Origin of the sequence: Streptomyces sp. NPDC058289, assembly GCF_042880975.1 — a bacterium.
Lineage (GTDB): Bacteria > Actinomycetota > Actinomycetes > Streptomycetales > Streptomycetaceae > Streptomyces > Streptomyces stoeckheimensis.
Window position 1 is genome coordinate 1 of the sequence record NZ_JBHVYI010000051.1, and the last position, 55,509, is coordinate 55,509.

Below are 55,509 nucleotides of genomic sequence, written 5' to 3' on the forward strand. Positions count from 1 at the left end.
CCCGCCGGGCGTCGGGGCCCGTCCGGATTCCGGGCGGGCCCCGACGCGTTCCCTACGGCTTGGGGAGCGTGCAGCCGGGGCGGTTGAGGTCGATCGTGTTACCGGGGCCCACGCAGGGGACGATGATGTAGGTCTGCTGCGCGTAGTTGATGCCCTGGCGGACCGTCACGGCGCCGCTCTCGGACACCTCGCACGGGTTGTTCATCGTGCAGGACCCGCCGTCCTCGTTGCCCGTGTTGTTCACGGCGACCACCTTGCCCGTCGTCGTGTCGATCACCGGGGAGCCGGAGGTGCCGCCGATGGTGTTGCAGGACGAGGTGTAGCGCAGGGAGTCCTTCCAGGTCCACTCGCCCTCCTTGAGGCGGTAGGCGAACCCGTCGACGTTGCAGCTGTACGTTCGCTTCCAGTACCCGGACACCACCTTGATCGCGGTGCCCTGCACCGGGTGGGCGTCGTTCAGGGTGAGCGCGCTGATGCCGTACTGGCTGCTGATCTGCGCGTAGGTCTTGGTCAGCTGGTAGATCGAGATGTCCGTGTCGGTCATCGTGGCGTACGAGATCTTGCTCGCGCGCAGCGTCGCGACCTTGGATCCCGAGCCGTTCAGCAGCGAGAAGGAGCGGCTGGACGCCTTGTCCTTGACGACCTGTCCGGCCGCCGGCATGCCGGACTCCAGACAGTGGCCGTTGGACAGGACGAGCGCGGGGTCGGACGGCAGCGAGTTCGGCACGCGGACGACGGAGCCGGAGCAGTTGCTGAGCGCGACCGTACCGGCGAAGTTGACCGCGACGGCGGGTGCGAGCGTGTCCCGGGGTGCCTGGGCCACGGCCGGCGAGGCCGCCGCTCCGGTGAGGAGCAGGGCGAACGCGGCGCCGGCGAGAGGCTTGTTCATGTGGGGGTTCCCCTCTGGGTGACAATGCGACCGAAGATCCTTCGGTTGTCATGCGCATTGTTGGGATCCCCAGCCCAACTCACAAGAGGGCCTTGGCAGTTCATGCTTTTCGCGGGAACGGCCGTAATCGGACTTGCGCCACCGCCGCACAGGCTGCCGTGAGAGCGCTCTCAGCGTTCCCGGCGGTACGGGTTACCCTGCTGTCCGACAGGGCCGGGGCCCCCAGGGCCCGGGCCGCCGCCCCCGGACACGCACGAGGAGCGCCCGTGGCCGAACAGGTTCCCGCCGGCCGGCCCACCCTGGAAGCGGTGGCGGCGCGCGCCGGGGTGTCCAGGGCCACCGCATCCAGGGTCGTCAACGGCGGCGACGGCGTCCGCGCGCACCTGGTGGACAAGGTCCGCGCGGCCGTCCTGGACCTCGGCTACGTGCCCAACCACGCGGCCCGCACGCTGGTCACCCGGCGTACCGGCGCGGTCGCGGTGATCATCGCGGAGCCGGAGATCCGGATCTTCTCCGACCCCTTCTTCTCCCGGCAGATCCGCGGCATCAGCAAGGAACTGACCGCACACGACACGCAGTTGGTGCTGCTCCTGGTCGAGCACCGCGGGGACTACGACCGGATCGAGCGGTACCTGGCGGGCGGTCACGTCGACGGCGCGCTCGCGTTCTCGCTGCACACCGACGACCCACTGCCCGCGATCACGCGCCGCATCGGCATGCCCACCGTCTACGGAGGGCGGCCCGGCTGGACCGGGCAGGCCGACGGAGCCGCACCGTACGGTCCGCTGTCGTACGTCGACGCCGACAACCGCGGGGGCGCGCGCGAGGCCGTACGGTACCTGGTGTCCCGGGGGCGGCGGCAGATCGCGCACATCGCCGGCCCGCCGGACCAGACCTCGGCGACCGACCGGCTCGACGGGTACCGGGACGTGCTGCTCGACGCGGATCCGGCGCTGATCGCCGAGGGGGACTTCACCACGGTGGGCGGAGCACGGGCGATGGCCGAACTGCTGGAGCGCTGCCCGGATCTCGACGCGGTGTTCGCCGCGAACGACCTGATGGCGACGGGCGCGCTGGGCGTGCTGCGCGAGCGGGGCCGGTCCGTGCCGGGGGACGTGGCGCTGGTCGGCTTCGACGATGCCGAGCTGGTGGCGGAGAGCGCCGATCCACCGCTGACGACCGTGCGCCAGGACATCGAGGGCATGGGGCGCCTGATGGTCCGGCTGCTGCTGCGGTCCCTGGACCCGGCGCAGGGATCGCACCGGGTGCCGGGGTCCGTGATCACCCCGACCTCGCTGGTGCTGCGCGGCTCGGCCTGAGGCGTCTCTTCCGGTTCTCGCATGGTGGCGGGCCCCGCACCCGAGTGGGTGCGGGGCCCGAGGCCTGCCGGTCGCGCGGGTCGCTCCGTACGGCTAGCCCGTACGGGAGGCGCCCGGACGCTCCCAGCGGTAGAACTCCTGGGCCATGGCGTCCTTCGGGCTGCGCCAGGTCTCCGGGTTGTGCGGGCTGACGTAGGCGGTGAGCCGGTCGCTGAGCTCCCGGAACTCCGGGTGGCCGGTCACTTCGGCGATGGCCGGGCCGGGGGGCCGGTCCGACTCGATGAAGTGCATGTACACGTCGCCGAACTGGAAGAGGCTGCGGCGGGTGACCCCGACGAGGTGCGGCAGCTCGCCCGCGTCCGAGGCCGCGAAGAGCTCGGCGATGTCGGGGGCGGACTGCGGCGCCATGCGGGCCACGATGAGAGCGCGGTGCATCCGGTGTGCTGCCTTTCGTCTCAGACGCGGCTGACCGCGGGCGTGCGGCTCTCGCGTTCGCGTTGTTCGATCTTGTCCCGGATCAGTTCCAGCTGGATCTTGGAGTTGGTGTTGATGCGGTCGGTCATCCCGGCGTCGTCGACGGGTGCCTGCGGCTTCATCGCGAAGTCCTGGGTCCACACCATCCGGGTGCCGCCGGGGACTTCGAAGTACTGCCAGTGGATGTCCATGTGCTCGAACGGGCCGGTCTCGACGCGGCGGGCGCGCACGGTGCGGGTGACGGGGTCGGGAGTGCGTTCGGAGACCCAGCTCCACACGGTGCCGTTCTCGTCGGGGTGCATCGTCAGGCGGAAGCGGGTGGTGGGCCCGTCCTCCTCCAGGACCTCCAGCGAGGCGTACTCGCTGAACAGCCCGGGCCAGCCTGCGAGATCGTTGGTCATCTCCCAGACGGTGTCCATGGGCGCCTTGACGACGATCTCGTTCTCGGTGTGTCCTGCCATCTCAAGCTCCGGTCATCAGGCTGGTGTTGACGAGTTCGAGGAACTCCTTGGGGGTCTTGCAGCGGTCCGCGTCGGTGGGCAGGGCCCGGCCGCGCTGGTTCTCCAGCAGCCCGACGATGCCGAGCAGGCCCAGCGAGTCGAGGCCGTAGTCGTCGAACAGGGAGTCCGGGCGGTTCTTCATGTCGGCCGGGTCCACGGTGATGCCGGCCCCGGACTTCATCAGGGCGGCCAGCTCCTCGACGGTCAGTCGTTCGGACATGAGCGGCTCCTTCTGTCTCTAGGAGGGGATTTTGATGACGAGCGCGGCGTTGGAGCCCATCAGGCCCCGGCTCAGCACGAGCGCGGTGCGCAGCTCCGCGGGGCGGGCGCTGCCGGTCACCACGTCGAGGTCGTGGCACACGTCGAACACGTTCGGCGTGGGCGGGAGGATGCCGTGCTCCAGGGCGAGGACCGCGGCGGCGGTGTCGAGGGCGGGGGCCGCGCAATAGGCCCGGCCCGTCCCGGCCTTGGGTGCCGTGACCGGCACCTTGCGCCCGTGTGCTCCGAGGGCGGAGACGATCGCGGCCGCCTCTGCCCGGTCGGCTTCCGGGGTGCCGAGCGCGTCGGCGAAGACCACGTCGACCTCCTCGGGGGCGCAGCCCGCGTCCCGCAGGGCGCCCTTGATCGCGTGGGCCAGGCCCTCGGCGGAGGCGTCGGCCCGTTCGGGGTGGTGCGGGCCGGTGAAGGTCGCCGCGTGCCCGGCCAGGAGTGCCCGGACGGACGCACCGCGGCGCAGGGCCGCCTGCTCCTCCTCCACCAGGAACATCGCGCCGCCCTCGGCGGGGACGAAGCCGCAGGCCTTCTCGGTGAAGGGCCGGTAGGCCCGGTCCGGGTCCTCGTGGGTGCTCAGTGCCTCGTAGCCGAGCTGGCAGACGATGGAGTACGGGGCCAGGGGCGCCTCGGTGGCTCCGACCAGCATGGCCTTGCTGCCCTGGTTGATGGCCCGGGCGGCGTGCGCGAAGGCGTCGAGTCCGCCCGCCTCGTCGGCGGCGACGACCCCGCAGGGGCCCTTGAGGCCCCGGCGGATGGAGATCTGCCCGGTGCTGGCCGCGTAGAACCAGGCGATCGACTGGTACGGGCCGACGTAGCGCGGTCCCTGACCCCAGAGGTGTTGCAGCTCGCGCTGGCCGAACTCGCCGCCGCCCGACCCGGCGGCGGTGACCACGCCGACCGAGAAGGGGTCGTCCTCGTAGTCGGCCCGGCCGAGCCGGCCGTCCTCCAGGGCGAGGTCGGCCGCGGCGAGGGCGTGGTGGGTGTAGCGGTCGGTCTGGACGAGGTAGCGTTCCTCGACCATCGAGGCCGCGTCGAAGCCCCGTACCTCGCCCGCCACGCGCAGCGGGAGGTGTTCGCAGCCCTCTCGGGTGACGCGGCCCAGGACCGAGGCGCCCGACTGGGTCGCCTTCCAGAAGGCCTCGGCGCCGATGCCGTTGGGCGCGACGACTCCGATGCCCGTGATGACCGTACGGACGCTCACGAGACCACCTCCTCCTTGGGGCGGGTCATGACGACCGCGGACTGGAAGCCGCCGAAGCCGCTGCCGACGGAGAGCACGCTGCGCAGCTTGCGTTCGCGGGCGACGCGCGGCACGTAGTCCAGGTCGCATTCGGGGTCGGGGGTCTCGTAGTTGGCCGTGGGAGGGACGACCTGGTGGGTCATCGCCAGGACGCAGGCGGCCAGTTCGATCGCCCCGATGGCACCGAGCGAGTGCCCCACCATGGATTTGATGGAGGTCATCGGCGTCTTGTAGGCGTGGTCGCCCAGGACCTTCTTGACCGCCGCGGTCTCGTGGCGGTCGTTCTGCTTGGTTCCGGAGCCGTGCGCGTTGACGTAGTCGATCTCGCGGGCGTCGGTGCGGGCCTGGGCGAGGGCGGTTTCGATGGCGCGGGCCATCTCCAGGCCCTCGGTGGTCAGCCCCGTCATGTGGTGGGCGTTGCCGAAGGTGGCGTAGCCGCCGATCTCGCAGTAGACGGTCGCGCCGCGCGCACGGGCGTGTTCCAGCTCTTCCAGGACGAGGACGGCGCCGCCTTCGCCGAGGACGAAGCCGTCACGGTCGGCGTCGAAGGGCCGGGAGGCGTGGGCGGGGTCGTCGTTGTTGGGCGAGGTGGCCTTGATGGCGTCGAAGCAGGCCACGGTGATCGGCGAGACGGGTGAGTCGGAGGCGCCGGCGATGCAGACGTCCATCTTGCCCTCGGCGATGGAGTGGAAGGCGTAGCCGATGGCGTCGAGTCCGGAGGTGCAGCCGGTGGAGACGGTCTGGACCGGCCCGCGCGCCCCCGTCTTCTCCGCGACGGCGGAGGCCAGGGTGGCCGGGGTGAAGGCGCGGTGCAGATGGGCCGCGGCGAGCCGGTGGTCCACGTCCCACCAGTCGCCCGACTGGCTGACGGCCACGTAGTCGTGCTCCAGGCGGGTGGTGCCGCCCACGGCGGTGCCGAGGGAGACTCCGGTGCGCCAGGCTTCGTCCGTGGTGAGGTCGAGTCCGGCGTCGCGCACCGCCTCGGCTGCGGCGACCAGCGCGAACTGGATGTACCGGTCCGCGCGGGCCGCCTCTTCGGCGCCGAGGCCGTGTGCGGCGGGGTCGAAGTCGACCTCCGCGGCTATCCGGGAGCGGAAGCCGGTCGGGTCGAAGAGGGTGATGCCGCGGGTCGCCGTACGCCCGTTGGACAGCAGCTCCCAGAAGGCGGAGGCGCCGATCCCACCGGGGGCGACGACGCCGACCCCGGTGACGGCCACGCGTCGGCGGGTCACGAGACCGCTCCCGCGCGGTCCGGGGGCCGCTCCCAGGCGGAGCCCTCCGGGTGGACGGCCTCCTCCGTGTCCACGTGCCCGAGCTTCGGGTCCGGGGCGAGCGGTCCGAGGTGGAAGACCATGCGGGCCTCGGTGCCGCCGACGTTGCGGAACCGGTGGCGCACGTTCATCGGGACGAGGAGTCCCTGGTCGGTGAGGAGCGGGTGGGCCTCGCCGTCGAGGTCGACCTCCAGCTCACCGGCGACCACGTACACGAACTCCTCGGAGTACGGGTGGTAGTGCTCGGCGATGTGCTCGCCCGGCGCCATGACGGCCAGACCCATGAAGCCGCTGGTGCAGCCCACCGAGGTCGGTGTCAGGACGGCCCTCAGGTCGCCGCCGCGCCTCGTGTTGGGCTGCGTCTCGCTGAGGTCCACGATGTGCGGTGGGCGTTGTCTGGTCATGGCGGGGGTTCCTCCTGGCGGTGGGGAGCCTGGACGGGGCTGGTGGGTGGGGGGTCCGGGGATGAGTCGTCCGGCGATGAGGGGTCCGGGGTGCCGGCCGGTGGGGAATGCCGCTGCGCGTCAGCCTTCGGCAGGGGCCCGGCGGTCGGTGATCAGGCTCATGGTGTGGCGGACCGCGGACGCCGCGACCCCGTCGGACTCGCTGACGGGTCCGGCCATCAGGCGGGCGAGGACGGCCGCCTTGCGCGGGCCCCGGACGCCGAAGGCGGTTTCCAGCCCGGCGCCGTGCGGGCTGCGCACGTCGATGAGGCGTACGACGATGTCGTCGCGCTGGAAGATGCTGCTGCTCACGGTCGGGGCGTCGGACCGGTGGGCGGCTTCCTCGTCCTGCCGGGCGAGGAACCGGGCCAGCGCCGGTCCGCAGCCGGGCTTGGCCGGGTAGAACAGCGCGTGGCGCCGTACGTCGGAGCGGTCGGCGCCGCCGGCTTCGCGCGCGGCGACGTGGTGGACGGCCGGGAGCGCGGCCCGCATGAAGAACATCCGGGCGGACTCGGGGTCGCCGAGGTCGCGGTCCTGCTCCAGGTAGGGGTTGATGGCCTCCTCGACGGCCCGTACCTCGGGCTGTTCGGAGACGTGCCGCAGGGCTGCCATCAGGTCGCCGCGGACCTCCACGGTACGGACGATCCGGTTGCCGTGCATGAACAGCGAGGTCCGCAGGAGCCGGGTGTGGCCGTCGACGTCGGCCGCCGGCGAGGCGTAGCTGGAGAGGATCGCGGCGACGTCCTTCTCGCTGCCGGGCTTGACCGTGAAGGTCAGGGCGTGGCGCACGATGCCGGCGCCGAGCCGGGGCGCTTCCTGCAGCCGGGCACCCGTGGGCCGCTGCGCGTCCTGGTAGCCGCGGCCGGTCTCGCGCAGGACGGTGTACTTGAGCGGGCGCATGGCGCGGGCGCAGGCGCCGAGCGGGCGCACCTGCTCGGCGTGGTGCTCGCTGTTGACCCAGGCGAGGTACTGCGGGGCGCTCTCCCACTCGCTGGTGATGAGCCACTGCGAGGGGTTCTCGAAGGACTGGCAGAGCTGGTCGCTGATGTGGCCCGGTTCCGACGCGATGTCGTGGCGCAGTTGCTCGTACGCCTCGAAGAACCGCTGCTGGGCTCCTTCGTGGAGGTCCATCAGCAGGACGACCCGGAGCATGGATCCGTCGAAGGCGGACTGTGACACCCGTTCGGACAGGGTGGTCGTCATCTGCTCACTCCTTCGTGAGGGCCCTGGAGGAGGGCGGGGATTTTCATCGCGTACGGACCCTCGTCCGTCATCTGCAGTGGCCGCCCCGGACCGGCGGCCGTCGCGGGGACGGCAGGCCGGCGTGTCTTCGGGGAACCGCTGTCGCTCATCGTCATCCGGGTGGGGACGTACCGCTACATCTCCGGATCAAGCGGGTGACAACCGGCGTATCTCCTGGGCTTGGCCGGCGATCGGGGGCATAAAAGAGTGCAATCCCCCCACACCGAATTCAGGAGCTCGCAGCTGATGGAAGACACGGCAGATGTTCGCGTACCGGTTCTCGTCGTGGGCGGCTCCCTCGTGGGTCTGTCCACCTCGCTGTTCCTGAGCCGCCACGGCATCAGGCACCTGGTAGTGGAGAAGCACGCCGGTACCTCCGACCACCCGCGCGGGCGCGGCATCAACGCCCGGACCATGGAGTTGTTCCGAGTGGCCGGGGCGGAGGGCGCCATCCGGCAGGCGGCGTCCGCGCTGGAGAACAACATGGGCATCCTGCAGACGGAGTCCCTGCTCGGCGGCGACCACAAGTGGCTGGTCAAGGCCATCGACCCGGCCGGAGCGCTCAGCAAGTTCAGTCCGACCGGCTGGTGCGTGTGCAGCCAGAACAACATCGAGCCGATCCTCGCCGCGCAGAGCCGCGCCCAGGGCGCCGACGTGCGGTTCTCGACCGAGCTGATGAGCTTCGACCAGGACGAGAGCGGGGTGAACGCGCTGGTCAAGGACCGGGAGACCGGTGAGCACATCACCGTGCGCGCCGACTTCCTGATCGCGGCCGACGGCCCGCGCAGCCCCGTGCGCGAGCAGTTGCGCATCCCCCAGACGGGCAGCGGCGAGCTGTTCCACAACGTCAGCGTCACCTTCCGCTCGCGCCGGCTCGTCGAGGTGCTGGGCGATCTGCGGTTCATCGTCTGCTACCTGATGAAGCCGGGTGCGGACGGGGCGCTGCTGCCGGTGGACAACGACACCCAGTGGGTCTTCCACCTCCCCTGGCACCCGGACCGGGGGGAGACCCTGGAGGACTTCACCGAGGAGCGGTGCAGGGAGCAGATCCGGGCCGCGATCGGCGTGCCGGACCTGGACGTGGAGATCGGCGGCAAGGCTCCCTGGCACGCGGCCGAACGGGTGGCCGAGCGGTACTCGGCCGGGCGGGTGTTCCTGGCCGGCGACGCGGCCCACGAGATGTCCCCCACCGGCGCGTTCGGCTCCAACACCGGCATCCAGGACGCGCACAACCTGGCCTGGAAGATCGCGGCGGTCCTGAACGGATCGGCGGGCATGGCCCTGCTGGAGACCTACGGGGCCGAGCGGCACCCGGTGGCGCTGGCGACCGCAGAGCGCGCCTCGGCCCGTTCGGCGGAGCACAGCCACCCCGGGTACGCGCCGCCGCCCACGATGGGCGGCGGACCGGGCAGCGGGGTCCTGACGACGGCGATGGCCTACGCGTACCCGAGCGGCGCCTTCGTCGGCGGGGCTCCGGACCGGCCCGTCATCCCGGAGGGGATGCGCATGAAGGGCGACCCCGGTACCCGGGCCCCGCACATGTGGCTGACGCGGGCCGACGGCGAGCGGGTCTCCACGGTGGACCTGTACGAGCGCGCCTTCGTACTGCTCTGCGGTGCGGGCTCGCCGTGGCGGGCGGCCGCCGAACGGGTGGCCGAGCGGCTGTCGGTGAAGCTGGACGCGTATTCCATCGGGTCCGCTGCCATCGGGTCGGCCGCGGGGGGATCCGCGAACGCTCCCGACGCCGATCTGATGGAGGAGGAGGGCGCCGACTGGAGCGAGGTGCACGCCATGTCCCGGGAGGGCGCCGTGCTGGTGCGCCCGGACGGGTTCGTCGCGTGGCGCTCGCAGGGGCCGGTGGCCGATGCGGAGGCGGCGCTGTCCGAGGCGCTGTCCACGGTGCTGCGCCGGGCCTGAGCGGCCCGTACGCCGAGTGGTCCCCCTGCCGCGGGCCCGTAAGCGGGCCGGGGGCAGGGGCGTTCATGGAGGCTGCGGACCCGTGCGGGTCCGCGTCAGCCGCAGGCCCAGCAGCCCGCCCAGCAGCCGGAGCCGTGGTGCGCGGGGCGCCGGCGGCGGGCGGCCCCGGCGGGGGCCGTTTCCGCTCCCGGGGCGGTTCCCGCTCCGGTGGAGTTGCGGCGGGCGAAGCAGGCGACGACCACCGCGATCGCGGCGAGTTCCTCGGGGGCGGCCACGCCCTTCTCCACACGGAGCAGGCTGGCTATCGGGGCCATCTGGGCTATCGGAGCGTCCTTCAGCATCGGCTCGGCCTCTCGCACAGGCGGATAGCAGGACCCCCCTCGCGGAATCCAAGGACTCCGGACGCTGCCGACGCTAGCGGGACGCGACACGCCCGGCACGCCGGGCAGTTGCGCGAAACCCCAGGTCGCAGCCGCGCCGACCGGGTGACGCCCGGGTCGCGGAGGTCGCGCGCTGATTGGGCCGTCGGAGTGGCGGGCCCCCGGAAATCCCGGTGCGGTCCTGGACGCGACCGCCCACGCAGAGCTCGCCGCGGAGACCTGGCTGACGGAGCACGGGTACGGCTTCGAGCGGCTCAGCTCGCAGGCCCAGGACCTCACGCCGGCCCCCTTGAGCAAGCGGCAGCGGCAGGCGGCCGCGCGGGGAGACTCCTGAGCGGGAGCCCCGCACGGCCGCCCGTGGGGAGTGCGCCGGGCCGGCTCAGCGGGCCGGGCACTTCTTCCAGGCGAAGTGGTAGACGCTGTTGATGCTGCCGTCGGTGGAGTCGAGCGCCATGTAGCTGGTCGTCGACGGGTCCGAGGTGCCGACCTCGGCGCGCAGTTCGGTGTTGATGTTGAAGTTGCGCAGTTCGCCGCAGGGGGCGAAGACCAGGGCCTCGATGCCCGTGGTGTCGGTGGCCTGCCAGTTGTCGTCGAGCTTGCCCTGGAACTTGTGGGTGCGGTAGTCGGTCTGCTTCATGCCCTGGAAGTAGTAACTGGCCTTCTGGGTGCCGATCGCGCCCTGCTGGAGGCTGCCGAATCCCCGGTAGTCGACCTGGGCGACGGCGTAGGTGTACCCCTGCGGGACGTGTACGAGCAGGGAGAGCAGACAGTTCTTGCGGCCGTCGGTCGGGGCGCTGTTGCCGCCCGCCATGGCCAGGTACTCGCTGTAGGTGACGGTGAAGGCCGAGTTGTCCTCGGCCACGGCGACGGTGGCGCTGCCCGGGCGGCATCCCGAGCCGTTGACCGTGGCGACGTCGACGGAGACCCGGTCCTCCGGTGCGGCGGGGGCCGCCGGGCTGCCCGCCGCTCCGGCGGCGGAGGCGGGCAGGAGGGCGAGGAGGCCGCCGGTCACGAGGACGGCGCCGAGCGCGGTGCGCAGTGTTCTGATCACCCGGCCATGGAAGCGGTCCGTACCCGGCCGATCGGTGAACGGTTGCGCGGTCTCACTCCGATGGCCGGGCCCTTTCACCAGAGAAACGTTCGGGCAGCCCTTCGGGCAGGGCCGAACGGCTCATCGGCGGGGCGCCGAGCACGTGAGGTCACCCTATTCATCCCGTTATTTCCTATGATGAGCACCCTACGGAACCGCCCGCGCCGAGGAGCCCCATGCGCCGCCTGCACCGGTCCGCCCTGCTCTCCGCGACCGCGGTCGTCTGCGCCCTGGTCCTCGCGACCGCACCGCCCGCCGCCGGAGCGCCGGGACACGACACGGACGGCGGGACCGGGGTGACCGGGGTGACCGGTGCGGCGGAGTCGGCAGGGCCGGCGGCCTCGGCCGGCGGGACCGATGCGGCCGAGGCCGCCGTGATCGGCGTCGGCCACGCGCGCGCCCACGCCGAGCTGCGCCGGGCGGCCAGGGGCGCCGTGGAGTACCCGCAGTCCCGGCGGAACGCGAGCCTGGCCTCGCTCGCCGCCTCGCAGCGCGAGGCCAACTCCGCTTTCAAGGCAGCGGTTTCGGGACGGTTCGCCGAGTACTTCCCCTCCCCCGACTTCGGCGTGCACGTCGCCCAGCTGCCCACCGGCAAGGTGCTGCTCTTCTCCTTCTCGCGGGTGGAGACCGACCCGACCAAGGAGACCGGGCCCACGGACCGGATCGGACCGTCGAACGCGGGCCGCGCCTACCTGTGGGATCCGGCGAAGGGGACGGGCGCGCGGGCGTTCAAGAAGGTCACCCCGCCCGTCGTGCTGATGCCCGACGGTACGCACGCCCCGCGCCCGGCTCCGTTCTTCTGTGCCGGGCACTCCTTCCTGCCCAACGGAATGCTGGGGGTGTTCGGCGGCAACACGGGAGGCAAGGGCGGCAGCGGAGCGAAGCTGTCCTTCGTCTTCGACCCGTGGACCGAGGGCTGGTACCGCAACCGCGATATGGCGGTGGGCCGTTGGTACCCGTCGGTGGTGACCGGCGCGGACGGCCGCCAGATCATCATGTCGGGCCAGTCGGAGCGCGGCACGGGGACGCCCACGCCGGTGGTGGAGCGGTTCCCCGCGCTGGGGCAGCCGGTGCCCTGGCGCCCGTACGACATCCCGCTGGACGTCTCCGTGCAGCGGATGCGCTCCGACGCGCCCTTCCGCAACGACTACCCGCACCTGTTCTCGCTGCGCGACGGCATGATCTACGGCCTGGGGCGCGACGCCGACCAGCAGTGGCTCTTCGACCCGCGCGCGGAGACCCGTACGGATCTGCCCAGACGGCCCGCCGACTTCCGGGGCTACGGCTCCGCCGTGCCGCTGCCGGCAGGGTTCCGCGGACCCGACTCGGTGCTGGTGCTGGGCGGGGATCCGCTCGACCCGAACACCTACCGGCTGTCGGGCGGCGCCTGGACCACGCAGGAGCCGCGCGCCTTCGGCCGGACCCAGGACGACACGCTGATCCTGCCGGACGGCACGCTGCTGACGGTCAACGGGGCGAAGGACACCAGGGATTACGGGTTCGGGCCGTTCAACCCGAAGGCCGACCTGAAGTTCCGCCAGACCGAACTGCGCGGTGCGGACGGCCGGTGGGGGCTGGGACCGGCCCAGCGGCTGCCGCGGGGCTACCACTCCAACGCCCTGGTGCTGCCGGACGGCCGGGTCATGGTCACCGGGGACGAGCTCCAGCAGATCGCCAACGACCCGGACATCAAGGACGGCATGGACGGCTCGATCGAGATCTACGAGCCCGCCTACCTGCACCGGGGAGCCCGGCCCGTACTGGACCGGGCTCCGGCGGGCGAGATCGCGCACGACGCGAAGTTCTCCGTGGAGAGCTCGACGGCCTCCGGTGTGCGGCGGGCCGTGCTGCTGGCGCCGACCACCGTCACCCACGCGGTGAACACCAGCCAGCGCCATCTGGAGCTGCGGATGACCGGCGTCCACGGCCGCACGATCGACCTGCGGGCGCCGGCCACCTCGGCCGACGCCCCGCCCGGCTACTACATGCTGTTCCTCCTCGACGCCGAGGGCGTACCCAGTACGGCGAGGTGGGTCAAACTCGGGACGCGCGCCAAGGGCTGAAACGAGGGCTGAAACCCACCCGTCCCACTCTCCGCTCGCGCGGACGACGGGTGAGCTAGCCTTCCCGCATGCGCGGACAGTTCACCGGCTGGCCTGAGCAGGCCATGGACGTGTTGTGGCAGCTCCAGGGCGAACCGACCCACGCGACCCGCGAGCGCTGTCGCGCGGACCGCGAACGCTTGGTCCGGCAGCCGATGATCGCCCTGCTCAACGAGGTCGCGGACGCCGACCCCCGGTACGAGGACTTCTCCGTCTGGCACTACCGCACGGACGCCTGGTGGTGGCAGCACCAGAGCGGGGTGATCCGGCTCGGCCGCAAGATCGAGATCGGTCTCCGATTCTCCCTGGACGGCCTGCGGATCCAGGGCGCCTGGTGGTACCCCGATCCCGGCCAGGTGGACAATTTCCGCAAGGCCGTGGCCTCCGAGGGGAGCGGCCGCGAACTGTCCGCCATCGTCGAGGACGTGCGGAAGAAGGGCTACGACGTCTCCGGGGACGTGATGAAACGTCCCCCGCGCGGCTATCCGACGAACCACTCCCGCACGAACCTGCTGCGCCACCGCTCTTTGATCGCCGCCCGTCCCCTCGGTTGCGAGGAGTGGCTGCACACCCCCGAGGCGGTCGACCGGGTCCTCTCGGCCGCCGCCGACCTGGACGCCCTGCTGATGTGGCTGGTCCGCCACGTGAAGCACGCCTCCTGACATCAAGGGGAGCGGCGGGCGCGTTCGGTCGCACTTCACGGTCCGATATGGGCTTGAATGGGTATTGCATGACGTTCCATCACGACATGTGGTTCCCGTCCTTGGGTGAAGGGGGCTCCGTTGGAGGCCGATCAACGTTCCCGCACGGACAAGGTGGTCTTCGGGGTCACCGCAGGCCTGACGCTCGCCTTCGTCCTGTGGGGCGCAGTGGCGACGGACTCGCTGGAGAGCGTGTCGAGCAGCCTGCTCGAAGGGCTCATCCACAACGGCGGCTGGGCCTTCATGCTCGCCGCCAGCGCCTTCGTCGTCTTTGCCCTCTGGTTGGCGATCAGCCGCTACGGCCGGATCCGCCTCGGCCGCGAGGACGAGCCGCCGGAGTTCCGCACCGTCTCCTGGGTCGCCATGATGTTCAGCGCCGGCATGGGCATCGGGCTCATGTTCTACGGGGTGAGCGAACCCCTGGCGCACTACGAGGAGCCGCCGCCCGGCACTCACCCCGTCGACTCCGCCGAGCGGATGCAGACCTCGATGGCCACCACTCTGTTCCACTGGACGCTCCACCCGTGGGCGATCTACGCGGTGGTCGGCCTCGCCATCGCCTACAGCACGTTCCGTCGCGACCGCCGCCAGACGATCAGTGCGGTGTTCGAGCCGCTGATCGGCGCCCGGCACGCGCACGGCGGCATCGGCCGTGTCATCGACATCGTGGCGATCTTCGCCACCCTCTTCGGCTCCGCGGCCTCGCTGGGCCTCGGGGCCCTCCAGATCGGCAGCGGCTTCCGTGAGCTGGGCTGGATGGAGTCGGTCAGCACCGCGCTCCTCGTCGCCGTCATCGCCGTCCTGACCGTCGCCTTCGTCGCCTCCGCGGTCTCCGGCGTGGAACGCGGCATCCAGTGGCTGTCGAACATCAACATGGTGCTCGCCCTCCTCCTCGTCGTGTTCGTCTTCATCGCCGGGCCGACCATCATCGTGCTCGACCTGCTGCCCACCTCCCTCGGCGCCTACCTCGGCGACCTCCCCCAGCTCATCGGCCGCACCGAGGCCACCGGCGCCGGCGAGGTCGCCGAATGGCTGGGCAGCTGGACGGTCTTCTACTGGGCCTGGTGGATCTCCTGGACCCCGTTCGTCGGCATGTTCATCGCCCGGATCAGCCGCGGACGCACCATCCGGCAGTTCATCGGCGGCGTCATCCTCGTGCCGAGCACGGTCAGCCTGCTGTGGTTCGCCGTCTTCGGCGGCACGGCCATGAAGCTCCGGGAGAGCGGCGGCCTCGACAAGGAGAGCACCCCCGAGGGACAGCTCTTCGGGCTGCTCCAGCAGTTCCCCATCGCCACCGCAATGAGCCTGCTGGTCATGCTCCTCGTCGCCATCTTCTTCGTCTCCGGCGCCGACGCCGCCTCCATCGTCATGGGCACGCTCTCGCAGAAGGGCGTCCTGGAACCGGCCCGGCTGGTGGTCGTCTTCTGGGGCGTGGTCACCGGCGCCGTCGCAGCCGTCATGCTGCTCATCGGCAACGGCAAGGGCGACGCGCTCGCCGGACTGCAGAACCTGACGATCCTCGTGGCGGCGCCGTTCACCCTGGTCATGATCGGCATGTGCGTGGCACTCGTACGGGACCTGCGCCAGGACCCGCTCATCATCCAGGGCGAACAGGGCGAGGAAGCCGTCGCCGTCGCCGTGGCCGCCGGCCACGAGGAGTACGGCGGCGACTTCGAGATCCGCATCGGCCCGGCCGGCGACCCGGAAGCGGACACCGCACAGCCGCCTGCGGCGCCTTCGCCCCCGGAGCGGTAGGACGGCCGAGCGTCTGGCGCTCCTCTCGAGGGGCTACGCCCAGCTCAGCCGCCCCCGGGGCGCCGGCCCGGCTCAGCTGCCGTTGTAGCGGCTGCCATCGAAGGGACAGGCACGCCACCAGCGCACCCCCGTCCGCGGTCCGCCACAGGGGCCCGTACGGCGTGCGCGTGGGCTCCTGCTCCGTCGTGAGGGACTTCGGACGCCCGAGCCGCTCGGGCAGCCCCTTGCGCGCTTCGGCGAGCTTCGCGCGCGCCGCGGTGATGTCCGCGTCCCATCCCGCCGCCGAGGAGTCCGTACCGTCCTTGCCGTTCCGGTAGTCGTGGTAACGGCCGCAGACCTCGGCCGGATCCGCGCCCAGCTTCGAGGTGTCACCGCCGGTGACGGCTTGGCCGTCGGGTCCGATCGCCGGATCGGGCAGTGCTCCGACGGTTGGCGCGAAGGTTCTGAAGGCCACACGCCAAGTGCCGTCCTCACCCTCGTGGTGGAGGGACCAGCGCAGCTCGACCGAGTTCTGCGCGGCACCGACCGTGTGACTGCTCACCTCGCTCGCGGCCAGGATCCACCGGTCGCCGGCACCCGTACCGGGGCCCGCCCAGGCATGGACAGCGGGTGCGACCTCGGGTGAGTTGCTGGGCCCGGGCGGCGTGCTCGTCCCGTACTTCCTGCCGTTCTCCGCGGCGGCGAGCAGGTGGTCAAGCCACGGCCCTTCGGCGTACCCCTTGATCGCCTCCGGGTCCTGGCTCTCGTGCTCGGCACGCTTGTCGACTTCCTCGGCCACACGGCGGGCCTCGTCCGCGGTCAACGGCTTCACAGCGGCCGACGGGCCCTTGCCCCCTCAGCGGCGTCTGCCCCAGAGCCATTCGCGGCCGACGTGCTTGCGCAGCCGACCGCCCCAAGTACCAGCACCACAGCGACCAGCGGTAACAGACGCCTCATCAGTCGCCCCCTCGACACACAGAACAGAGCCAAGCGAAACGCGCAGGTCAGTGCCCGTCGGGCGCAGGTACCAACGCGGGCAGGAGCGTGGCGAGAACCGCTTCCATATAAGCCTCTGGCAGGGGGCGGGTGCGCAGGAGCCAGGTGTGGTAGATCGGCCCGTAGAGCAGTTCGACCGCCATTTCGAGGTCCAGGTCGGCGCGGATCTGCCCGGCATCGCGTGCTTTGGCGAGGCGCGCGACGCATGCGTCGATGGAGACCCGCAGGATGCGGGTGACCCCCTCCGCCGCAGCCTCATCCGATTGGGCGGCGCCGATCAGTCCCCGCCAGATCTCACCGAACTCCGTGTTGAACAGTTGCATGACGCTCGAGGTCTGAGCGACCAGGTCCGCATGGATGTCACCGGTATCGGGAAAGCCGGCGGCGGCGTCCCGGGCTTTCTCGACGCCCTCGATGAGGATGGCGGCCTTGGAGGGCCACCACCGGTAGATGGTCGTCTTTCCGACGCCCGCCCGGGCCGCGATGCCCTCGATCGTGATCGAGGCGAATCCCCGCTCCACGCAGAGGCCGAAAGCGGCCTCGATGATGGCCTGCCGGGACTCTTCGCTGCGGGTTGCGGGGCTCACGGACCGACCCTAGCCGAGCGCAACGCTACGTCTCGTGTTGACAGCCATCAATTTCAGCCACACACTGATCACGCAACGATCCGTTTCGTATCGATTGCAAGCGGGGGGCGTCCCCGGTACCCGGGACACGGGTACCGGACAGACGCCCAATCGGGATCTGACCCCTCCCCCTTTTGCCGACCCGACGGCACGCCGGTGGGCCCGGCACACCGTCGAGTCGACGTTCACCTCCCAGGCGATCAGACCGTCCACGACTACCTGGTCCGCCGCAGTAGCCCATCCATCGACTGCCGCCGGGTCCTCATCGGCGGGCGGCTCGACTTCTCACCCGTCGGCAGCCCCTAGCCACCGTTGATCAGGAACTGCGATCCCGGTTCGATCAGGATGTTGCCCTGGGCGGATCCGGTGATGGTGACGTTGGACAGGGTGGCGTTGCCGCGCGCTCCGCCCATGGCCAGGATGCCGGACCCGTTGTTGGACTTGTCGATGGTCACGTTCGTGATCTTGACGTCGGGCATGACCCCGCCGCCGGTCTTGAACTGGATCCCGTCGTAGGTGGAGTCGTGGATGTCGGTGTCGCGGATGACGACACCCGGGATGGGCAGGTTCGACGGGAACAGGGTGATCGCGCCGAACTCCTGGTCCTCGTTCCAGAACGCGCCGCCGGTGCGGAAGAGACCGTTGCCCGCGATCAGGGTCTGCCCGGAGAAGGGCAGCGGGTCGTGGTCGGTCGCCAGCATGATCCCGGGGTAGTTCATGGTGTCGTAGATCAGGTTGTTCTCGATGGTGTTGCCGTAACCGCCGTAGATCGCCACGCCGTTGGCCCGCCAGGGCAGCTGGATGGTGTTGTTGCGGAAGTGGTTGTCGTGGCCGATGTCGACGGACTGGTCCTTCACGTACTTGCTGGACCACACCGCGAGGGCGTCGTCACCGGTCGTGCGGAAGGAGGAGTTGAAGACGGTGGAGTTGCGCGTGCCGTTGGCGAAGTTGATGCCGTCGGCGTAGGTGTCGCGGATCCGCATGCCGTTGAACTCGATGCCGTCGCCGGGTCCCCACAGGGCCGGGATGTTGTCGTAGTCGCGGCCGACCCAGACGCCGACGTTGGCGTGCTCGATCCACACGTTGGTGATCTTCGTGTTCTTGCCGAAGCGGCCGTTGAGGCCCACGCCGCCCTCGGCGTTGCCGTCGCCGCCGCGGATCCGGCCCGAGCCGAAGATCGCGATGTCGGAGATCTGCGTGTTGTCGTCGATCTCGAAGCCGAAGTTGCCCTCGTGCGGGTGGTTGATGCCGCCGGCGTCCTGCGGCTGGGTGAGCGTGTACAGCTGGGAGTGCCACATGCCCGCTCCGCGGATGGAGACGTTGCTGATGCCCACCTGGTTGAACTGGCCCCGGTTCAGCGGGTCGTCGGTGAGGATCTTCTGCTCCTGGCGCCATTGGCCCTGCGGGATCCAGACGCAGGCGATCTGCCCGTTCTGGTCCGCCGTCACGGCCTTCTGGATGGCGAGCGTGTCGTCGATGCCGTCGTTCGGGATCGCGCCGTAGTCGGTGATCGAGGTGCACTCGGCGGGCTTGGGCGCCGCGGGGGCCACCTGCTCCAGGTCGACCAGGTCGATGACGTAGTACGAGGCCGTGTCGCCCGCGTCGCGCTGGAGCCGGAAGGTCGTACCGGGCGGGTAGCTCTGCGCGAGCAGGGCGTGGGACTCGTCGAAGAGCCTGCGGGCGTCGCCGCCGGGGGTGTTGGTCAGGCCCTCGGGGCTGTCGGTGCTGCCGTAGAGCCAGCTGTGCTTCGAGGAGAGGTTCAGCTTCTGGGCGAAGCTGCCGTTGACGTACAGGCTGATCGTGGCATCGGCGCCGCCGCCGTTCGCGGCGTCCGGGATCGAGTTGCGCACGACGATGGAGTTGGCCTGGTTGGTGGAGGTGAACTGTACGTACTGGCCGGCCGAGGAGAGGCGTACGGACTCGCGGCCCGAGGACTCGGTGGCGAAGTTGGTGTGCCCGAAGGTGCGCTTGGCGTCGCTCTGCAGCAGAGCGCCGGTGTAACTGCCGGCCTCCGCCTCGTACTCGGTGTACGGGAGCGCCGCCCCGCGGCCGACGACCACGGCGCGGGAGTGGCTGTTGTTCGTCTCGTTGGTCTCGGCGACGAGGCCGGTGCCGTCGGCGGTGGCGGTGAGGGTGGCTCCGCCGCTGACCGCCGTCCAGGTGCCGTTGATGGGCACGTTGACGGTTTCACCGGCGGCGATCGCCGGGGTGGGGCCGTTCAGGGTGGTGGCGCCGGCGACCAGCCGGGTGACGGTGCCCGCACTCACCCCGGTGGTGCCCCGGTTGCGCACGGCCACGGTGAAGGAGACCGGGGCGCCCACGGCCGGATTGGCCGGGTTGCTGGTGATGGAGAGGGCTTCCAGGTCGGGACCCGGTGCCTGGCCGACGACGAGCTTCGCGGCGGCCGTGCGGCTGTTGTTGGTGTCGTTCTGCTCGGGGACGGTCCCGGCGGGGTCGACGACGGCGGAGACGGTGTAGCTGCCCATCGGACGCTTGCCGACGGAGACCGGGACGGTGGCCGAGGCTCCGGCCGCAAGGGCGCCGACCGGGGCGCTGCCGGCGACCGCTCCTTCGAGGCTGACGTTGACGGTGGTGGCCGGGGAGGCGACCGTACCGGTGTTGCGGACGGTCGCGTTGACCGTGACGGCGTCGCTCTCGGAGGGGGTGGCCGGGGACCAGGCGAGGTCCGTGACCGTCAGGTCCGGGTTCGGGGCGGCGGCGCCGATGACCTGGAACTCGGCGGCCTGACCGCCACCGGCCCCGGTGTTGCCGGAGAACTTCAGCTGGACGTCGGCGAGGCGGCCGGTGACGGGGACCGTCACGGTGTTCTGGTTGCCGGCCGGGCTGAACGCGTAGTCGGCTCGGGCCTTCAGGGTGGTGAACCCGCTCGCCGACTGCTCCCGGCCCAGCACCTCGAAGCTCTGGGTGCGGTTCCCCCAGGCGGGGTCGGGGTTGAGCTTGAGGACCACTCCGGTGACGTCGGCGTTGGAGCCGAGCTTCACGGTCAGCGTGGACTGCTGGCCGCCCGCCTCCCAGTAGCTGGTGACGCTGTCGTCGTTGGCATTGGCCGCGACGAACGACTGGGTGGTGGAGGAGGCCTCGATGGGCTTGCCCTTGGCGAGGTTCACGCCGGCGGGGGGCGGAGTACCCGGGTCTCCGGGATCGCCGGGGTCACCGCTGCCGTTGGCGGAGTACACCTCCAGCTCGGATATCTGCGCGGCCTGCCAGCCGGTGTTGGAGCTGACGCTGACCCGTACGTAGCGGACCGTCGCCGCGCCGAACCCGATGGTCACCGTGTTGGACTGGGCGGGGTTGAACACCCGCCCCGCCGAGGCCGACAGGGTGGTGAAGGTGTTCCCGTCGGTGCTGCCCTGCACGGTCAGCGTCTCGGTGCGCGCCTCCCACGGGGCGGGCAGCTTCAACACCACCTGGTCGACGGCGACGCTGCTGCCGAGGTCCACTTGCACCCACGTCGGGAAGGTGGCCGAGGGCCCCTCCCAGTACGAGCCCTGGTTGCCGTCGGTGACTCCCGGGGCCCCGTACCCGCCGAGGGATCCGCTCGCACTGACCGACTTGCCCAGGGCGATGTTGGGTCCGCCCGCGGCGGCCGCGAAGGTGACGGGGAGGAGTCCGACCGACACCAGTCCCGCGACCACCGAGCCGGCCACCATCAGCCGACCGCTTTGCTTCCATCTCATGCTGTCCTCTGTTCCATGAGGGGACCCGGCCCGACGCAGCCGCGCCTGCCGCAAACTTGCGCACCGTTATTAATTTTTTGAGCGATCTGATCGCAGTTATGCGGCCATGGCGCCACAGGTTTCTAGCAGATGACGACTTTGTCAACGCTTCGCGCACAGAGGCGAGTTCGGAGAGGGGCTCGGATCACGCCTGATGCTGCAGGGCGGCGTCGGCGAGGGCCTGACGGGTTGCGGCCTTTTTGCGTTCGAGTCGCCCGGTGCCGTCCGGTTCCTGCTCGCCGTCGCCCTCGACGTGATCGACTCAACGGTCACCGACACCGCCGCGCCGACGATCGTCCAGGAGATGGGCAGCCATCGCCGACCCCGCCGGCCAGGCGCCGACCCTGGAACACCTCGCGGCCTCCCCCGGCCCACGAGCCGTGGCCGACCTCTCCACCTACCCGGCCGACTGACGCGGTGTCGCCTGCAGTTCCCGTCCTCGGGAAGGTACGGCTCGCCGTGGCCTTACGAACTCCTTTACAGGGTCCTACCTTTGGGTCATGGAAACTCGGCGTCCCGCCTCGCTTGCGGAAGTTGTGTTACCCGTGACGGCCGGATGGCGGCTGATGTTCGTGCGCAGCAGGGGCCACGAGCTGGCTACCGCGCTCGGCGGGAGCATCATGGTCCCGCCGAAGGTCGCAGCCCCGCTTCTGCTGGCCGCTCTGGTGCCCGCCGTGGTCTGGGGGAACGCGCTCATCTGGGGCATTTTCTGGGTTCTACTGACGCTCACGGTCGCCGCGGTGGTCGTGCTCGCCGCGGCCATGCTGTTCGCCACGGCCTCCCTGGACGTGCGGTGGGTCGAGCTCCGCCCCCTGGGAACTCCGGCCCAGTTCGTGATCGCCCGCTTTCTGCGTTCGTCGACCACGGCGATGGCTGATCTGCGGCGAGTCGTCGTCATCGAGCGGCTCAGGCTGGGGCAGCGACGGTCGATCAAGGTGGTGTTTCACACCCGCAGCGAGACGGTGGAGTGCGAACCGTCGACGTTCGCACCGCTCTTCCGGATCGACGCACAGGAGCTGACCGGCTGGTTGACCGAGCAACTCGGCCAGGCCCAGGTGCCGGTGGAGCGTCAGACGGAGGTCCAGCGAGACTTCCTGCGTCCGGACGAGTGGTGGACCCCGTCCCACACCGCCCAGCTGTGGCGGGTACCCGTCGGCGAGGTCGACGGCATAGCCGCCCAGCGCGGCGTCGAAATCTATCGGTACACGCCCCGGACGAGCGCGATGTACAGCCCTGGCACTTCGGTCACCGTCTACGACCCCGGCCGGGCCTACGACGTCGCCGAAGAACTCCGCGCGGAACGAGCCGCCGGCCAGGCCGCCGACAGCACGGCAGCCCCCGGCCCCGCCGAGGACGACGCAACGGATTCCCGCTGACTCGGTCGGGCCGGTCCTGACCTGGCTCGGAGACCGCACTCTCGTGTGCGAGATCCCGTGAGTCTTCTGCGCCTCGCCGAGTCTCTGACTCTGTGACGGAGCAGATGGCCTCCTACGCGGGCCGAGCCCGGCCCGCCGGCCGCGGACCCGGGGCGAGGCGGACCACCGCCGCGCGCCCGGCGCTCCTGAGCCCGATCGCGCGCGGGCCCGTGATCAGGGCGGCGTCGTACGGGCCCAGTTCCGCGGAGCCAGCCAGCTCGGCGGTCCCCTCCAGGGCCACGACCAGCAGGCTCTCGCCGGGCCGGACGGCGAGCGCGAGGTCTCCCCGTACGACGGCGGTGTCGGCACTGACCACGCCACGGCGGTACATCACGTTGAAGTTCACCACCGGCCCGGCCAGCAGCCGGCAGCCGGTCGGCTCGTCACCGGGGAACCGCTGGGGGACGTACCGCCGGTCCACGAGGCGTCGTACGCCGCCGATCGCGAGGTCCATGCCGGCGCCCTCCGCGAGGGTGAGCGTGCGGTCGACGCCGGGGAACACGGAGAAGGCGCCGTCCGCGGTGACCTCCGCCAGGCTGACCCGCCAGCCGAAGTCGTCCATCCCGGAGCCCTCGGGGTCGGCGGCGATCTCGCGGGTCACTCCCCCGCCGTTCTTCCACCGGGCGGCGGGGCGGTCGGCCGCCCGCAGGATCCGGATCGGTTCTTCGCTGGTCATGGCACCCTTCCGGGCCCGGGAGATCCTTTCCGGGCCCGGTCGAGCCTATCCGGGCGCCTCGGGCCCACGACGGTGCGGGGACGTCCGGCGGCGGGGCGGCGACCACCAGGGCCATGGCCTCGGCCGCCAACCATCGGTCAAGGGTTCGGTCCCTTGAACGCTCGAAGCCGCCCCTGGGTCCCGACGCGTGTGCGGCGGGACCCGGGGGCGGCTCGGCGAAGGCGTCGCTCCGGTGATGTGGTGCGGATTGGTCAGGCGTCGGCCTTCGCGGCGGACGCCGTGGTGGCGGCCGGCTCGGTTTCCGCAAGCGTGGTCTCGGTCGAGGCGGCCACCGGCGCGGCGGCACCCGTGGCTGCCGTCCGCGGTCCGTGCGCCCCGCGCAGGCCGATTCCGCTGATGACCGCGACCAAGCCGAAGGCCACCGCGCCGATGGCGAAGGTGAGGGTGAAGCCGGATTCGGCCGGCAGGGCGGGAACCCCCGCAGGGAGGTGTTCGATCGTCTTCGAGGCCAGGATGGTGGTCACGATCGCGCTGCCGATCGCACTGCCGGTGGAGCGGGAGATCGAGTTGATGCCGTTGGCGATGCCGCTCTGGTGGTGCGGGACGCTCGCCATGATCACAGCGGGCATGGCCGCGTAGCCGAAGCTGACGGCCGCACCGACGATGAGGCCGGCGCCGATCACCGAGACGGTGTGGCCGTGGTCCAGTGCCAGCCAGCCGAAGCCGACGGCGCCGAGGGCCGCGGCCATCGCCAGTGCGGCGCGCGGTCCGCGGTGGCGGACCAGCTGGCCCCCGATCGGCGAGGCGAGGAGCGAGACGATCGCGCCGGGCAGCAGGAACTCCACGGAGGCGCGCAGGATGGAGGCGTCGAAGCCGTAGCCGGTCAGGGCCTTGGGCATCTGGACGAGGTAGGAGACGCCCAGGAAGTTCGCGAACATGCCGAAGCCGACGAGGATGCCGGCAAGGTTGGCCATCAGGACCGGACGGTGGACGAACATCCGCATGTCGACGAGGGGCTCGCGGACCTTGAGCTCGGTGAACACCCAGACGGCGATCATGACGACGGCGCCCGCGAAGCTGCCCAGCGTGCGGCCGGAGGCCCAGCCCCACTCGTGGCCCTGGGAGATCGGCAGCAGGAGCAGCAGCAGGGCGATGCCCAGGGTGAGCGCACCGAGGAAGTCCGTACGGCCGCCGGTCTTGTGCCGGGTCGCCGGAACCAGGAAGACGACGGCGAGCAGCGCGAGCACGGCGAAGCCGGTGGCCATCCAGAAGGCGTTGCGGTAGTCGGCGTCGCTGCCGGAGGTCAGCAGGCCGGTGGCGACGAGCGCCAGGCCGCTGCCGAACGCGAGGGTTCCGCTGACCAGGGCCATCGCTCCGGGGAGCTTCTGCGGGCGGACCTCCTCGCGCAGCACGGAGAGGGCGAGCGGGAAGATCGCGGTGGCGGCGCCCTGCAGGACCCGGCCGAGGAGGAGCAGGGGCAGCGAGGACGCCAGCGCCGCGATGACGGAGCCCGCGACCATGACGCCGAGTACGGCCACCAGCGTCGGCTTCTTTCCGTGCTGGTCGCCGAAGCGGCCCAGCAGCGGGGTGAAGACGGCGGCGGACAGCAGGGTGGCGGTGGTCACCCAGCTGACGTTGGCGGTGGTGGTGCCGAGATCGCTGCGGATCAGCCCCAGGATCGGGACCGGCAGCGTCTGCATCATCGACACGACCATGGCGGCCAGGCTCAGGGCGAAGACGATGACCGTCTCGTTCCGGTGGCCGCCGGCCCGGGTGGTGGCGGAGGTGGTGGTGCTCATGGCAGGGAAGACCTTCTCAGTGCTTCAGATCGCAGATGTTTGACGTCATCAAGTACTTCGACTCCAGCAGACGGTAGACCTCAATAGTTAAGGTGGTCAAGTAAAAGGTTGATAATGTGAAGCACCTTGAGTACGCTCCGGGCATGAGCGCCACCACCCCCCACGCCGTCCCGACCAAGCTGGAGCTGCTGGAGCTGCTCGCCGCGATCGGCACCGCCCAGTGGCGCGATTTCGCGGCGGCCGCCGCCCACCACGGCCTCACCTCCACCCAGGCCAAGGTCCTCGCCCAGCTGAACGGACCGCTCCCGATGCGCGGCCTCGCCACCCTGCTGGTGTGCGACGCCTCGAACGTGACCGGCATCGTGGACCGACTGGAGGCCCGCGGGCTGGTGCGCCGCGAGCCCGATCCCGCGGACCGGCGCGTCAAGAACGTCGTGGCCACGGACGCGGGCCGCGAGGTGATCCGCCGGGTGCGCGAAGAGATGCAGGCCACGCACGGCGCCCTCGACGTCCTGGACGACACCGAGCGGGCGACCCTCCACGCCCTCCTCGAGCGGCTGCGCCCGACCCTGGAGAAGGACGCCTGAGACCGGACCGAAGCCGCATCGCGCGAACGCGTTGGCCAGGGGAAACACCACCTGACAGACTGCAACGGCTTCAGAACATTCCAGGAGGACGCATGTCAGACGAATCAGACACCCCGCAGAACGAATCGCCGGCCGAGGAGGCCAAGCGGAAGTTCAAGGAGGCCCTGGAGCGGAACGCCGCCAATGCTCAGTCGCAGCAGGCGCACCAGAGCCGGGCGAAGATCCAGGGCGCCGGCGGCAACCCCGGGGGCAAGAACAAGAAGGTCCGCCGCAAGACCGGCTGACCGCGGCGGCGTCGCATTGCCGCGACACCGCCCCTGCCGGCCCCGACCGGGTCCGGGCCCTGCACCACGGTCCGAATCCGGTCGGGGGCGGCACCCCCGCCCCGCGCACGGGGCGCGAACCCGGGGCGCACGCGTACGTACGCACTCGGGGCAGGGGATCCGCCCGCCCGTCCGCGTTGGGTCAATCGGCCGACGCCGGACCGCACCTGTGGAGTGCAAGGTTGGGCCACTCGGGTGACGGGTGATAACCCCCGGTGTCCACGGCAGTTGAGCAGCTCGTCCCGCCGAGGGCAGCTATCTCATGCGACAGTGCGACAGAAGAAGGATCCCCCACATGCTCAAGAAGTTCATGGCCACCGCAGCCGCCACCGCCGCCGTTCTGGGTGCCGGTGCCGCCGTAGCCTCCCCGGCGATGGCGATCGGCAACGACAACGGCGTCAACACGGTCAACGGCAACGAGTCTTCGCAGCTCTACGGCAACCAGGAGACCTCCGGTTCCATGAGCCCGCAGATGTCCGCCATCCAGGGCTCCCTGAACAAGCTCTGTGTCGGCCTGCCCGCGAAGGTCAACGCGCAGTCGATCCTGGCCCTGATCAACGTCGGCGTCCAGGACATCCCGATCGCGTCCAACCCGCAGAACCAGCAGTGCACCGAGAACTCCACCCAGGCCAAGGGTGACGAGACCGCCTCGCACATCCTGGACAACATCCCGGTCCTCTCCGGCAACCTCTCCGCCGGTAGCTGACCCCGCAACCCCCACAACGCAGCGCCGGTGCACTGCCCTTCGGGGTGGCGCACCGGCGCTTCGTTTTGGTCTAGACCTTGACAGGTCCAGACCATCCTCGCTTCAGTGGGCGCAGTTGTCCGTTGCCCCCCACGGCAACTCCCCCCACTGAAGGAGAACTTCCGTGAAGCGCACCCTGCGCCGCCGCGCCCTCTCGCTGGCCGCCACCGCGGCCGTCACCCTCGGCCTCGCGATCGCCCTCCCCTCCTCCCCCGCCGCCGCGGCTCCCGCATGCGCCGGCGCGTGGGCGCCCTCGGCCGTCTACACCGGCGGCACGAACGCCTCGTACGGCGGCCACAACTGGCAGGCCAAGTGGTGGACCCAGGGCGAGACCCCCGGCACCACCGGCCAGTGGGGCGTCTGGTCGGACCAGGGCGTCTGCGGAGGCGGACAGACCCCGAACCCGGACCCGACCACCCCCAACCCCTCCGGATTCGTGGTCAGCGAGGCCCAGTTCAACCAGATGTTCCCGAACCGGAACCCCTTCTACACCTACAACGGCCTGGTCGCGGCCCTGTCGGCCTACCCCGGCTTCGCCACCACCGGCGACGACACCGTCAAGCGGCGCGAAGCGGCGGCCTTCCTGGCCAACGTCTCGCACGAGACCGGCGGACTGGTGCACATAGTCGAGCAGAACACCGCCAACTACCCGCATTACTGCGACACGAGCCAGTCCTACGGCTGTCCCGCCGGGCAGGCCGCCTACTACGGGCGCGGGCCCATCCAGTTGAGCTGGAACTTCAACTACAAGGCGGCCGGCGACGCCCTGGGCATCAACCTCCTCGCCAACCCCTACCTGGTGGAGCAGGACCCGGCCGTCGCGATGAAGACGGCGCTCTGGTACTGGAACACGCAGAACGGCCCGGGCACGATGACCGCCCACGCCGCCATGGTGAACGGCGCCGGCTTCGGCGAGACCATCCGCTCCATCAACGGCGCCCTGGAGTGCAACGGCGGCAACCCGGCGCAGGTGCAGAGCCGGATCAACTCCTACCAGAGCTTCGCGCAGATCCTCGGCGTGACCCCGGGGAACAACCTGAGCTGCTGAGCCGGGTCGGCGCGTCGTCGGCCGGTGCTTCTTCGGTGAGCGCGCCTTCGGTGAGCACGCCTGCGGCCGGTACGTCTTCGGTCAGTGCAGTCGCAGCGTGGTGGCCAGCTGGGCGCGGGACCGGACGTCCAGCTTCTGGTAGATCCGGGTCAGCCGGGCCTCCACGGTCTTCACGCTGACGAAGAGCTTCGCGGCCGCCTCCTGGTTGCTGGCGCCCTGGGCCACCAGCACCGCGAGGCGGGTCTCCGCCTCCGTGAGGGCGGCCAAGGGCCGGGCCCCGCCGCCGCCCTCGTTCCCGGACGGGGACGGCTCCCGCGCGAGCTCGGCCCACGGGGTGGCGCCGGCCCGGGCGAAGGCCTCGGCCGCCGCCGTCAGTGCGGCGCGGGCGGGTGCGCGCCGGCGGCGGCGGCGTTCCACCCGGGCGAGGGCGAGCAGCGTCCGGGCCCGCTCCAGGGGCAGTTCGAGGCGTGCGAAGCGCTCCGCAGTGTCCTCCAGCAGGGCGACGGCCGCGTCGGCCTCGCCGTGCGCGGACAGGCACAGCCCCCGGGCCCGGTCGAGGGCGGCGATCACGCTGGTGCGGCCGAGCTCGAGGGCCGTCGTACGGACCCGGGCCTGCAGCTCGGCTGCCTCGTCGGGGGCGTCTGCGGCGACCAGCGCTTCGGCCAGCTCTCCGTGCCAGCGCAGGATCGAGGGGTCGACCACCTGCTGGGCGGCCTCCAGTTCGGCCACCCGGCGCAGGGTGGCGACGGCCTTCGCGGCTTCGCCCGTGGCCAGCTCGACCAGGCCGAGCACGTACAGGCCGCGGGAGAGGAAGATCTGGTCGTGCTCCTCCTCGGAGGCCTGGATGCCGCGCCGGGCGTATCCGGCGGCGCGCGGGAAGCCGCCGCCCATGGCCTCGGCCATCGCGGCGACGTACCAGGCGGGGCCGGGCGAGAGGCCCGCCTCGACCGTCAGCCGCAGGGCGTCGCGGGCGTGCGCCGTGGCCGCCGCGCACCTGCCCCGGCGCAGTTCCACCTCGGTGAGGCTGCGCAGCACTTCGAAGACGTCCTCGGCGGATCCGGTACGACGGACGGCGGGCAGCAGGACGAGGAGCTGGCGTCCGGCGTCGGCGAGCCGGTCGTCGAAGAGTGCGTGGCGGACCGCGAGGTACTGGGGGGCGTTGCGCATGCCGAGCGGTACCTCGGGTGCGGGCAGGGCGAGTGCTTCGGCGAGGATCTCCTCGGCGTCCCGATCGCCGAGGATGCGGCCCATCCGGGCCCGCACCGTCAGCGCCATGGCCTCGGCGACCTGGTCGCCGCCGCTGCGCGCCAGTACGCCGGCCTGCGCGGCGGCGTCGCGGGAGCGGACGGGGTCGCCGTCGCTGAGGTTGTGCTTCCAGGCGAGCCGCAGCCGGATGGCGGCCTGCAGGGCGGGGTCGCCCTCGGCGTCGGCGGCGGCGTGCGCGAAGGTTTCGTCGAGGGATCCGAGGGCCTGGCCCTCGGCGTCGATCACGGCGAGGCGGGCCCGTACCCGGTCCGCGGGCGAGGCGTCGCGGGCGAGTACGGCGCGGGTGGCGCGGCGGGCGAGGTCGGCGCGGCCGGCCCAGCCCGCGTCCTCGGCGGCGCCGACGAGCCGGGCGAGTTCCTCGCCGGGCAGGTGGCCGGGGGTCCGGTCGGCTGCGAGCAGGCCGAGTTCGGCGGCCAGGGCCCGCTGGCCGCGGCGCCGGCAGGCGGCGGCGGCCTCGGTGACCTCGGCGGCGAGCGACTCGTCGGGGGCGTCCACGGCCAGCGCACGGTGGCGTACGGCCTGGACCGGGTCGTCGACGGCGGCGGCCAGGGCGGCGTGTCCGGCGGCGCGTTCGGGCCAGCCCGCGTCGGCGGCCAGCGCGGTCGGCAGGGCCCCTGCGGTGAACCGGATCGTGCCGTCTTCCTCGACGGTGAGCAGCGCGGCCCGTTCGGCCACGGCGAGCTCGGCCTCCGCGTCGGGGCGTCCCGCCCGCCGTAGCAGCGCGGTGGTGGGGCGGGCGGCGAGGGCGGCGAACAGCAGTGTGCGCCGGGCCTGGGCGGGGACGACGCCGAGCAGCCGGCGGGCCACCTCGCGGGCCTGGCCGGAGACGGGCAGCGGATCGGCGTGGTGGGCGCAGCCCGCACGGGAGTCGGCGGCTTCGGCGAGGGAGTGGCCGAGCGCCAGGGCGAGGCGCGGGTTGCCTCCGCTGGCCTGGTGGATGCGGCCGGCGAGGCGGGCCGGGAGCCCGCGGCGCACCAGCAGTTCGGCGACCTCGTCGGTGCCGAGCGGGGGTACCCGTATCTGGGGGGTGTCCGGTCCGCAGAGGGGCTCGCAGAGCGGGGCTCCGCCCTGGACGCACTCGGCGGCGAGCACCCGTACTCGCGGCGGGGTCAGTCGCAGGGCGAAGCGGAGCAGGTCGATGCTCTCCGCGTCGATCCACTGGGCGTTGTCGAGCGCGAGCAGGACGGGTCCGCGGGCGGCGAGGGTGCGCAGGACTTCGACGACGGCGAGGCGCAGGGCGACGTGGTCTCGGCCGACGCGGGGTGCGTCGGTTTCCCGCCGCAGGAGGGCGATGGCGGTGCGCTGCGGTCCGGAGAGGCATTCCAGCGCGGCGGCCGGGACGGAGGCGAGGAGGGCGGCGGCGGAGGCCTCGGGTATCCACCGGTCGGCGGCTCCGGGGGCGAGCCGGAGCACGGTCTCGTGGCGCAGCGCGGCGGCCTCGGTGAGGGCGCGCAGCACCTCGGTCTTGCCCGAGCCGGCGGGCCCTGTGAGCAGGGCGCGTCCGTGCGTGGTCAGCGCGCGGTCGACCGCCTTGATCAGTTCACCGTGTCCGACGGTCGTGTCGGCGTTCCCCGTCGCCACCACCACGCACAGCCACCAGCCTCTCGCTTGCCCGTTCCTGTGCCCTTCCTGTGAGACGCGACAATACGAGGTCGGATGCCCGGCGGGCCCGGATTGTGACGCAGAATTCAGTCACGTGACAGGAAAACCCGTCGGACCTGCCGATACGTGGGGTATCGGCAGGTCCGGCGGGCTCGTTTGGTCCGTACTATCGCACCGTCAGGGGTGGTTCGGGTGCGGGTGGGACCGGGCTCAGAAGGTCAGGTTCCAGGAGTCGATCTTTCCGGTGTCGCCGCCGGCGTTGTCGTTGACGCGCAGCTTCCAGGTGCCGTTCGCGACCTCGGAGGAGGCGTTGACGGTGTAGACCTGGTTGATGTTGTCGGCGCTGCCGCCGGTCCGGTTGTGCACCGTGTAGACGGTGCCGTCGGGGGCGACCAGGTCGACCTTCAGGTCACCGATGTAGGTGTGGACGATGTTCACGCCGACCTTGAGGGTGGCCGGGGCGTTGCCGGTGACACCGGTGACGGTGACCGGGCTCTCCACCGTGGTGTTGTCGCCGATCGCGAAGTCCGTGGTGTTCTCGAAGCCCGGGGTGGTCGGGGTAGAGGTCACGGCGGCGACCGCCGCAGCGGCGTCGGCGAGGCCGGTGCCGCAGCCGCCGGTGCAGGTGCCGGCCAGCGGACGGGTGGTCGTCTTGATCGCGGACTCGATCTGGGCCGGGGTCAGCGCGGAGTTCGCCGACTTCAGCAGGGCGGCGAGGCCCGCGACGTGCGGGGCGGCCATGCTGGTGCCCTGGTAGGGCTCGTAGTTCTCGGCGCCGGGGGTGGTGGCGCCGGTGTTCAGGGTGGACCAGATGCCGTTCTCGGGCGTGGTGATGGTGCCGGGCGTGTCGGTGGCGCGGCGGGTCTCACCGCCGGGAGCGGCGACGTCGATGATCGCGCCGTAGTTCGAGTAGAAGGAGCGGTCGCCGGTGCGGTTGCTGGCGGCGACGTTGATCACGTTGTTGCAGCTGGCGGGCGAGAAGCCGGCCGCGTCGGAGTTGCTGTTGCCGGCGGCGACGACGACGGTCGTGCCACGGCCGACGGCGGCGTTGATGGCGTTCTGGTACGTGGCGGTGCAGGCACCGGAGCCGCCGAGGCTCATGTTGATGACCTTGGCCGGGGTGGCGTTGGCCGGGATGCCCGCGACGGTGCCGCCGGAGGCCCAGGTGATGGCGTCGACGATGTCCGAGGTGGCACCGCCGCACTTGCCGAGCACGCGGACGGGCTGGATCTTCGCGCCGTACGCGATGCCGGCGACGCCCTTGGCGTTGCTCGTGGCAGCGGCGATGGTGCCGGCGACGTGGGTGCCGTGCCAGGAGGAGTCACTGGCCTTGGAGCCGGTGCCGCACTCGCCGGCCGCGCTCCAGTCGCCCTGGTCGGCCGGGTTGTTGTCGCGGCCGTTGCCGTCGCGGGCGGCGGTGGAGCTGGAGATGAAGTCGTAGCCGGCCACGATGTTCGGTGCCACGTCCGAGTGGGCCACGTAGCCGGTGTCGATCACGGCCACCGTGACGCCGGAACCGGTGGTCGTGTCCCAGGCTGCCGGAACGTTCATGCCGGCGGTGGGCTCGAAGAGGTCCCACTGCTTGGCGTACTCGGTGTCGTTGGGGGTGACGGCGAGGGCGTAGGCGCGGGAGTCGGGCTCGACGTAGGCGACGTCGGGGTCGGCGCGGAACTGGGCCATGACGGCGGCCGCGTCGGCCGGGGCGCCGAGGGTGACGAGGGCGGCTCCGGTGCCGAGACGGCGGTCGAACTTCGCCTTCTTCGAGGCCTTCTTGCCCTTGGCCGCCACGTCCGCGGCGGCGGCGGTGTTGGAGCCGGCCTCCGCGGCCGAGGACTTGTACCCGACGATGAGGTTCTCGACGGGGGCCGTGGCGGTGGGGGCGCCGGCAGCCGGGAGGGTCGAGGCGGGGGCGGGATCCGCGGCGGACAGCGCCAGGGAGGTGGTGGCGGAGCCGGCGAGCAGGGTGACGGACATCGCCACCACGGATATGAGCCTGCGTCGTCTGGATGCGTGCACGGTGTTCCCTTTCGCGGGCCGCCACGAACGCGCCGGGGCGGCCGGTTGGTGCAGTGTGGGAGGTTGACCGGCGGCCGCGGGGCCGGAACGGGCTGGTCAAGCCCGCCCGGCCGCCGCTGCTGCACACCACGTCGTCGCCCGCCGCAGCGTCGGGGCTGGGCAACGGTGGCACCGGCGAATGACCGACTTTCCAGCTTCGCGCCATGTGGGGTGGGCGCGGGGGCTGTTCGGACGGGGAGGATCGCCGGTGGGCAGACAGTAGGCAAAGCGGGGATGAACGCGATACGGGGAAAACCCTTGTCCGCACCCTGCCGGGCCCCCCGTAGGGTGGCCGGACCCCGACGGGCGGGTGGCAAGCGGCCGTCCGGGACGGGGAGATGAGGAGGTCCGGACGTGGGAGAGCTCTACCCGCCGGTCGAGCCCTACGACAAGGGGATGCTCGACGTCGGCGACGGGAACGTCATCTACTGGGAGGTCTGCGGCAATCCGGACGGAAGGCCCGCCCTCGTGGTCCACGGCGGTCCGGGGTCGGGGTGCACCGAGAGCGCCCGCCGGCTCTTCGATCCGGCACGCTACCGGGTCGTCCTGTTCGACCAGCGCGGCTGCGGCCGCAGCACCCCGCACGCGAGCGATCCGGCGACCGACATGCGGCACAACACCACCGGGCACCTGGTCGCCGACATGGAGCGGCTGCGCGAGCACCTCGGCATCGGCCGCTGGCTGCTGTACGGCGGCTCGTGGGGCTCCACCCTGATCCTGGCCTACGCCGAGCAGCACCCGGAGCGGGTCTCCGAGATCGTCATCGCGGCCGTCACCACCACCCGTCGCTCGGAGATCGACTGGCTGTACCGCGGAGTCGGCCGGTTCTTCCCCGAGCAGTGGGAGCGTTTCGTCGCCGGATCCGGTGGCACCGCGCGCGACGGCGACCTCGTCGGGGCCTACGCACGCCTGGCGGCCGATCCCGACGAGGAGGTGCGGGCGAAGGCCACGGCGGACTGGTGCGCCTGGGAGGACGCGGTGCTGTCCGGGGAGACGAAGGGCGCCTCCCTGCCGTACACCGGCCGGCCGCCGGCGGCCCGGGTCGCCCTCGTCCGGATCTGCTCGCACTACTTCTCGCACGGTGCGTGGCTGGAGGAGGGCGAGCTGCTGCGCGGGGCCCACCGGCTGGCCGGGATCCCGGGCGTCCTGATCCACGGGCGGCTCGACATGGCCGGTCCCCTCGACACGGCATGGGAACTGTCCCGTGCCTGGCCCGGCGCGGAGTTGACCGTGGTGGAGGAGGCGGGACACTTGGGCGGAGCGGCCACCCTGGGCCATGTGCTCGGCGCCCTCGACCGTTTCGCGGCCGGCGGCTGAGAGCCCCCGGGCGGAAGCCCTCGGGCGGGGCCGTCCGACCTGCCCGGCTCAGGCGCCGGGCACGTCGGACGGTGGGTTGAGCCTGCGGAAGTACGTCCAGCTGGTCTCGTTCGGCTCCGTCCACTTCGCGGGGGCGTGCGCGAACTCGGGGTGGCGGGCGGCGATGTACGCGCGGGTCCGCTCCGGGACCTCCGCGTAGGAGGCGAGTTTGCGGCCCCGACAGTGGAAGGTGAGCCCGCCGGGGCGCGAACCCTGTTCCATCCAGGGGAGCCAGGGCGACATCCGGGTCCAGGACATGGTGGACGGGACGCTGGGCTCGTCGGTGGCGAGAACCGAGGCGGGGGCGAAGAACTGGAAGAGCTCCAGGGCCCGGTAGGTGTCGTCGGCCGAGTTCGCGGGGTACTGCGCGACGGGCAGCGGGGAGGGGTAGGCGAGCGGGATCTCCAGGCTGAAGCAGACCTCGTCGCCCAGTTCGGTCATGGGGACGGGGAAGGGGCGCCACTTCTGGTTCGCGGGGTCGTTCCAGACGTGGACCACGGGCTTGTCCTCCCAGGTCTCCAGGATCTCCCGGGTCAGCGGGTCCAGGTAGAACGCGGCCTCACGGGTGAGGAGCTGGTAGGTCCCCGGCGCCTCGTCCTCCACCAGCCGGGCCACGTTGAGGCCTTCGAAGCCGAAGAGGCGCCGGTACGGCTCACCGGGGGCCCAGGCGTGGACGTCGCCGGTCCACCAGAAGGTGACCTCGGATCCGTCGAGGGAGGCGCGGGTACGGGCGAGGGCCTGCAAGAGGTCTTCGGGTGTCATACCGGGCCACTCTGCGCGGTCGGCCCGTACCGGGCAAGGACCGGACCGGCCATGCGTGGCGCAACGGCCGCGTGGGGGGCGGGCCGTGCGACCGGTCCTGCGGAAATGCCTTTCCGCCGCCCGACCCGGTCGATCTAGCATGCGACCCATGCCATCGACAGTTCGACTCCTGATCCTCATCACCACCCTTCCGGGCCGCGGCCGGGAGCAGATCGAGGCCTACGAGCGCCTCGCGCCGACCGTACGGGCCGAGGAGGGTTGCATCCGCTACGACATGCACCGAGTGAGCGGCGATCCGGACCGGTTCGCCCTCATCGAGGAGTGGTCCTCGCGGGCGGCACTCGCCGCGCACGACGTCACCCCGCACATGATCGAGGCGGACGCGGCGAGCCCGGCGTTCCGCGCGGGACCCGCGGAGGTGATCGAGCTCGACGCGGCGCCGCTGGTCTGAGGATCGGACGCGGCGCCGGCGGCCCGAGGATCAGCGGAGGTGGGCGCCGCCCGGGCCGAGCAGCTCGATCTCGCGGGCCGCGCGCGGGGAGTGCACGCCCCGGTTGAGGGCTTCGGCGTACCGCAGTTCGGCGGCGGCCTCCCCCTCCCGGCCGCCCATCCGGTACAGCCGGGCCCGTTCCACGTGGGTGAGCATGATCGCGCGTTCCTGCTGGGCGGGGCGGGAGGCCAGCGAGGCGTCCAGGGCGGCGTGGGCCGCGGGAAGGTCCCCGAGCAGGCCGAGGACCACCGCGCGCTTGAACTCCAGGGCGGCCGGGCGGTAGGTGTGGAAGGGATCCGGCTCGCCCACGGCGGCGCCCTGCGCCCGGTCGGCGGCGTCGAGCCAGGCGAGGGCCTCCGCGCGGTGCCCCAGGGCCGCGTGCACCTGGGCCGCCTGGGCGGCGACGAAGGCCCGCACGGCGTCGAGGGCGCGCGGGGCGATCTCCAGCGCCTGGCGTACGTAGGAGAGCGCGACGGCCGGCTGGTTCTGGTCGAGGGCGTCCTGACTGAGCATGCGCAGGGCCATGGCCTGGGTGGAGGGTTCCCCCGCCAGCTCCGCGAGGGCGGCGGCCCGGCTCAGGGTCCGTCGCGCCTCGGCGAAGGAGCACTGGTCGGCGTAACTGCGGGCCAGGAGCAGCACCGTGCGCGCCGCGTGGCCGATCTCCAGGACGGACAGGGAGCCTTCGTCCCCGGTGGCGGTGAGGGCCGTACGGAAGGTGCTCTGGAGGTACGCGAGGAGTACGGGCGCGGTGGCGTCCCCGCCGAGGGCGTCGACCTGGCCGGTGAAGAAGCTCTCGGCGGCCCGGCGCAGTTCGGTGTGGGACAGGGCGGGCACCTGGCCGGCATCGGGCCCGGCCCCGGGCGGGGTTGCGACGCGGTCGCGCTGTTCGGGGACCCGGTGCTCCTCGCCGCCGCAGCGGGGCCTGCGGTGCGGGTGCAGACCGGGCACGGTGGCGAGGAGCTCCGCCGCCAGAGCGTGGAGTCCGGGGCCCGGATCGAGGCCGGACGGGCCGGTCCCCGGACGGTCCGAGGCGGTGGGGTCCGAAACGGTGCGGTCCGCGACGGTGTGCTGCGAGGCGTGCTGCGCGCCGGCGCCGTGCGCGCCGATGGGGTGCAGTCCGACGCGGTGCATGCCGATGTCGGCCGGTCCCACGGGCCGGTTCAGCCGGGCGGCGAGGATCTCGCAGAGGAGGCCCGGGACGGGGTCGCGCGGGGTGCTGCCGCGCAGCCAGTGGGCGACCGAGGTGCGGTCGTAGCCGGTGGTGAGGCCGACGGCCTGCGCGCTCGTGTTGAGCCGCCGGGCCAGGGCTTCGTAGGTCCAGCCGGTTTCCCTGATCAGGCGGTGCAGGAGGTGGTTGGCAGCGGGCACGGCGGTGGTCCTTCCTTGCGATGCGGGTCGCTCGAGAAGGTTGCTTTGCCGTAGGAACAGCCAAACGGGGGCAAAGGTTGCGGGCCCCGGGCCGCGGGGCCCTTGCGTGCAACACCTTCAACGGATTCCGGGGCCCCGGCCGGTCGGTGACCGTCCTGCGGACGCCCGGTTGACGGGGGCGGGGGTGGGCGGCAACCGTGACCCGCATGGGGAACGAACGCCGACTGCTCACGCTGCTGATCTGCCTGGTACTGGGCTCCGGGCTGACCGCCGCCGTGCTGGGGGCCGCGCGCACCGGCGGGCCCGGCGCGCCGGCGACCGGGGCCGGTCCCGTGCCGGCCGACTTCGTGGACTTCGGGGAGGTCCCGGCCGGGCCCGCCGAGCCCCTCGCGGCCGGTCCGCAGGCCTCCGCGGGCCGGGTGTCGGTGGATTGCGGCCGCAACGCGGAGGGCCACTACAACGAGGACAACCTCGTCGTCTCCCCGGGACTGCGCTCCGGCGCCCACCACACGCACGGCTACGTCGGGAACCTGTCCACGGACGCCTTCTCCACGGAAGCCTCCCTGGACGCGGCCGCCACCAGCTGTGCGGGCGGGGACCGTTCCACGTACTACTGGCCGGTGCTGCGCCGCACCGACCGGCCGGGCGACCGGCTGCACGAGGCAACTGCGGGCCACGGGAACGCGGGCGCGATCCTGCCGGAGGCGGCGGTGTCGGTGGAGTTCCTCGGCAGTCCGGTGAGCAAGGTGGTGGCGATGCCCCGGTTCCTGCGCGCGATGACCGGTGACGCGGTGGCCTTCACCGCGGAATCCGACGAGGACGTGCGGGCCCGCTGGGGCTGTTCGGGCTCCCCCGACCGGTCCACCACCCGCTATCCGCGCTGTGCGCAGGGCGAGCGCCTCACCCGTACGCTCACCTTCCCGAGCTGCTGGAACGGCCTGGACACCACCGCCCCGGGGCACCGCACGCACCTGCGCTTCCCGGCGGCGAACGGGGTCTGTCCGCAGGACACCTTCCCCGTACCGCGCTTGCGGATCTCCCTCGCCTACGACGTGCCCGCGGGGGCGCCCATCGCCCTCGACTCCTTCGCGGAGCAGCGGCACAGCCCCAAGACGGACCACGGGATGTTCGTGAACGTGATGACCGGCCCGCGGATGGACGAGGTCGTGGACTGCCTCAACCAGGGCCGCACCTGCCTGACCTGAGCGGCAGCGCGCACCACGGGCTCCCGAGTGACGCAGGTCACGTGAACCCGGTGCCCGTGCGTGGCGTGTTGTGACCGCACCACGTAAGCGAGGAAGACGGAGAGGGTGAGATGGCCGGACCACTGTGGCCCCGCACTCGGCGGGGCTCGACCGACGAGGCACTGATCAAGTCCGTGTACGAAGAGCACGGTCACGCCCTGCTCGCGTACGCGACCCGGCTGACCGGGGACCGGGCCGCGGCCGAGGACATCGTCCAGGAGACCCTGATCAGGGCCTGGCGCCACTCCGAGGTCCTGGTGAACGGGAAGGGTTCCGTACGCGGCTGGCTGCTCACGGTGGCCCGCAACATCATCACCGACCGGTACCGGGCGAAGGCGGCCCGGCCGCCGGAGGTGTCCGGATCGCCGGCGCATCCGCCGGTGGAGGCGGACCACGCCGACGCGGTCGTGGACACGATGACCGTGCTGGGCGCCCTGGACCAGCTGTCACCGGAACACCGGCACGTGCTCACGGAGTTGTACTACCGCCAGCAGAGCGTCGCCGAGGTGGCCGACACCCTCGGCATCCCGGCCGGCACGGTGAAATCGCGCTCGCATTACGCGCTCAAGGCGCTCAGAGAAGTCTTCAGGGAAAGCACGCGCACGGGCGGCCCGTCTCCGCGGCCCGGCGGACTGCAGGAGGTGGTGGCATGAACGGGCAGCGGCACGAGGAGGAACTGCTCGGCCCGTACGTACTCGGCGTCCTGGACGACGCGGAGGTCCGCCGGGTCGAGGAACACGTGGACGGCTGCGTGCAGTGCCGTCAGGAGGTGACGGCTTTGCGCGAGATGGAGACGGCGCTGGGCGAGGTGCCCCCCGAGGCGTTTCTCGACGGTCCGCCGCAGGGCGGGGACCTGTTGCTCCAGCGCACCCTGCGCCAGATGCGCCAGGAGGTGGACGGGGCGCGCCGGCGCCGGACCGTGTTCACGGGACTGGCCGTGGCGGCCTCGCTGACCGCCGTCTTCTGGGCCGGTACGCAGCTGGGCGGCGGGAACAAGGCGGTCGAGGCCCGGCCGCTGCCGACGGTCTCGGCCCAGCCGTCGCCGCCCGCGGCGGGGACCAAGGTGGCCTCCGAGACGGATGCGGGCACGGGCGCGCGGATGACCGTACAGGTGACGCCCGCGGCCAAGTGGGTGCGGGTGCACGCCGCGGTGGCGGGCATTCCGGCGGGCGAGCGCTGCCGGATCGTCGTGGTCTCCCGGGACGGTACGCGCACCACGGCGGGCGGCTGGGTGGTGGGCACCGCGGAGCACGGCGAGGGCAAGGGCGCGGCGCTGGACGGCTCGGCGGCGGTGGACCCTGCGGACGTCCGGGCGGTCCTGGTGGAGAACGAGTCGGGCACGACGTTCGTCTCGGTGCCCATGCCTGCGTAACGTGACGGAGCCCGGGAGCATGTCCAGCTCCCGGGCTCCAGCTTGCCACCCATTTGCGCACACCGGCGGCGTTTAAGAGCCGCGGGTCATATTGAGATCGACGTGTTCTGCCTTTGAACTACAGCGGCACGAGAGAGCCGCCGAGGGGACTTGAACCCCCATCCGTCGATGTTCGCCCGCGCTCGGTCGATCCGGTGTTCGGCGGCGAATACTGAGACTGGAGCGAGAATCTGAGTTTGACGGGGCCGCCTCTGCCGGACTTGGGCCACCCCCGCACGTGTGCGGGGAGAGGGATTCGAACCCCCACCTGACACCCCTCGATCAGCTTCAACATCAGTTTCAGCTTGCGCTCATCGCGCACCCCCCGCTCGCGACGGGGGGCGAATGTGGGGCTACCCGAAGAGGTAGCCGAATACCGCGTCGCCGATCCGCTGGTCGGTGACCTCGGTGTTGTTCGCCTCTTCCCGGGCGAACTTGACGGACTGCTGGAGCTTCTCGACCCGGTCGAGGAGCTCGTTGACCCGGCGGGCGGGCAGCGCTCCGGAGAACTTCACGGTGGTCCAGTAGCCGACCGCCACGTCCTCGTAGTACACCTCGACCTGCGCCGGGTGCTTCTCCGTGGCCTCGGCCTTCACGTGGTTGCGCGGGACCTTCTTCGTGCGGATGGTCCGCACCGCGTCCGTCTTCCACGCATCGGTCGAGGGGTCCAGACTCCACGACTCGGAGGCATCGAGGACCGGCAGCTTGCGCACGAAGGTGTGCAGGTCGGTGAGCTGCTTCTCCAGGAACAGCAGGTACGGGACGGGCACCTGGGGCAGCAGGACCCTGCCGTCGACCACCACGTCCGCGACCGCGGACCGGTTCGCCCAGTCCTTCGTCGCGGTCACGTCGAAGAGCCGGGTGAGCGTCGCGGCAGTCGCCCGCAGGGCGTCCTCGGCCTTGATCTGAACCCGGGTGGACTCGGGCGGGAGCTGCTCGCCCTCCTCGTCCTTGGGCTGGTAGGTCCGGGAGATGCCGGCCAGCAGGGCGGGCTTCTGCACGTCCTGGTGAGCCTGGGTGAGCTCCTGGAGGGCCTTGGACTTGACGCCCTTTTCGACTGCGATGATCTGATTCAGCTTCGGCACACGGTGAACCTAACAACCGTGCCCCGTAAGCACATCCGATTAAAACGGCTGCCCCGCCCGCTCTCGATCGAGGGGGCGGGGCAGCCGCGGATCAGGCCAGGCGGACCGGGAGGTCGTGGAGGTCGTTCTGGGTGAGGATCGGCTTGTTGCGGAGTTCGGTCGGGGGGACCGCCAGGGTGAGGTCCGGGAAGCGGGCGTAGAGCGCCGGGAGGGCGACCAGGGCCTCCAGGCGGGAGAGCGCCGCGCCGGGGCAGACGTGGGGGCCGTGGCCGAAGGAGATGTGGCGGTTCGGGGTGCGGGTGGCGTCGAACTCGCCCGCCGTCTCGCCGAACTGGGCCCTGTCGCGGCCGAGCGCGCCGAAGGAGACGATCAGGCCCTCGCCCTTGGGCAGGATCCGGTCACCGACCTCCACGTCCTCGGTGGCGAAGCGGATCAGGACGTGCGAGGTGGGGCTGGACCAGCGCAGGGTCTCCTCGATGACGTTCTCCCAGGAGACCTCGCCCTTGAGGACGAGGTCACGCTGCTCCGGGTGGGTCTCCAGGGCGACGACCGCGTTGACGATCAGGCTGATGGTGGTCTCGTGGCCGGCGGCGACGATCAGCTGGAGGGTGTTGGTGATCTCCTCGGTGGTGAGGTGGTCACCGTCCTCCGAGGCCTCGATGAGGGCGCTGGTGAGGTCGTCGCCCGGGTTCTCGCGCTTGGACTCGACGATGCGGGAGAACAGCGCGCCGAGGTCCGCCATCATCTGCGGCACCTCCTCGGGCAGCGTCTGCGTGGAGAAGAACTTCTCGAACAGGGCCTTCAGGCGCGGGTGTTCCTCGGCGTCCACGCCCATCAGGTCGCTGATGACGTTCATCGGCAGCGGGTACGCGAACTGCGCCTTGAGGTCCACCGTCTCGCCGGTCGGCAGCCCGGCCAGCTTGTCCAGCATCCCGGTGGTCAGCGCCTCGATGCCGGCGCGCAGCTTCTCGACCCGGCGTACGGTCAGGGCCTGCGCGACCAGGGTGCGCAGCCGGCGGTGGTCCTCGCCGTCCACGGTGAGCATCGAGCGGCCGGGGTTGGCGAGGCCGATCAGCGGCCAGTCCATCGGGATCTCCCCGCGCTGCCAGGCCCCCCACACGTCGATGTCCTTGACGATCCGGGGATCGGTGAGCAGCTTGCGCGCCTCGGCGTGGTGCGTGACGGCGTACACGGCCACGTTGCCGGGGAGGACCACCTGGACCAGGGGCCCGGCGGCGCGCAGCGCGGCGCTCTCGGCGTCGAGGTCGGCGACGAAGGGGTCCAGGACGATGGCCGAGGGGCCGGTGTGGTCGATCGGGCACGTCATCGGGTGGCTCCAAGGGCGGGGGTCGGGGTGTAGGTCACGGGAAGGGCGGTGAGACCGCGCAGCCAGGGCGAGGGGCGGCGGGCCAGGTCCCCGGCGGGAAGGGCGAGGTCCACGTCGGGCAGCCGGTCGAGGAGCACCTCGATGCCGGTGCGCGCGATGACCTCGGCGACCTCCTGGGCGGGGAAGGGGCAGCGGTGTTCGCCGTGCCCGAAGGAGAAGAAGGCGTTGTTGCCGCCGGTCAGCTCTCCGGCGTCGGTGCGCACGTGCGGGTCCGCGTTGGCGGCGCCGATGCCGAGCAGGACGAGGTCTCCGCTGCCGATGCGCTGTCCGCCGAGGTGGGTGTCGCGGGAGGTCCAGCGGCCGGCCACGTTCTGGGTGGGGGTGTCCTCCCACAGCACCTCGTTCATGGCCTCGCCGACGCTGTGCCGGCCGCCCGCGAGGGAGGCGGCGAAGCGGTCGTCGGTGAGCATGAGGCGCAGGGAGTTGCCGATCCAGTCGGCGGTGGGCTGGTGGCCCGCGGCCATCATGACCATGAGGTCCTGGGCGACCTCCTCCACGGTGAAGCCGGACCGGTTGGCGAGCATCCGGGAGACCACGTCGTTGCCGGGCTCGGCGAGCTTGGCGGAGAGCAGCGCGAACATCGACTCGGCGAGGTGGCGCTGGCCTTCCAGGGCGCCCTCCCGCCCGTTGATCATCTCGTTCATCGCGTGGACGAGGCCGGGACCCTGCGCGTCGGAGAACCCGTAGAGGCGGGCGAGGACGCGCAGCGGGAGCAGCATGGCGTACTCGCCGACGATGTCGCAGGAGCCCTTGCCGCACAGTTCGTCGATGAGCTCGTCGGCGAACCGCTCGGCGTGACCCTTGAGTTCGAAGGGGTCGACGGCCTCGAGGGCTTCGGAGATGACGGCGGCCCGCTCGCGGTGGCGTTCGCCGACGGTGTAGAGGATCGACGGCTGGCGCCGGCCGATCATCGGGAGCAGCGGCCAGTCGGCGGGGATGCGCTCCCACTGGTTCCACAGCTCGGAGTCCCGGGAGAAGAGCACGGGGTCGCTGGTGACCTGGTGCAGTTCGCGGTAGCCGAGGACCAGCCAGGCCGGTACGTCTCCGTCGAGGACGACCGGGGCGACGGCGCCGTGGTCGCGGCGCATCTCCCGGTACAGCTCGGCGGGGTCGGTCTGGAACCGGGGGCCGCCGAGGTAGACGGGCTGGTGCTCGGGGGCGGCGGGGCAGGTCACGGGGTGGGCTCCGGGGTCTGGGACAGGGGGCTCGGCTGGAGGCTCGGCCGGTTGCTCGACAGCGCGGCCGTCTGGAGGTGCTGGACGAGGGAGATCAGGACCTGCTTGCTGGACTCCCGGGAGCGCGCGTCGCAGAACACCAGCGGGATGGCGTCCGGCAGGTCCAGGGCGGCGCGGATCTGCTCCGGGGTGTGCTCGGGGCCGCCGAAGTCGTTGCATGCCACGACGAAGGGCGTGCCGTGGTGTTCGAGCCGGTCGATGGCGTACCAGGAGTCCGCCAGGCGCCGGGTGTCGACGAGGACCACGGCGCCGAGGGTGCCGGAGAAGAGCCGGTCCCACAGGAACCAGAACCGCTCCTGGCCGGGGGCGCCGAACAGGTAGAGCACGTTGCGGGCGTCGAGGGTGATGCGCCCGAAGTCGAAGGCCACGGTGGTGGCGCTCTTCCCGGCGATCCCGTGGGTGTCGTCCACGGCCTCGCCGGCCTTGGTCATGGTCTCTTCGGTGTTCAGCGGGCGGATCTCGCTGACCGAGCGGACCATCGTGGTCTTGCCGACGCCGAAACCGCCCACGATGACGATCTTCAGTCCGTTGTCGGCCGTGCTGCGCAGTGCCTGGCGGGGCCGGAGCGGTTCGACCCCGAGGGGCACTGCGCCGGCCGGCGACGCGGCTTCGGGGATCGTCGCGTCAGAGATTGCGGAGTCCAACGAGCACCTGCTCCAGGATGTCGGGGTCGGTAAAGCTGTATGCCGAGTTCGCCGTACGCGGGTGCCGGGCGCGGATCCGTCCGGTGGCGAGCAGGTCGGCCAGCAGGATCCGTACGATCGACACCGGCAGTCCGAGCTCGGCCGCGATCTCCACGACGGCCGTGGGGAACTGGCACATCCGCAGGATCGCCGCGTGCTCGGACTGCATGCCGGGCGCCGGATCGCTTTCGGCGACGACCAGGGTGACCAGGTCGAAGACGTCCGAGCCGGAGCGGCTGCGGCCACCGGTGAGGGTGTAGAGCCGGTCCGGCGAATCGTCCCGGCCCGGCCGGGGGCGGCTCATCCCCGGGGCCTGGCGATGAGGTGTTCGCCGAGCTGCTCGACCAGTTCGGACATGTTGTGGCCGACGAGTCCGGCGTCGGCGTCCTCGTTGGCGACGAGCGCGAGGTGCGCGCCCTCGCCGGCCTCGACGATGAAGAGGATCCCGCCGTAGAACTCGGCCATGGCCGAGCGGACTCCGCCGGTTCCGTCGCCGAACTCGATGGACGCCCCGTGGGACAGGCTCTGGATGCCGGCGGCGATCGCGGCGAGCTGGTCGGCCTGGTCGACGGAGAGCTCGGGCGTGCGGCACAGCTTGAGGCCGTCGCGGGAGAGCACGAGGGCGTGGCGGGCGCCCGGTGTGCGCTCCAGGAGGCCTTCCAGGAGCCAGTTGAGCGTCTCGTCGGTGGTGAAGCCGGTCATGAGTGCGTGTTGCCTTCCGGGTCTGGGGTGTGCGCGGGCTGCTGCTCTTCGCCGGGGGCTCCGGGCGCTGCTGGGCCCGGTGCTGCGGCGCCGCGGACGGCCTGACGGAAGCTGCCGAACCGCGCGGCCGACCGGGACGCCCCGCCGGGCGCGGAGGCCGTGCCCGTGGCCGGGGTCGTGGCCGTACGGGGATCGGCGCCCGCGCCGTCGGTGCCCTCGGGGTGGGCGGCTGCCAGGGTCCGGCCGCGGCGGCGCTGGGGCAGGCCGCTGTCGCCGAAGTGCGGGTGCTCGCCGGTGGATTCGGACGCGGCGCCGACGCCGACGTCGGCGCCGGTGCTGGTGCCGGTGTCCGCTGCGCCGGGGACCGCGGTCCCGCCGTCCGTCGCCGTACGGTCCTGCGCGCGGACGGAGTCTTCCTGACCGGCGGCGGTGTCGTGCACGGCCTCGGGCTCGGGCTCGGGCCCGGCGGGAGCTTCGATCGCGGCGGGTGCCTTCGGCGCGACCCGGCCGGCCGGCTGCGCCGGGACGACGAGCGGCGCGGCGGGGGCTTCGGCGGGGGTCCGGCTGATGAGCTCCTGGGGGAGCATCATCAGTGCGCCCGTACCGCCGCGGGCGGAGGGCCGGAACGAGACGGTGAGTCCGTGCTTGCGGGCGAGCCGGCCGACGACGGCCAGTCCGAGCCGGGTCCCGGACAGTCCGGCCAGGTCCAGGGAGGCGGCGGTCACGGCCTGTTCGGCGCGGCGCAGCTGGACCTCGCTCATGACGAGGCCGCTGTCCTCGACGGTGATGACGATCCCGGACGGCACCTCCTCCACGTAGACGTGGACTTCGGCGGTCGGCGGGGAGAAGTTGGCCGCGTTGTCGAGGAGTTCGGCGAGTGCGTGCATGACGCCCTCGGCCGCGTGCCCGGCGACGGCGGCATCGCTGGTGGAGTGCAGCCTGACCCGCTGGTAGCCGCCGATGCGGCCCATCGCGCCGCGCAGGATCGACTCCATGACGATCGGCTTCGCCCAGCGGCGGCCCGAACGGGCCCCGGTGAGGACGGCGATGGAGTCGGCGAGGCGGCCGGCCTGGGCGGTGCGGTGGTCGAGGTGGAGCAGGTCGCCGAGGACGTCCTCGTCGGCGTGCCGGTGCTCCATGTCGCGCAGGTCGGCGAGCATCCCCGTGGCCAGGGCCTGCATCCGCCCGGCGGCGTTGGCGGCCGCGGCCATGGCGGCGGCCCGGCCCGACTCGGCACGGCGCAGCTCGCCGCCGAGCCGCTCGCGGGAGGCGTTCTGGGCGGCTGCCAGTCCGTCGAGTTCGGCGGCGTGCACGCCCGTGAGGTGTTCCAGCGCGGCGGCGTGGTCGCCCGTCAGCCGCTCCAGTACGGCGGCGTGTTCGCCGGTGAGACGGAGGCGTTCGGCGGTGTGCGCGGCCGCGTCACGGGTCGCGTCGGCGATCAGGCGGGCGATGTGCCCGTCACGGGCGACCAGTTCGGCGCTCAGGCCGGAGATCCGGGCGCGCTGGACCCGGGAGGTGCGCGCGCACCAGGTGACGGCGAAGGCCGATACCGCGAGCAACAGGACGCCCGCGCCGGCGAACCAGCCGAGGGCCGTGGCGATGGACGACGGGGCCGCGGCCACCGCCGCCGTGGTGAGCGCGCCACCGGCGACTGCGGTGATCAGCAGGGCCAGCGCGGAGGGGCGAAGGGGGGAGGGCGACGCCGTCATCAATCAAAGCCTCATACCGGGCGTAAATGGAGGAGAAGGTTCCTGGCAACGAGGCATCACTATAGGAGAGTTGTTGATCGCTTTGGGCAGCCTCTGACAAATTTTCCACTCAACCGCGACCGGTAAGAGTCCTTCTGTAGTGCTTTGAACGGAAGGGAAATCGCGAGCTCCCGCCATCCGATCCACCCGCATCCCAGTGGCCGGACAGTGCCCGGACGGCTACCGGAAGGCGAAACCCGTCCCGGCGGCGCCCTTGCGGGTTGCTGCGTACACGGACCGATCATCACATTGCGGGCCATGACATCCTGTGACGTCACAACTCGCCGGACGGGATCGGCGGACGTCCGGGGAATATGGGGAAGGTCCATGAGGCTCTGCTTCCTGGTGGAGGAGCACTACCGCCACGACGGCATGCCGAACGAGGTGGTCCGGCAACTGAAGGCCTGGGGCCACCGGGTGGAAGTGCTGCGGCCCGGCGGATCGCTGTTGCGGATGAGCGAGGCGGTGGATGCCGGCGCCCACGACGCCTGGGTCCTGAAGACGGTGTCCGGCGGCCCGGGGCTGACCCTGCTCGAAGCCGCCGCCGCGGCCGGGGCGACCACCGTCAACGACGCCCGCGCGATCCGGGGCGTACGGGACAAGGCGCTGGCCGCCGCCATCGGGCGCGGCCGGGGACTGCCGCTGCCGCCGACCTACGCCGCGGCCCGGCCGGAGCTGCTGGCGCAGATCCCGGCGTCGGAGTACCCGTTGGTCGTCAAGCCCGCCGACGGCAGCTCGGGGCGGGCCGTGCACCTGGTCTCCTCGCCGGAGCGGCTGGCCGCGATGCTCCCCGAACTGGCCGGCGAGGGCATGCTCGTCGCCCAGCCGTACGTCCCGAACTCGGGGACGGACCTCAAGGTGTACGCGGTCGGCGGGGAGCTCTTCGCCACCGAGCGCCGCTCTCCCCTGCATCCGGATGCCTCCGTCCCGGAGCGCCTCGTCCCGCTGTCCGCGGAGATCGCGGAGATCTGCGCGCGGGTCGGGGAGGTGTACGGGCTCGACCTGTACGGGGTGGACGTGCTGCTGGGGCCCGAGGGGCCGGTGGTCGTGGACGTGAACGACTTCCCGAGCTTCCGTCAGGTGCCCGACGCGGCGGCCCGGGTGGCCCGCGCGGTACTGGACCTCGCGCGGGGCGCCGGTTCGCGGCTCTGCCCCGAGATCGGGTCCGCCCTCCGCCGCCGGTCAGGGCAGGAGATGTCGATCCCCCTCCAGGCCACAGCGGCCACGGCAGCCACTGCCGTAGCGGCTGCCGCCCCGGCTGCCCCCGCGGGAGAGCCCGTATGAGGATCGGCCTGATCACGGACAAGCCCGGGCACCCGCTGCTCTCGGCGGCGGCCGGTCTCCTCCGGTCCGGCGGGCACGGGGTGGAGCTGCTGGATCCCGGCACGCCGGACGCAGTCTCGGGAGCCCCGGCCGATGTGTACCTCCTCAAGGCACACACCCCGCCCGGACTGGAACTGGCCCGGCGCCTGGAGCGGCTCGGGGCGCCGGTGGTGAACTCCGCCGCGGCGACCACGCTCTGCCAGGACCGCACCCTGATGGCGGAGCTGGCGGTCCGGGCCGGGCTGCCGTTCGCGGGAACCCGTACCGTCGGCGCGCTCGCGCCGTGGGCGGCCGGGGTCTCGCTGGGCTCCCCCGTCGTCGTCAAGAGCCGCCACAGCCGCCGCGAGGACCTCGTGGCCCGGGTCGACGACACCGTGCGCCTCGCGGAGTTGGCGGACGAGTGGCCCGACGAACCGGTGGTGGTGCAGGACTTCGCCCCGAACAGCGGCTGGGACCACAAGCTCTGGGCGATCGGAGACCGCGTCTTCGCGGCCCTGCGCCGTTCGGAACTCTCCCCGGAAGGCCGCGGCCCGACCCTGCCGCTGCCCCGGCTCCCGCAGGGATGGGCCGACCTGACCCGTAGCATCGGCGAGCTCTACTCCCTGGACGTCTACGGCGTGGACATCATCGCCACGGCCGACGGCTCCCCCCTGATCGTGGACGTCAACGCCTTCCCCGGCATCCGCGACCAGCCGGGCGCCCCGGAAGCCCTGGCGGCACTGGCCCTGCGCCGGGCCTAGGCCGCACCTTCGGCGCCCCCGCCCGGCCGGCCCTCACCTCCGCGCCAGGTCAGGCGACCGGCACCTTCGGGTCGGCCGCGACGGTCTCGCGGGTGCGGTAGAGCGGGGCGTAGGCGGCCAGGAGGAGCACGGCTCCGAGGGGTATGAGGTCCTTGCCGACCAGGGGCACCACGGCGTTGACGAGGACCAGAACGGGCGCCCACGGCTTCAGGACGCGGCGTGCCGCGAGCTGGGAGACCAGGATCAGTTGGCCCACGAAGAACAGCAGCGGACCGAACTCGTAGACCACCGGGAGCATGCCCGGTATGTCCTGAACCCTGACGAACATCTCTTCCATGGCACCCCGGTCCACGGACATGAAGCCGACGACGAGGTCGATCGCGAACTGCACCACCAGCGACACCGCTCCCGCCACGCCGGTCCACAGGCCCACGGCGGACAGCTTGCCGCCGCCGGCCATCACCCGCATCGCGGCGAATCCTTGGACGAAGAGCACCAGCGCACCGAGGAAACACAGGTGGCCGAGGCTCCATGCGAAGCCCGGACCGCGGCTGCCGTCGAGACCGTCGAGGATCCGGATGACGCCGTAGGCGCCGGTCAGAACAGGGGCTGCGAAGAAAGCAGTTCGGGATGTGGTCATACACAGGACGCTACGGGCGCGACACCCCGAGTCGCATCGGGTACCGACCCCTGAGTTGTCCCCTAGGGCCTGTCGTCAAACTCCCGTCGTCGCCCGAGGCAAATGGGAGTTTGACGACAGGCCCTAGGTGTATTGATCACGAGCGTTGTTGACACTCGGCAGGTCTTGAACATGGCGAAGACCTCCGGTGTGGTGGGAGCTGTCTAGGAACCCATTGCACGACGGAGGTCTTCGTGTCCCACCGTAATGCCCGGCTGACCGTCTTCGGTAGGCGACTGCTGGTCGAACGAGTCTGTTCGGGCCGTCCGGTCGCTCACGTGGCGGCCGAGATGGGGATATCGCGGGCCACCGCCCACAAGTGGATCCGCCGGTGGCGGGCCGAGGGCCCGGCCGGGCTGCACGACCGGTCCAGCCGGCCGCGTACGACACCGCACCGGACCCCGGCCGACGTCGAGGCGAGGGTCTGCGACCTGCGCCGGTCCCGCAAGCTGGGCCCTGCCCGGATCGGCCCGGTCCTGGGCCTGCCCGCATCAACCGTCCACCGGATCCTGACCCGGCACGGTCTGAACCGGCTGGCCTGGTTCGACCGCCCGACCGGCACCCTGATCCGCCGCTACGAACGCGACCGCCCCGGCGAACTCGTCCACATCGACGTCAAGAAACTCGGCCGGATCCCCGCCGGCGGCGGCCACAAGGCCATAGGCCGCCAGGCCGGCCGGGCCACCCGCAACTCCATGGGCTTCGACTACGTCCATTCCGCGGTCGACGACCACTCTCGCCTGGCCTACAGCGAGATCCACCCGGACGAGAAGGTCGCGACCTGCGCCGGCTTCCTGACCCGCGCGGCCGCGTTCTTCCACCACCAGGGCATCACCCGCATCGAACGGGTCCTCACGGACAACGCCTGGGCCTACCGCAAGGGCCTGGCCTGGAAAGCCGTCCTGGCCGACCTCGGCGCGAGCGGCAAACTCACCCGCGCCTACCGGCCACAGACCAACGGCAAGGTCGAACGCTTCAACCGCACCCTCCTCGAGGAATGGGCCTACCTGCGGCCCTACACCTCGAACAACGAGCGGACAGCAGCCCTGACAGACTTCCTCCACACCTACAACCACCACCGCTGCCACACCGCACTCGGCGGAAACCCGCCCATCAGCCGTGTGAACAACCCTGCGGGTCAATACACCTAGGCCGTCCCGTGTACGGCGCCGGGGTGGCGGCCGTACGTCATGGGCGCGTCACGGAACCGCCACAGCGGCGTGCGGCGGGAACCTGCTCGTGGCAGGGAGTCGTGTACCTGCACGCGAGTGCCGGTGCGGGACCGGTCGTGAACCTCGGGAGCACCCAATGCAGTACACAGCAGGCACCGGCCGGACCGTGGCGGCTCTGGCGACGGTTCTGGCGGCCGCGGCTCTGATGACGGGCTGTACGCCGACCGGTGACGGCGGCGGGGCCGACGGCCCGGCCGCGCCGACCGCGGCCTCGCGGCCGGCCGAGCCCACGGCCACCGGCGGCGACAAGGGCGGAACGACCAGCAGCGGCGCGAGCGGAGGCTCCACGGGCGGCGCGTCGCCCTCGAGCTCCTCCTCGGGCGGCGCCTCCTCCGGTGGTACCGGTGGCGCGACGAAGAAGCCCTGCACGGTCGACGACATCAAGGTCTCCGAGGGGCACCAGGCCGACGTCCGCCCGCCGGGCACGGGAACCGGGGCCGCCGTCGTCTCCGTCACCAACACCTCAACGTCCTCCTGCAAGGTGTACGGCTACCCGACGGTCGCGGCGGCGGGCAACGGCTCGCCGGAGAAGAACAAGCCGCTGGCCACCACCCGCACCGGACCCGACGCGACCAACGTGGTGCTGGCCCCGGGCGCCCGCGCCTGGACGAAGCTCACGTTCGTCCAAGTCCAGGGCGAGGCGGACGGCTACTGCGCGTCCGGCGCGACCCCGGGCTCCTACCCGACGGTCGTCATCGGCGTGCTCGGCGCCGGGATGCACCAGATCGCCATGGACGACGGCGTGTTCGCCTTCTGCGACGACAAGGTGACCGTCACCGCCTGGTCCTCCGTCAAGCCGTCCTGAGGCGGGCAGACCCCACGCAGACCCCACCGGGCCGGAAACGGCTCGGATCCGCGGACCAATGTGCGTGGGTCAGAGGGGCTGCAGGCGGGTGCGCAGGAGGCAGAACTCGTTGCCTTCCGGGTCGGCCAGCGTGTGCCAGCTCTCGGCGCCGGTCTGGCCGACGTCGACCGGGCGGGCGCCGAGGGCGAGCAGGCGCTCCAGCTCGGCGTCCTGGTCGCGGTCGACGGGGTTGACGTCGATGTGCAGGCGGAGCTTCCCCCGTCGCGGGTCGCTGCTCGGACTGAGGACGAGGGTCGGCTGCGGACCTCCGAAGCCGGCGGCGGCCGGCCCGATCTCGATGCTCCCGTCGTCCTCCCGGGAGAGCTCCACGTAGCCCAGGGCCTCGCTCCAGAACGCGGCGAGGCGCTCGGGGTCGGCGCAGTCGATGACCAGCTCACTGATGCGGCTTACCATGCCCGCCAGTGTACGGAGACGACCCGCGCGCCGGACCGGAGCAGGACCGGATCCAGACCGGGAGCCGGCCCAGGACCCGGCCCAGGAACCGGACCGGCTACTTGATGACCTCGACCTTCTTGTCGCCCGCGGCCGCGTACGCCGACGCGCTCGCGCCGAGGGCGGTGACGGTGAGGGCGAGCAGGACGGATACGGCGGCGGCCGTGGCGCGCTTACGGGTCGTCTTGCGGGTCGTCTTGCGGGTCACGGGGTCCCCCTGGTGGTGTGTGGTGGTCGTCCCGGCAGCTTCGCATCCGGGCCCGGGGCCGACAAGGGAGTCCCGGTCGGACGGATCAGTCGAGTGGAGGCGGTCGGCGTGCGCGCGGTGGTGTTCGAGCGGTACGGGGAGCCCGGCGAGGTGCGGGACGTGGCCGATCCGGTGCCGTCCGGCGGTGGGGTGGTCGTACGGGTCGAGGCGACGGGGCTGTGCCGCAGCGACTGGCACGGGTGGATGGGGCACGACCCGGACATCACGCTCCCGCACGTGCCCGGCCACGAACTGGCCGGTGTGGTCGAGGCGGTGGGACCGGGAGTCGTCAACTGGCGCACCGGGGACCGGGTGACGGTGCCGTTCGTCTGTGCGTGCGGAAGCTGCGCCGAGTGCGCCGCAGGGCAGCACCAGGTGTGCGCCCGGCAGACGCAGCCGGGGTTCACGCACTGGGGGTCCTTCGCCGAGTACGTGGCCCTGGAGCATGCCGACGTCAACTTGGTGGCGGTGCCAGAGGAGCTCTCGTACGACACCGCGGCCGGGCTGGGCTGCCGGTTCGCGACGGCTTTCCGGGCCGTCGTCGCGCAGGGGCGGGTGGCGCCGGGCGAGTGGGTCGCCGTACACGGCTGTGGCGGCGTGGGGCTGTCGGCGGTGATGATCGCGGTGGCGGCGGGAGCCCGGGTGGTCGCCGTGGACACCGCGCCGGCCGCCCTGGAACTGGCGCGGTCCTTCGGGGCCGCGCACTGTGTGGATCCGGGTCGGGTCGACGCGGCCGACGCCGTACGGGAAGTGACGCGCGGCGGTGCGCACCTGTCCCTCGACGCGTTGGGTTCCCCCGCCACGGCCGCGGCGTCGGTGAGAGGGCTGCGCCGGCGCGGACGGCACGTGCAGGTCGGGCTGCTTCCCGCGGCGCGGGGTGCCGCGGCGCTGCCGATGGAGCGGGTCATCGGCTGGGAGCTGGAGATCCTCGGCAGCCACGGCATGGCGGCGCACGCGTACCCGCCGATGATGGAACTGGTCCGCTCCGGAGCGCTACGGCCCGACCTGCTGGTCACCTCCACGATCCCGCTGGACGGGGCGCCGGCCGCGCTGGCGGCGATGGGTACCGCGCCGGGGCCCGGCATCACGATCATCCGGCCGGGGGCCGACGCGCGGATCTGACGGGCGGCACGGCTGCCGGCCTGTGGAGCTGCCGGCTTGCCATGCTGCCGGGCTGCTGGTCGCGAGGGGCTTGTGGTGCGGGGAGGGCATGGCTACATTCCTTGATTACACGTGTAAGCACGAGATGTGGCCACTCTGAACCCGCCACACCCCCTGCACCCCCTTACACCCCCGCAGCCCCTCCCCCCACACACCCTCCTCGTCTCCCCTCTTTCTCCACCCGCCGCGAGAGGCAGCACAGCCATGTCCACGATCCCCGTCGACCCACCCCTCGAAGCCGTCGCACCCGCGTCCGCGACGGACCGGGGCAGCCGCCGCACCGGCACCCTCGGCCTCGGAATCGCCCTGCTCGGATCCGCCGCCGCGCTCGGGCTCGTCGTACGGAGGGACGTCACGCGGCCGCCCTTCCAGGCCCTCGACGACCGCTGGCTGACCTGGATGGGCGGACCGCACGAGGGGCTCCCCTCCGTGCTCGCCACGCTGCTCAACTGGTTCGGGGGGCCGGCTGGCTCCGTCGTCCCGCTCGGCCTGCTGGTCTTCCTTCTCGTGCGGCGGCGCTGGGTGTCGGCGGGATTCCTCTTCGCCGTCTACATGGCCGGAAACATGCTCGTCGTGCAGGGCCTCAAGCACCTGGTGGACCGGCCGCGCCCGGAGAACCCGCTGGTCCGGGTCGACCACGGCTCCTTCCCCTCCGGGCACGCGGCCGGCGCGGCGCTCCTGGTCGTCATCGTCGGCGCGATCCTCGTCCCGGCCGCTCGGCGCCGGGCGTGGTGGATCGGCGGCGCGGTGTTCACGGTGGCGATGATGTGGAGCCGCACCTGGCTGCACGCGCACTGGCTCAGCGACACCGCCGCCGGGGCCCTGGCAGGCGTGGGGGCCGGACTGGTCGCCTGGTGGCTCTGCGCCCCGGCACTGGCCCGGGAGGCCGGACAGGTCACGGGGCGTGCGTGCACGCGGCGGCGGTCTGCGTAAGCGCAATCCCCGCCCGCTGACGGCAGGGGCCGCGCCGGTTACACGTGCGGGCGGCCCGGCCCTGCGGTCGTCCGGCCGCGGCGCAGCCGCAGCGCGGTCAGGACGGCCGCCAGGGCCGCCGCCAGGAGCACGCCCCCGATCGTGAGGATCCAGACCGGGACGCCGCCGGCCGTGAGCAGTTCGTCGGTGTACTCGACCCGGCGGTACGGGGCGTCCCCGGCGGCGGCGCGCAGTTCGTGGTCGCCGTCGATCCGGGACGGGACCGGGAAGCTCTGGTCGATCGCCGTCAGGAACACCGGCTCGGCGCCCGCGAATTCGGCGACCGGTCCCGTCGGGGTGATCCGCCCGGCGAAGGTCACCTCGGGCGCGTTGCCCCCGATCGCGGAGACGGGTTCCATGCGGTGCTCGGCCAGGACGTACAGGCCCAGCGACTGGGCGGTGGCGGCCAGCCGCGACAGCCGCATCGGGTAGACGAGCCGGTCGCTCTCGAAGCGGATCAGGAGCGGGTCCAGGGTGCCGCGCAGGGTGGCTCCCGGCTCCCGGGGGGCGAGGCGTACGGCGACGTACTCCCAGCGCTGCTCCACGTACGGCTCCAGCTCGACGGAAAGGCGGTCGGGGAGGACGAACCCGTTGGCCTCGAGCCAGTCGCCCAGCGCCTCGGGGTCGGTCGCGGTCAGACGGGCGACGTCGAAGTCGCCGAGCCGCTCCCGGCCGATGACGCCGACCTGCGCCTCTGCGCTGCCGGGCGGGGCCGCTCCGGCGGCGTCCCCCCGGCCGGAGTCGAGGGGCCAGTCCCCGCGCCGGGGCCAGAAGTAGCTGCGGGTGCGGTACTCGGGTCCGGTCAGGTCGACCAGGCGCGAGAAGAGCCCGGGGTCGCCGAGGCGGACCGTGGCCCGTCCCGGCACCGGCATGACCCAGGCGGCCCGCTTGGCATCGCCGCCGACGGTGAACCGCATGGCCACCTGCTCGGTCCTGCCGTCCCAGCGGACCACCGAGGCCTCACGGGAGACTCCGATCCGCGAGGTGCCGTCGGGGACCATGGCTCCGCAACCGCAGGCGTAGGCCGGGCTGACGAGGGACCCCAACTGGGTCACGAGCAGCGCCACCAGCAGGAACCCGATCCTGCGCCTGATCCACACGGCCGTCCGCGCCGCTGCGGTCCGGACCCGCGCGGCCGCCACCCCTGCCGTCCGCACCCTTGCCGTCCGCACCCCTACGGTCCCCACCCCTGCCGTGCCCATCGTCTCCCCCACACCCTTCGCTCAGCCGGCCGCGGGCCCGTTCACACGCGGACCCCTTGCCCTGCGGGCCCGTCGGGCCCGGGTCTCAGACGGCCGGCGCCGCGATCCGGTTCCGGTCACCTGGGCACCGCCTGCCGGTCACCTGCTCCTGCCACGCTGCGGGCACCCCAGAGTTGTGTATACAACTTCTCCCAGCATGGCAGGAGCCACGATGTCCGTACCGGCGATCACCCGCCCGCCGCGCCCTGGCTGCGCGACAACTGCCCCTGCGCCGAGTGCCGCGACCCGCGCACCGGCCAGAAGCTGTTCCAGATCACCGAGCTGCCCGTCGGCCTGGCCGTCGGCTCGGTGCGCCAAGCGGCGGCCGCCGACGGCGGGCCGGGCTGGGGGGGTGGTGTGGCAGCCGGACGGCCACCGCTCCCTGTACCCGGCCCGGTGGCTCGACGCCCACGGCCCGGACTGGCCCGGCCTACGGTGCGGCCGGGGACGGGCGGACCGAGGCGGACAAGGAGCTGTGGGCGGCGGGGGACCTGGACGGGCGGATCCCGCAGGCCGGCTGGGACGCGTACATCAGCTCCCGCGAGGTCCGCGAGCAGGTCCTCGACAGCGTGGTCCGGCCCGCCGCGCTGCTGCGCAAGCGGGAACCGGAGGCCTTCGAGGTACTGACCCACCCGCGTACTGGTGGAGTTCGCCTTCGCCGCCGCGCACTGCGAACTGCGGGCCCACCGGCCGCTG

Annotated in this window: 52 protein-coding genes (1 of these 52 only partly in view); 23 read left to right on the plus strand and 29 right to left on the minus strand. The window is 72.0% G+C overall.

Features of this window, described 5'->3' with window-relative positions; genetic code table 11:
* Nucleotides 1–52: 52 nt before the first annotated feature.
* Nucleotides 53–889, minus strand: a complete 837-nt coding sequence (locus tag ACFVX6_RS24625) for a serine protease (RefSeq protein ID WP_389694801.1) — start codon at nt 887–889, stop codon at nt 53–55.
* Nucleotides 890–1,155: 266 nt separating this feature from the next.
* Between ACFVX6_RS24625 and ACFVX6_RS24630 the strand changes: the two genes are divergently transcribed.
* A complete protein-coding gene (locus ACFVX6_RS24630) occupies nt 1,156–2,208 on the plus strand; it encodes a LacI family DNA-binding transcriptional regulator (RefSeq protein WP_389694803.1) in 1,053 nt (350 codons plus the stop codon).
* A 93-nt stretch (nt 2,209–2,301) separates the two neighbouring features.
* Here the strand turns inward: ACFVX6_RS24630 and ACFVX6_RS24635 are convergent, their stop codons facing one another.
* The 7 genes from ACFVX6_RS24635 to ACFVX6_RS24665 form a co-directional block, all read right to left on the minus strand.
* Nucleotides 2,302–2,643 (minus strand): TcmI family type II polyketide cyclase, encoded by a 342-nt coding sequence (locus ACFVX6_RS24635; RefSeq protein WP_267040642.1) that lies wholly within the window; start codon nt 2,641–2,643, stop codon nt 2,302–2,304.
* Between the two features lie 20 nt (nt 2,644–2,663).
* A complete protein-coding gene (locus tag ACFVX6_RS24640; protein ID WP_389694806.1) occupies nt 2,664–3,143 on the minus strand; it encodes an SRPBCC family protein in 480 nt (159 codons plus the stop codon).
* Nucleotide 3,144: 1 nt separating this feature from the next.
* Entirely contained in the window at nt 3,145–3,402 is a 258-nt protein-coding gene (locus tag ACFVX6_RS24645; protein WP_112448182.1) for a phosphopantetheine-binding protein, read from the minus strand.
* An 18-nt stretch (nt 3,403–3,420) separates the two neighbouring features.
* Nucleotides 3,421–4,656: a ketosynthase chain-length factor gene (locus ACFVX6_RS24650; RefSeq protein WP_389694808.1), complete on the minus strand. Its 1,236-nt coding sequence runs from the start codon at nt 4,654–4,656 to the stop codon at nt 3,421–3,423.
* The gene (locus ACFVX6_RS24655) at nt 4,653–5,927 is read right to left on the minus strand and encodes a beta-ketoacyl-[acyl-carrier-protein] synthase family protein (protein ID WP_389694810.1); all 1,275 of its coding nucleotides are present in this window, start codon (nt 5,925–5,927) and stop codon (nt 4,653–4,655) included. The genes ACFVX6_RS24650 and ACFVX6_RS24655 overlap by 4 nt, the downstream gene beginning before the upstream one ends.
* A complete protein-coding gene (locus ACFVX6_RS24660) occupies nt 5,924–6,370 on the minus strand; it encodes a cupin domain-containing protein (protein WP_243333070.1) in 447 nt (148 codons plus the stop codon). Before ACFVX6_RS24660 ends, ACFVX6_RS24655 begins: the two co-directional genes overlap by 4 nt.
* Nucleotides 6,371–6,490: 120 nt before the next feature.
* Nucleotides 6,491–7,612 (minus strand): SchA/CurD-like domain-containing protein, encoded by a 1,122-nt coding sequence (locus ACFVX6_RS24665; protein WP_389694812.1) that lies wholly within the window; start codon nt 7,610–7,612, stop codon nt 6,491–6,493.
* Nucleotides 7,613–7,897: 285 nt separating this feature from the next.
* Between ACFVX6_RS24665 and ACFVX6_RS24670 the strand changes: the two genes are divergently transcribed.
* Nucleotides 7,898–9,568 carry an FAD-dependent oxidoreductase gene (locus ACFVX6_RS24670; RefSeq protein WP_389694814.1) on the plus strand — a complete coding sequence of 557 codons (1,671 nt, stop codon included), beginning with the start codon at nt 7,898–7,900 and terminating at the stop codon, nt 9,566–9,568.
* 95 nt (nt 9,569–9,663) lie between these two features.
* On the opposite strand, the gene ACFVX6_RS24675 is transcribed toward ACFVX6_RS24670, so the two are convergent.
* Nucleotides 9,664–9,909 (minus strand): acyl-CoA carboxylase epsilon subunit, encoded by a 246-nt coding sequence (locus ACFVX6_RS24675; RefSeq protein WP_389694816.1) that lies wholly within the window; start codon nt 9,907–9,909, stop codon nt 9,664–9,666.
* Nucleotides 9,910–10,129: 220 nt separating this feature from the next.
* Here ACFVX6_RS24675 and ACFVX6_RS24680 point away from each other — a divergent pair, with 220 nt between their 5' ends.
* Complete coding sequence (locus ACFVX6_RS24680) at nt 10,130–10,282, plus strand: DUF6204 family protein (RefSeq protein ID WP_389694905.1); 153 nt, start codon at nt 10,130–10,132, stop codon at nt 10,280–10,282.
* Nucleotides 10,283–10,327: 45 nt separating this feature from the next.
* Here ACFVX6_RS24680 and ACFVX6_RS24685 read toward each other — a convergent pair whose 3' ends face one another.
* Nucleotides 10,328–10,999: a DUF4360 domain-containing protein gene (locus ACFVX6_RS24685; RefSeq protein WP_389694818.1), complete on the minus strand. Its 672-nt coding sequence runs from the start codon at nt 10,997–10,999 to the stop codon at nt 10,328–10,330.
* 215 nt (nt 11,000–11,214) lie between these two features.
* Here ACFVX6_RS24685 and ACFVX6_RS24690 point away from each other — a divergent pair, with 215 nt between their 5' ends.
* From ACFVX6_RS24690 to ACFVX6_RS24700, 3 genes are all read left to right on the plus strand, one after another.
* Nucleotides 11,215–13,101: a galactose oxidase-like domain-containing protein gene (locus tag ACFVX6_RS24690; RefSeq protein ID WP_389694820.1), complete on the plus strand. Its 1,887-nt coding sequence runs from the start codon at nt 11,215–11,217 to the stop codon at nt 13,099–13,101.
* A gap of 68 nt (nt 13,102–13,169) precedes the next feature.
* A complete protein-coding gene (locus ACFVX6_RS24695; RefSeq protein WP_389694822.1) occupies nt 13,170–13,802 on the plus strand; it encodes a DUF2461 family protein in 633 nt (210 codons plus the stop codon).
* A gap of 120 nt (nt 13,803–13,922) precedes the next feature.
* Complete coding sequence (locus tag ACFVX6_RS24700) at nt 13,923–15,596, plus strand: BCCT family transporter (RefSeq protein ID WP_389694824.1); 1,674 nt, start codon at nt 13,923–13,925, stop codon at nt 15,594–15,596.
* A gap of 983 nt (nt 15,597–16,579) precedes the next feature.
* Here the strand turns inward: ACFVX6_RS24700 and ACFVX6_RS24705 are convergent.
* Together ACFVX6_RS24705 and ACFVX6_RS24710 are read right to left on the minus strand one after the other, a co-directional pair.
* Nucleotides 16,580–17,158, minus strand: coding sequence for a TetR/AcrR family transcriptional regulator (locus tag ACFVX6_RS24705; RefSeq protein ID WP_389694826.1), 579 nt, complete (start codon nt 17,156–17,158; stop codon nt 16,580–16,582).
* 341 nt (nt 17,159–17,499) lie between these two features.
* Complete coding sequence (locus ACFVX6_RS24710) at nt 17,500–20,895, minus strand: CARDB domain-containing protein (protein ID WP_389694828.1); 3,396 nt, start codon at nt 20,893–20,895, stop codon at nt 17,500–17,502.
* A 584-nt stretch (nt 20,896–21,479) separates the two neighbouring features.
* On the opposite strand from ACFVX6_RS24710, the gene ACFVX6_RS24715 reads away from it, so the two are divergent.
* On the plus strand, nt 21,480–22,310 hold the full coding sequence (locus tag ACFVX6_RS24715; RefSeq protein ID WP_389694830.1) for a hypothetical protein: 831 nt from the start codon (nt 21,480–21,482) through the stop codon (nt 22,308–22,310).
* Between the two features lie 112 nt (nt 22,311–22,422).
* Here the strand turns inward: ACFVX6_RS24715 and ACFVX6_RS24720 are convergent, their stop codons facing one another.
* A complete protein-coding gene (locus tag ACFVX6_RS24720; protein WP_389694832.1) occupies nt 22,423–23,025 on the minus strand; it encodes a HutD family protein in 603 nt (200 codons plus the stop codon).
* Nucleotides 23,026–23,276: 251 nt separating this feature from the next.
* A complete protein-coding gene (locus ACFVX6_RS24725) occupies nt 23,277–24,824 on the minus strand; it encodes an MFS transporter (RefSeq protein WP_389694834.1) in 1,548 nt (515 codons plus the stop codon).
* 143 nt (nt 24,825–24,967) lie between these two features.
* Between ACFVX6_RS24725 and ACFVX6_RS24730 the strand changes: the two genes are divergently transcribed.
* The 4 genes from ACFVX6_RS24730 to ACFVX6_RS24745 all read left to right on the plus strand — a co-directional run bounded on the left by ACFVX6_RS24730 (nt 24,968) and on the right by ACFVX6_RS24745 (nt 27,527).
* Nucleotides 24,968–25,411 (plus strand): MarR family winged helix-turn-helix transcriptional regulator, encoded by a 444-nt coding sequence (locus tag ACFVX6_RS24730; RefSeq protein ID WP_389694836.1) that lies wholly within the window; start codon nt 24,968–24,970, stop codon nt 25,409–25,411.
* A 92-nt stretch (nt 25,412–25,503) separates the two neighbouring features.
* Complete coding sequence (locus tag ACFVX6_RS24735; protein ID WP_389694838.1) at nt 25,504–25,695, plus strand: DUF5302 domain-containing protein; 192 nt, start codon at nt 25,504–25,506, stop codon at nt 25,693–25,695.
* A 334-nt stretch (nt 25,696–26,029) separates the two neighbouring features.
* Nucleotides 26,030–26,440, plus strand: coding sequence for a rodlin (locus ACFVX6_RS24740; RefSeq protein ID WP_389694839.1), 411 nt, complete (start codon nt 26,030–26,032; stop codon nt 26,438–26,440).
* Nucleotides 26,441–26,615: 175 nt separating this feature from the next.
* A complete protein-coding gene (locus ACFVX6_RS24745) occupies nt 26,616–27,527 on the plus strand; it encodes a glycoside hydrolase family 19 protein (RefSeq protein ID WP_389694907.1) in 912 nt (303 codons plus the stop codon).
* Nucleotides 27,528–27,608: 81 nt separating this feature from the next.
* Here ACFVX6_RS24745 and ACFVX6_RS24750 read toward each other — a convergent pair whose 3' ends face one another.
* Both ACFVX6_RS24750 and ACFVX6_RS24755 read right to left on the minus strand, forming a co-directional pair.
* Nucleotides 27,609–30,380, minus strand: coding sequence for an AAA family ATPase (locus ACFVX6_RS24750; RefSeq protein WP_389694841.1), 2,772 nt, complete (start codon nt 30,378–30,380; stop codon nt 27,609–27,611).
* A gap of 225 nt (nt 30,381–30,605) precedes the next feature.
* Nucleotides 30,606–32,369 (minus strand): S8 family serine peptidase, encoded by a 1,764-nt coding sequence (locus ACFVX6_RS24755; protein WP_389694909.1) that lies wholly within the window; start codon nt 32,367–32,369, stop codon nt 30,606–30,608.
* Between the two features lie 435 nt (nt 32,370–32,804).
* Between ACFVX6_RS24755 and pip the strand changes: the two genes are divergently transcribed.
* Nucleotides 32,805–33,767, plus strand: a complete 963-nt coding sequence (pip, locus tag ACFVX6_RS24760) for a prolyl aminopeptidase (RefSeq protein ID WP_389694843.1) — start codon at nt 32,805–32,807, stop codon at nt 33,765–33,767.
* 48 nt (nt 33,768–33,815) lie between these two features.
* On the opposite strand, the gene ACFVX6_RS24765 is transcribed toward pip, so the two are convergent.
* On the minus strand, nt 33,816–34,568 hold the full coding sequence (locus tag ACFVX6_RS24765) for a DUF1838 family protein (RefSeq protein ID WP_389694845.1): 753 nt from the start codon (nt 34,566–34,568) through the stop codon (nt 33,816–33,818).
* Between the two features lie 148 nt (nt 34,569–34,716).
* Between ACFVX6_RS24765 and ACFVX6_RS24770 the strand changes: the two genes are divergently transcribed.
* Nucleotides 34,717–35,019 (plus strand): putative quinol monooxygenase, encoded by a 303-nt coding sequence (locus ACFVX6_RS24770; protein ID WP_389694847.1) that lies wholly within the window; start codon nt 34,717–34,719, stop codon nt 35,017–35,019.
* Nucleotides 35,020–35,049: 30 nt separating this feature from the next.
* On the opposite strand, the gene ACFVX6_RS24775 is transcribed toward ACFVX6_RS24770, so the two are convergent.
* A complete protein-coding gene (locus ACFVX6_RS24775) occupies nt 35,050–36,426 on the minus strand; it encodes a tetratricopeptide repeat protein (RefSeq protein ID WP_389694849.1) in 1,377 nt (458 codons plus the stop codon).
* 206 nt (nt 36,427–36,632) lie between these two features.
* On the opposite strand from ACFVX6_RS24775, the gene ACFVX6_RS24780 reads away from it, so the two are divergent.
* The 3 genes from ACFVX6_RS24780 (at nt 36,633) to ACFVX6_RS24790 (ending at nt 39,042) form a co-directional block, all read left to right on the plus strand.
* A complete protein-coding gene (locus tag ACFVX6_RS24780) occupies nt 36,633–37,631 on the plus strand; it encodes a DUF1996 domain-containing protein (protein WP_389694851.1) in 999 nt (332 codons plus the stop codon).
* 110 nt (nt 37,632–37,741) lie between these two features.
* Nucleotides 37,742–38,323, plus strand: a complete 582-nt coding sequence (locus ACFVX6_RS24785) for a sigma-70 family RNA polymerase sigma factor (protein WP_389694853.1) — start codon at nt 37,742–37,744, stop codon at nt 38,321–38,323.
* On the plus strand, nt 38,320–39,042 hold the full coding sequence (locus ACFVX6_RS24790) for a zf-HC2 domain-containing protein (RefSeq protein ID WP_389694855.1): 723 nt from the start codon (nt 38,320–38,322) through the stop codon (nt 39,040–39,042). Before ACFVX6_RS24785 ends, ACFVX6_RS24790 begins: the two co-directional genes overlap by 4 nt.
* 392 nt (nt 39,043–39,434) lie before the next feature.
* Here the strand turns inward: ACFVX6_RS24790 and ACFVX6_RS24795 are convergent, their stop codons facing one another.
* From ACFVX6_RS24795 to ACFVX6_RS24825, 7 genes are all read right to left on the minus strand, one after another.
* Nucleotides 39,435–40,166 carry a hypothetical protein gene (locus tag ACFVX6_RS24795; protein WP_389694857.1) on the minus strand — a complete coding sequence of 244 codons (732 nt, stop codon included), beginning with the start codon at nt 40,164–40,166 and terminating at the stop codon, nt 39,435–39,437.
* Nucleotides 40,167–40,257: 91 nt separating this feature from the next.
* Nucleotides 40,258–41,493 (minus strand): cytochrome P450, encoded by a 1,236-nt coding sequence (locus tag ACFVX6_RS24800; protein ID WP_389694859.1) that lies wholly within the window; start codon nt 41,491–41,493, stop codon nt 40,258–40,260.
* Entirely contained in the window at nt 41,490–42,728 is a 1,239-nt protein-coding gene (locus ACFVX6_RS24805; RefSeq protein WP_389694861.1) for a cytochrome P450, read from the minus strand. The genes ACFVX6_RS24800 and ACFVX6_RS24805 overlap by 4 nt, the downstream gene beginning before the upstream one ends.
* Nucleotides 42,725–43,432, minus strand: coding sequence for an ATP/GTP-binding protein (locus tag ACFVX6_RS24810; protein WP_389694863.1), 708 nt, complete (start codon nt 43,430–43,432; stop codon nt 42,725–42,727). Before ACFVX6_RS24810 ends, ACFVX6_RS24805 begins: the two co-directional genes overlap by 4 nt.
* On the minus strand, nt 43,413–43,775 hold the full coding sequence (locus ACFVX6_RS24815) for a DUF742 domain-containing protein (RefSeq protein WP_274546642.1): 363 nt from the start codon (nt 43,773–43,775) through the stop codon (nt 43,413–43,415). The genes ACFVX6_RS24810 and ACFVX6_RS24815 overlap by 20 nt, the downstream gene beginning before the upstream one ends.
* Nucleotides 43,772–44,173, minus strand: a complete 402-nt coding sequence (locus ACFVX6_RS24820; protein ID WP_112451677.1) for a roadblock/LC7 domain-containing protein — start codon at nt 44,171–44,173, stop codon at nt 43,772–43,774. The genes ACFVX6_RS24815 and ACFVX6_RS24820 overlap by 4 nt, the downstream gene beginning before the upstream one ends.
* Entirely contained in the window at nt 44,170–45,882 is a 1,713-nt protein-coding gene (locus tag ACFVX6_RS24825; protein ID WP_389694865.1) for an ATP-binding protein, read from the minus strand. Before ACFVX6_RS24825 ends, ACFVX6_RS24820 begins: the two co-directional genes overlap by 4 nt.
* Before the next feature lie 366 nt (nt 45,883–46,248).
* Between ACFVX6_RS24825 and ACFVX6_RS24830 the strand changes: the two genes are divergently transcribed.
* Nucleotides 46,249–47,205: a RimK family alpha-L-glutamate ligase gene (locus tag ACFVX6_RS24830; RefSeq protein WP_389694867.1), complete on the plus strand. Its 957-nt coding sequence runs from the start codon at nt 46,249–46,251 to the stop codon at nt 47,203–47,205.
* Nucleotides 47,202–47,984, plus strand: a complete 783-nt coding sequence (locus ACFVX6_RS24835) for a RimK family alpha-L-glutamate ligase (protein ID WP_389694869.1) — start codon at nt 47,202–47,204, stop codon at nt 47,982–47,984. Before ACFVX6_RS24830 ends, ACFVX6_RS24835 begins: the two co-directional genes overlap by 4 nt.
* A 49-nt stretch (nt 47,985–48,033) precedes the next feature.
* Here the strand turns inward: ACFVX6_RS24835 and ACFVX6_RS24840 are convergent, their stop codons facing one another.
* The gene (locus tag ACFVX6_RS24840) at nt 48,034–48,624 is read right to left on the minus strand and encodes a hypothetical protein (protein ID WP_389694871.1); all 591 of its coding nucleotides are present in this window, start codon (nt 48,622–48,624) and stop codon (nt 48,034–48,036) included.
* A gap of 233 nt (nt 48,625–48,857) precedes the next feature.
* On the opposite strand from ACFVX6_RS24840, the gene ACFVX6_RS24845 reads away from it, so the two are divergent.
* Both ACFVX6_RS24845 and ACFVX6_RS24850 read left to right on the plus strand, forming a co-directional pair.
* Complete coding sequence (locus ACFVX6_RS24845) at nt 48,858–49,814, plus strand: IS481 family transposase (protein WP_389694873.1); 957 nt, start codon at nt 48,858–48,860, stop codon at nt 49,812–49,814.
* A 157-nt stretch (nt 49,815–49,971) separates the two neighbouring features.
* Nucleotides 49,972–50,700, plus strand: a complete 729-nt coding sequence (locus tag ACFVX6_RS24850; RefSeq protein WP_389694875.1) for a DUF4232 domain-containing protein — start codon at nt 49,972–49,974, stop codon at nt 50,698–50,700.
* Between the two features lie 69 nt (nt 50,701–50,769).
* Here ACFVX6_RS24850 and ACFVX6_RS24855 read toward each other — a convergent pair whose 3' ends face one another.
* Nucleotides 50,770–51,153 (minus strand): VOC family protein, encoded by a 384-nt coding sequence (locus tag ACFVX6_RS24855; protein ID WP_389694877.1) that lies wholly within the window; start codon nt 51,151–51,153, stop codon nt 50,770–50,772.
* A 97-nt stretch (nt 51,154–51,250) separates the two neighbouring features.
* Nucleotides 51,251–51,400 (minus strand): hypothetical protein, encoded by a 150-nt coding sequence (locus tag ACFVX6_RS24860; protein WP_389694879.1) that lies wholly within the window; start codon nt 51,398–51,400, stop codon nt 51,251–51,253.
* 108 nt (nt 51,401–51,508) lie between these two features.
* On the opposite strand from ACFVX6_RS24860, the gene ACFVX6_RS24865 reads away from it, so the two are divergent.
* Together ACFVX6_RS24865 and ACFVX6_RS24870 are read left to right on the plus strand one after the other, a co-directional pair.
* Nucleotides 51,509–52,561 carry a zinc-dependent alcohol dehydrogenase family protein gene (locus ACFVX6_RS24865; protein WP_389694881.1) on the plus strand — a complete coding sequence of 351 codons (1,053 nt, stop codon included), beginning with the start codon at nt 51,509–51,511 and terminating at the stop codon, nt 52,559–52,561.
* Nucleotides 52,562–52,804: 243 nt separating this feature from the next.
* Nucleotides 52,805–53,533 (plus strand): phosphatase PAP2 family protein, encoded by a 729-nt coding sequence (locus tag ACFVX6_RS24870; protein ID WP_389694883.1) that lies wholly within the window; start codon nt 52,805–52,807, stop codon nt 53,531–53,533.
* 38 nt (nt 53,534–53,571) lie between these two features.
* Here ACFVX6_RS24870 and ACFVX6_RS24875 read toward each other — a convergent pair whose 3' ends face one another.
* Nucleotides 53,572–54,645, minus strand: coding sequence for a DUF2330 domain-containing protein (locus tag ACFVX6_RS24875; RefSeq protein ID WP_389694911.1), 1,074 nt, complete (start codon nt 54,643–54,645; stop codon nt 53,572–53,574).
* An 810-nt stretch (nt 54,646–55,455) separates the two neighbouring features.
* Here ACFVX6_RS24875 and ACFVX6_RS24880 point away from each other — a divergent pair.
* A protein-coding gene (locus tag ACFVX6_RS24880; RefSeq protein WP_389694885.1) for a TauD/TfdA family dioxygenase crosses the window boundary here: on the plus strand, nt 55,456–55,509 show its 5' end (the start). Its footprint extends 315 nt past the window's final position; the window shows 54 of its 369 coding nt (coding positions 1–54); the start codon lies at nt 55,456–55,458; its stop codon lies beyond the right edge, outside the window.

Coding starts and splice junctions, on each gene's coding strand:
- ACFVX6_RS24625 (WP_389694801.1), bottom strand. CDS start 889: ATGAACAAGCCTCTCGCCGGCGCCGCGTTCGCCCTGCTCCTCACCGGA.
- ACFVX6_RS24635 (WP_267040642.1), bottom strand. CDS start 2,643: ATGCACCGCGCTCTCATCGTGGCCCGCATGGCGCCGCAGTCCGCCCCC.
- ACFVX6_RS24640 (WP_389694806.1), bottom strand. CDS start 3,143: ATGGCAGGACACACCGAGAACGAGATCGTCGTCAAGGCGCCCATGGAC.
- ACFVX6_RS24645 (WP_112448182.1), bottom strand. CDS start 3,402: ATGTCCGAACGACTGACCGTCGAGGAGCTGGCCGCCCTGATGAAGTCC.
- ACFVX6_RS24660 (WP_243333070.1), bottom strand. CDS start 6,370: ATGACCAGACAACGCCCACCGCACATCGTGGACCTCAGCGAGACGCAG.
- ACFVX6_RS24665 (WP_389694812.1), bottom strand. CDS start 7,612: ATGACGACCACCCTGTCCGAACGGGTGTCACAGTCCGCCTTCGACGGA.
- ACFVX6_RS24670 (WP_389694814.1), top strand. CDS start 7,898: ATGGAAGACACGGCAGATGTTCGCGTACCGGTTCTCGTCGTGGGCGGC.
- ACFVX6_RS24675 (WP_389694816.1), bottom strand. CDS start 9,909: ATGCTGAAGGACGCTCCGATAGCCCAGATGGCCCCGATAGCCAGCCTG.
- ACFVX6_RS24690 (WP_389694820.1), top strand. CDS start 11,215: ATGCGCCGCCTGCACCGGTCCGCCCTGCTCTCCGCGACCGCGGTCGTC.
- ACFVX6_RS24695 (WP_389694822.1), top strand. CDS start 13,170: ATGCGCGGACAGTTCACCGGCTGGCCTGAGCAGGCCATGGACGTGTTG.
- ACFVX6_RS24710 (WP_389694828.1), bottom strand. CDS start 20,895: ATGAGATGGAAGCAAAGCGGTCGGCTGATGGTGGCCGGCTCGGTGGTC.
- ACFVX6_RS24720 (WP_389694832.1), bottom strand. CDS start 23,025: ATGACCAGCGAAGAACCGATCCGGATCCTGCGGGCGGCCGACCGCCCC.
- ACFVX6_RS24725 (WP_389694834.1), bottom strand. CDS start 24,824: ATGAGCACCACCACCTCCGCCACCACCCGGGCCGGCGGCCACCGGAAC.
- ACFVX6_RS24730 (WP_389694836.1), top strand. CDS start 24,968: ATGAGCGCCACCACCCCCCACGCCGTCCCGACCAAGCTGGAGCTGCTG.
- ACFVX6_RS24735 (WP_389694838.1), top strand. CDS start 25,504: ATGTCAGACGAATCAGACACCCCGCAGAACGAATCGCCGGCCGAGGAG.
- ACFVX6_RS24740 (WP_389694839.1), top strand. CDS start 26,030: ATGCTCAAGAAGTTCATGGCCACCGCAGCCGCCACCGCCGCCGTTCTG.
- ACFVX6_RS24755 (WP_389694909.1), bottom strand. CDS start 32,369: ATGTCCGTCACCCTGCTCGCCGGCTCCGCCACCACCTCCCTGGCGCTG.
- ACFVX6_RS24765 (WP_389694845.1), bottom strand. CDS start 34,568: ATGACACCCGAAGACCTCTTGCAGGCCCTCGCCCGTACCCGCGCCTCC.
- ACFVX6_RS24770 (WP_389694847.1), top strand. CDS start 34,717: ATGCCATCGACAGTTCGACTCCTGATCCTCATCACCACCCTTCCGGGC.
- ACFVX6_RS24780 (WP_389694851.1), top strand. CDS start 36,633: ATGGGGAACGAACGCCGACTGCTCACGCTGCTGATCTGCCTGGTACTG.
- ACFVX6_RS24785 (WP_389694853.1), top strand. CDS start 37,742: ATGGCCGGACCACTGTGGCCCCGCACTCGGCGGGGCTCGACCGACGAG.
- ACFVX6_RS24790 (WP_389694855.1), top strand. CDS start 38,320: ATGAACGGGCAGCGGCACGAGGAGGAACTGCTCGGCCCGTACGTACTC.
- ACFVX6_RS24800 (WP_389694859.1), bottom strand. CDS start 41,493: ATGACGTGCCCGATCGACCACACCGGCCCCTCGGCCATCGTCCTGGAC.
- ACFVX6_RS24815 (WP_274546642.1), bottom strand. CDS start 43,775: ATGAGCCGCCCCCGGCCGGGCCGGGACGATTCGCCGGACCGGCTCTAC.
- ACFVX6_RS24820 (WP_112451677.1), bottom strand. CDS start 44,173: ATGACCGGCTTCACCACCGACGAGACGCTCAACTGGCTCCTGGAAGGC.
- ACFVX6_RS24825 (WP_389694865.1), bottom strand. CDS start 45,882: ATGACGGCGTCGCCCTCCCCCCTTCGCCCCTCCGCGCTGGCCCTGCTG.
- ACFVX6_RS24830 (WP_389694867.1), top strand. CDS start 46,249: ATGAGGCTCTGCTTCCTGGTGGAGGAGCACTACCGCCACGACGGCATG.
- ACFVX6_RS24835 (WP_389694869.1), top strand. CDS start 47,202: ATGAGGATCGGCCTGATCACGGACAAGCCCGGGCACCCGCTGCTCTCG.
- ACFVX6_RS24840 (WP_389694871.1), bottom strand. CDS start 48,624: ATGACCACATCCCGAACTGCTTTCTTCGCAGCCCCTGTTCTGACCGGC.
- ACFVX6_RS24850 (WP_389694875.1), top strand. CDS start 49,972: ATGCAGTACACAGCAGGCACCGGCCGGACCGTGGCGGCTCTGGCGACG.
- ACFVX6_RS24855 (WP_389694877.1), bottom strand. CDS start 51,153: ATGGTAAGCCGCATCAGTGAGCTGGTCATCGACTGCGCCGACCCCGAG.
- ACFVX6_RS24870 (WP_389694883.1), top strand. CDS start 52,805: ATGTCCACGATCCCCGTCGACCCACCCCTCGAAGCCGTCGCACCCGCG.